General features: G+C 67.5%; 59 protein-coding genes. 28 read left to right on the top strand and 31 right to left on the bottom strand.

Translation table 11 applies throughout. From position 1 onward, the window contains the following. Nucleotides 1-126: 126 nt before the first annotated feature. Entirely contained in the window at nucleotides 127-1008 is an 882-nt protein-coding gene (locus BRO63_RS24340) for a phosphoribosylaminoimidazolesuccinocarboxamide synthase (protein ID WP_013395674.1), read from the bottom strand. Between the two features lie 264 nt (nucleotides 1009-1272). Here BRO63_RS24340 and BRO63_RS24335 point away from each other — a divergent pair, with 264 nt between their 5' ends. Beyond that, nucleotides 1273-1722: a GFA family protein gene (locus BRO63_RS24335; RefSeq protein WP_088142263.1), complete on the top strand. Its 450-nt coding sequence runs from the start codon at nucleotides 1273-1275 to the stop codon at nucleotides 1720-1722. 99 nt (nucleotides 1723-1821) lie between these two features. Here the strand turns inward: BRO63_RS24335 and fba are convergent, their stop codons facing one another. Further along, nucleotides 1822-2886, bottom strand: coding sequence for a class II fructose-bisphosphate aldolase (fba, locus tag BRO63_RS24330; RefSeq protein ID WP_088142262.1), 1065 nt, complete (start codon nucleotides 2884-2886; stop codon nucleotides 1822-1824). Between the two features lie 202 nt (nucleotides 2887-3088). Beyond that, on the bottom strand, nucleotides 3089-3988 hold the full coding sequence (locus tag BRO63_RS24325) for an SMP-30/gluconolactonase/LRE family protein (protein WP_088142261.1): 900 nt from the start codon (nucleotides 3986-3988) through the stop codon (nucleotides 3089-3091). A gap of 357 nt (nucleotides 3989-4345) precedes the next feature. On the opposite strand from BRO63_RS24325, the gene BRO63_RS24320 reads away from it, so the two are divergent. Together BRO63_RS24320 and BRO63_RS24315 are read left to right on the top strand one after the other, a co-directional pair. Continuing rightward, the gene (locus tag BRO63_RS24320; protein ID WP_088142268.1) at nucleotides 4346-5644 is read left to right on the top strand and encodes a dicarboxylate/amino acid:cation symporter; all 1299 of its coding nucleotides are present in this window, start codon (nucleotides 4346-4348) and stop codon (nucleotides 5642-5644) included. Between the two features lie 149 nt (nucleotides 5645-5793). Then, a complete protein-coding gene (locus BRO63_RS24315; protein WP_256943057.1) occupies nucleotides 5794-6174 on the top strand; it encodes a hypothetical protein in 381 nt (126 codons plus the stop codon). 12 nt (nucleotides 6175-6186) lie between these two features. Here the strand turns inward: BRO63_RS24315 and BRO63_RS24310 are convergent, their stop codons facing one another. The 9 genes from BRO63_RS24310 to phnG form a co-directional block, all read right to left on the bottom strand. Continuing rightward, complete coding sequence (locus BRO63_RS24310; RefSeq protein ID WP_088142259.1) at nucleotides 6187-6621, bottom strand: hypothetical protein; 435 nt, start codon at nucleotides 6619-6621, stop codon at nucleotides 6187-6189. A 137-nt stretch (nucleotides 6622-6758) separates the two neighbouring features. Further along, nucleotides 6759-7301 (bottom strand): MOSC domain-containing protein, encoded by a 543-nt coding sequence (locus tag BRO63_RS24305; RefSeq protein WP_088142258.1) that lies wholly within the window; start codon nucleotides 7299-7301, stop codon nucleotides 6759-6761. A gap of 23 nt (nucleotides 7302-7324) precedes the next feature. Then, nucleotides 7325-8524 (bottom strand): alpha-D-ribose 1-methylphosphonate 5-triphosphate diphosphatase, encoded by a 1200-nt coding sequence (locus BRO63_RS24300; protein WP_088142257.1) that lies wholly within the window; start codon nucleotides 8522-8524, stop codon nucleotides 7325-7327. After that, nucleotides 8524-9246 (bottom strand): phosphonate C-P lyase system protein PhnL, encoded by a 723-nt coding sequence (gene phnL, locus BRO63_RS24295; protein WP_088142256.1) that lies wholly within the window; start codon nucleotides 9244-9246, stop codon nucleotides 8524-8526. The genes BRO63_RS24300 and phnL overlap by 1 nt, the downstream gene beginning before the upstream one ends. A 2-nt stretch (nucleotides 9247-9248) precedes the next feature. Beyond that, nucleotides 9249-10025: a phosphonate C-P lyase system protein PhnK gene (gene phnK, locus BRO63_RS24290; RefSeq protein WP_088142255.1), complete on the bottom strand. Its 777-nt coding sequence runs from the start codon at nucleotides 10023-10025 to the stop codon at nucleotides 9249-9251. Beyond that, the gene (locus tag BRO63_RS24285; RefSeq protein WP_088142254.1) at nucleotides 10022-10906 is read right to left on the bottom strand and encodes an alpha-D-ribose 1-methylphosphonate 5-phosphate C-P-lyase PhnJ; all 885 of its coding nucleotides are present in this window, start codon (nucleotides 10904-10906) and stop codon (nucleotides 10022-10024) included. Before BRO63_RS24285 ends, phnK begins: the two co-directional genes overlap by 4 nt. After that, the gene (locus BRO63_RS24280; protein WP_088142253.1) at nucleotides 10903-12018 is read right to left on the bottom strand and encodes a carbon-phosphorus lyase complex subunit PhnI; all 1116 of its coding nucleotides are present in this window, start codon (nucleotides 12016-12018) and stop codon (nucleotides 10903-10905) included. Before BRO63_RS24280 ends, BRO63_RS24285 begins: the two co-directional genes overlap by 4 nt. Nucleotide 12019: 1 nt before the next feature. Then, a complete protein-coding gene (phnH, locus tag BRO63_RS24275; RefSeq protein ID WP_088142252.1) occupies nucleotides 12020-12637 on the bottom strand; it encodes a phosphonate C-P lyase system protein PhnH in 618 nt (205 codons plus the stop codon). Between the two features lies 1 nt (nucleotide 12638). Continuing rightward, nucleotides 12639-13109 carry a phosphonate C-P lyase system protein PhnG gene (phnG, locus tag BRO63_RS24270; RefSeq protein WP_088142251.1) on the bottom strand — a complete coding sequence of 157 codons (471 nt, stop codon included), beginning with the start codon at nucleotides 13107-13109 and terminating at the stop codon, nucleotides 12639-12641. Between the two features lie 185 nt (nucleotides 13110-13294). Between phnG and phnF the strand changes: the two genes are divergently transcribed. The 4 genes from phnF to phnN all read left to right on the top strand — a co-directional run bounded on the left by phnF (nucleotide 13295) and on the right by phnN (nucleotide 16649). Next, a complete protein-coding gene (gene phnF / locus BRO63_RS24265; protein ID WP_088142250.1) occupies nucleotides 13295-14017 on the top strand; it encodes a phosphonate metabolism transcriptional regulator PhnF in 723 nt (240 codons plus the stop codon). Between the two features lie 111 nt (nucleotides 14018-14128). Then, entirely contained in the window at nucleotides 14129-15328 is a 1200-nt protein-coding gene (locus BRO63_RS24260) for an alpha-D-ribose 1-methylphosphonate 5-triphosphate diphosphatase (RefSeq protein ID WP_088142249.1), read from the top strand. A 2-nt stretch (nucleotides 15329-15330) separates the two neighbouring features. Next, on the top strand, nucleotides 15331-16074 hold the full coding sequence (locus BRO63_RS24255) for a DUF1045 domain-containing protein (protein WP_088142248.1): 744 nt from the start codon (nucleotides 15331-15333) through the stop codon (nucleotides 16072-16074). Next, nucleotides 16071-16649 carry a phosphonate metabolism protein/1,5-bisphosphokinase (PRPP-forming) PhnN gene (gene phnN, locus BRO63_RS24250; RefSeq protein ID WP_088142247.1) on the top strand — a complete coding sequence of 193 codons (579 nt, stop codon included), beginning with the start codon at nucleotides 16071-16073 and terminating at the stop codon, nucleotides 16647-16649. The genes BRO63_RS24255 and phnN overlap by 4 nt, the downstream gene beginning before the upstream one ends. 9 nt (nucleotides 16650-16658) lie before the next feature. On the opposite strand, the gene BRO63_RS24245 is transcribed toward phnN, so the two are convergent. Further along, on the bottom strand, nucleotides 16659-17630 hold the full coding sequence (locus tag BRO63_RS24245; RefSeq protein ID WP_088142246.1) for a LysR family transcriptional regulator: 972 nt from the start codon (nucleotides 17628-17630) through the stop codon (nucleotides 16659-16661). Nucleotides 17631-17735: 105 nt separating this feature from the next. On the opposite strand from BRO63_RS24245, the gene BRO63_RS24240 reads away from it, so the two are divergent. From BRO63_RS24240 to BRO63_RS34635, 3 genes are read left to right on the top strand one after another with little or no spacing between them, the layout of a single operon-like run. Further along, on the top strand, nucleotides 17736-19571 hold the full coding sequence (locus tag BRO63_RS24240) for a gamma-glutamyltransferase family protein (protein ID WP_088142245.1): 1836 nt from the start codon (nucleotides 17736-17738) through the stop codon (nucleotides 19569-19571). Nucleotides 19572-19626: 55 nt separating this feature from the next. After that, a complete protein-coding gene (locus BRO63_RS24235) occupies nucleotides 19627-20601 on the top strand; it encodes a Bug family tripartite tricarboxylate transporter substrate binding protein (RefSeq protein ID WP_013395695.1) in 975 nt (324 codons plus the stop codon). Then, nucleotides 20598-21110: a GAF domain-containing protein gene (locus tag BRO63_RS34635; protein ID WP_088142244.1), complete on the top strand. Its 513-nt coding sequence runs from the start codon at nucleotides 20598-20600 to the stop codon at nucleotides 21108-21110. The genes BRO63_RS24235 and BRO63_RS34635 overlap by 4 nt, the downstream gene beginning before the upstream one ends. A gap of 40 nt (nucleotides 21111-21150) precedes the next feature. Here the strand turns inward: BRO63_RS34635 and phnE are convergent, their stop codons facing one another. The 3 genes from phnE to phnC all read right to left on the bottom strand — a co-directional run bounded on the left by phnE (nucleotide 21151) and on the right by phnC (nucleotide 23876). Further along, a complete protein-coding gene (gene phnE, locus BRO63_RS24225; RefSeq protein ID WP_088142243.1) occupies nucleotides 21151-21945 on the bottom strand; it encodes a phosphonate ABC transporter, permease protein PhnE in 795 nt (264 codons plus the stop codon). Nucleotides 21946-22027: 82 nt separating this feature from the next. Then, nucleotides 22028-23008 carry a phosphonate ABC transporter substrate-binding protein gene (gene phnD, locus BRO63_RS24220; protein ID WP_088142242.1) on the bottom strand — a complete coding sequence of 327 codons (981 nt, stop codon included), beginning with the start codon at nucleotides 23006-23008 and terminating at the stop codon, nucleotides 22028-22030. A 31-nt stretch (nucleotides 23009-23039) separates the two neighbouring features. Continuing rightward, nucleotides 23040-23876 carry a phosphonate ABC transporter ATP-binding protein gene (gene phnC / locus BRO63_RS24215; protein WP_088142241.1) on the bottom strand — a complete coding sequence of 279 codons (837 nt, stop codon included), beginning with the start codon at nucleotides 23874-23876 and terminating at the stop codon, nucleotides 23040-23042. 196 nt (nucleotides 23877-24072) lie between these two features. Here phnC and BRO63_RS24210 point away from each other — a divergent pair, with 196 nt between their 5' ends. The 5 genes from BRO63_RS24210 (at nucleotide 24073) to BRO63_RS24190 (ending at nucleotide 26659) form a co-directional block, all read left to right on the top strand. Next, nucleotides 24073-24504: a GFA family protein gene (locus tag BRO63_RS24210; protein WP_088142240.1), complete on the top strand. Its 432-nt coding sequence runs from the start codon at nucleotides 24073-24075 to the stop codon at nucleotides 24502-24504. Nucleotides 24505-24557: 53 nt separating this feature from the next. Further along, the gene (locus BRO63_RS24205) at nucleotides 24558-24923 is read left to right on the top strand and encodes an ArsR/SmtB family transcription factor (protein ID WP_088142239.1); all 366 of its coding nucleotides are present in this window, start codon (nucleotides 24558-24560) and stop codon (nucleotides 24921-24923) included. Further along, nucleotides 24916-25464 carry an SRPBCC family protein gene (locus BRO63_RS24200; protein ID WP_088142238.1) on the top strand — a complete coding sequence of 183 codons (549 nt, stop codon included), beginning with the start codon at nucleotides 24916-24918 and terminating at the stop codon, nucleotides 25462-25464. Before BRO63_RS24205 ends, BRO63_RS24200 begins: the two co-directional genes overlap by 8 nt. A 491-nt stretch (nucleotides 25465-25955) precedes the next feature. Further along, nucleotides 25956-26219, top strand: coding sequence for a translation initiation factor IF-1 (gene infA / locus BRO63_RS24195; protein WP_013395703.1), 264 nt, complete (start codon nucleotides 25956-25958; stop codon nucleotides 26217-26219). A 152-nt stretch (nucleotides 26220-26371) separates the two neighbouring features. Further along, on the top strand, nucleotides 26372-26659 hold the full coding sequence (locus BRO63_RS24190; protein WP_088142237.1) for a hypothetical protein: 288 nt from the start codon (nucleotides 26372-26374) through the stop codon (nucleotides 26657-26659). A 36-nt stretch (nucleotides 26660-26695) separates the two neighbouring features. On the opposite strand, the gene BRO63_RS24185 is transcribed toward BRO63_RS24190, so the two are convergent. The 3 genes from BRO63_RS24185 to mog all read right to left on the bottom strand — a co-directional run bounded on the left by BRO63_RS24185 (nucleotide 26696) and on the right by mog (nucleotide 28603). Continuing rightward, nucleotides 26696-27565: a peptidoglycan DD-metalloendopeptidase family protein gene (locus tag BRO63_RS24185; protein ID WP_088142267.1), complete on the bottom strand. Its 870-nt coding sequence runs from the start codon at nucleotides 27563-27565 to the stop codon at nucleotides 26696-26698. A 5-nt stretch (nucleotides 27566-27570) separates the two neighbouring features. Further along, entirely contained in the window at nucleotides 27571-27909 is a 339-nt protein-coding gene (locus BRO63_RS24180) for a hypothetical protein (protein ID WP_088142236.1), read from the bottom strand. Nucleotides 27910-27970: 61 nt separating this feature from the next. Beyond that, on the bottom strand, nucleotides 27971-28603 hold the full coding sequence (gene mog, locus BRO63_RS24175; protein WP_088142266.1) for a molybdopterin adenylyltransferase: 633 nt from the start codon (nucleotides 28601-28603) through the stop codon (nucleotides 27971-27973). A 281-nt stretch (nucleotides 28604-28884) separates the two neighbouring features. Here mog and BRO63_RS24170 point away from each other — a divergent pair, with 281 nt between their 5' ends. The 4 genes from BRO63_RS24170 to BRO63_RS24160 all read left to right on the top strand — a co-directional run bounded on the left by BRO63_RS24170 (nucleotide 28885) and on the right by BRO63_RS24160 (nucleotide 32479). Then, complete coding sequence (locus BRO63_RS24170) at nucleotides 28885-30009, top strand: D-alanyl-lipoteichoic acid biosynthesis protein DltD (protein ID WP_088142235.1); 1125 nt, start codon at nucleotides 28885-28887, stop codon at nucleotides 30007-30009. Between the two features lie 13 nt (nucleotides 30010-30022). Beyond that, complete coding sequence (locus BRO63_RS34570; RefSeq protein ID WP_006222760.1) at nucleotides 30023-30148, top strand: hypothetical protein; 126 nt, start codon at nucleotides 30023-30025, stop codon at nucleotides 30146-30148. Nucleotides 30149-30252: 104 nt separating this feature from the next. Next, entirely contained in the window at nucleotides 30253-31728 is a 1476-nt protein-coding gene (locus BRO63_RS24165) for an inorganic phosphate transporter (protein WP_088142234.1), read from the top strand. Between the two features lie 97 nt (nucleotides 31729-31825). Beyond that, nucleotides 31826-32479, top strand: a complete 654-nt coding sequence (locus BRO63_RS24160; protein WP_088142233.1) for a DsbA family protein — start codon at nucleotides 31826-31828, stop codon at nucleotides 32477-32479. Nucleotides 32480-32495: 16 nt separating this feature from the next. On the opposite strand, the gene BRO63_RS24155 is transcribed toward BRO63_RS24160, so the two are convergent. Genes BRO63_RS24155 through BRO63_RS24135 form a run of 5 tightly spaced genes read right to left on the bottom strand, consistent with a single transcriptional unit; the run spans nucleotide 32496 to nucleotide 35525 of the window. Next, nucleotides 32496-33110 carry a glutathione S-transferase family protein gene (locus tag BRO63_RS24155; RefSeq protein ID WP_088142232.1) on the bottom strand — a complete coding sequence of 205 codons (615 nt, stop codon included), beginning with the start codon at nucleotides 33108-33110 and terminating at the stop codon, nucleotides 32496-32498. 42 nt (nucleotides 33111-33152) lie between these two features. Continuing rightward, entirely contained in the window at nucleotides 33153-33500 is a 348-nt protein-coding gene (locus BRO63_RS24150) for an AzlD domain-containing protein (RefSeq protein WP_088142231.1), read from the bottom strand. Next, nucleotides 33497-34210 carry an AzlC family ABC transporter permease gene (locus BRO63_RS24145; RefSeq protein ID WP_088142230.1) on the bottom strand — a complete coding sequence of 238 codons (714 nt, stop codon included), beginning with the start codon at nucleotides 34208-34210 and terminating at the stop codon, nucleotides 33497-33499. Before BRO63_RS24145 ends, BRO63_RS24150 begins: the two co-directional genes overlap by 4 nt. 50 nt (nucleotides 34211-34260) lie before the next feature. Continuing rightward, nucleotides 34261-34578, bottom strand: a complete 318-nt coding sequence (locus BRO63_RS24140) for a chaperone modulator CbpM (RefSeq protein ID WP_088142265.1) — start codon at nucleotides 34576-34578, stop codon at nucleotides 34261-34263. A gap of 2 nt (nucleotides 34579-34580) precedes the next feature. Beyond that, nucleotides 34581-35525: a DnaJ C-terminal domain-containing protein gene (locus BRO63_RS24135; protein ID WP_088142229.1), complete on the bottom strand. Its 945-nt coding sequence runs from the start codon at nucleotides 35523-35525 to the stop codon at nucleotides 34581-34583. A 186-nt stretch (nucleotides 35526-35711) separates the two neighbouring features. Here BRO63_RS24135 and BRO63_RS24130 point away from each other — a divergent pair, with 186 nt between their 5' ends. The 8 genes from BRO63_RS24130 (at nucleotide 35712) to fabI (ending at nucleotide 43228) form a co-directional block, all read left to right on the top strand. Beyond that, nucleotides 35712-36203, top strand: a complete 492-nt coding sequence (locus BRO63_RS24130) for a GNAT family N-acetyltransferase (protein ID WP_088142228.1) — start codon at nucleotides 35712-35714, stop codon at nucleotides 36201-36203. A 53-nt stretch (nucleotides 36204-36256) separates the two neighbouring features. Then, nucleotides 36257-36586: a DHCW motif cupin fold protein gene (locus BRO63_RS24125; protein ID WP_088142227.1), complete on the top strand. Its 330-nt coding sequence runs from the start codon at nucleotides 36257-36259 to the stop codon at nucleotides 36584-36586. A 103-nt stretch (nucleotides 36587-36689) separates the two neighbouring features. After that, the gene (gene yfcF / locus BRO63_RS24120; RefSeq protein ID WP_088142226.1) at nucleotides 36690-37325 is read left to right on the top strand and encodes a glutathione transferase; all 636 of its coding nucleotides are present in this window, start codon (nucleotides 36690-36692) and stop codon (nucleotides 37323-37325) included. Nucleotides 37326-37341: 16 nt separating this feature from the next. Continuing rightward, nucleotides 37342-37740 carry a VOC family protein gene (locus BRO63_RS24115; protein WP_088142225.1) on the top strand — a complete coding sequence of 133 codons (399 nt, stop codon included), beginning with the start codon at nucleotides 37342-37344 and terminating at the stop codon, nucleotides 37738-37740. A gap of 182 nt (nucleotides 37741-37922) precedes the next feature. Continuing rightward, nucleotides 37923-40301, top strand: coding sequence for a DUF3141 domain-containing protein (locus BRO63_RS24110; protein ID WP_088142224.1), 2379 nt, complete (start codon nucleotides 37923-37925; stop codon nucleotides 40299-40301). Then, entirely contained in the window at nucleotides 40298-41242 is a 945-nt protein-coding gene (locus BRO63_RS24105; protein WP_013395721.1) for a phosphate acetyltransferase, read from the top strand. The genes BRO63_RS24110 and BRO63_RS24105 overlap by 4 nt, the downstream gene beginning before the upstream one ends. A gap of 31 nt (nucleotides 41243-41273) precedes the next feature. Continuing rightward, on the top strand, nucleotides 41274-42458 hold the full coding sequence (locus tag BRO63_RS24100) for an acetate/propionate family kinase (RefSeq protein WP_088142223.1): 1185 nt from the start codon (nucleotides 41274-41276) through the stop codon (nucleotides 42456-42458). After that, the gene (gene fabI, locus BRO63_RS24095; RefSeq protein WP_088142222.1) at nucleotides 42455-43228 is read left to right on the top strand and encodes an enoyl-ACP reductase FabI; all 774 of its coding nucleotides are present in this window, start codon (nucleotides 42455-42457) and stop codon (nucleotides 43226-43228) included. Before BRO63_RS24100 ends, fabI begins: the two co-directional genes overlap by 4 nt. A gap of 2 nt (nucleotides 43229-43230) precedes the next feature. Here fabI and BRO63_RS24090 read toward each other — a convergent pair whose 3' ends face one another. The 4 genes from BRO63_RS24090 to tkt all read right to left on the bottom strand — a co-directional run bounded on the left by BRO63_RS24090 (nucleotide 43231) and on the right by tkt (nucleotide 49430). After that, nucleotides 43231-44919 carry a SulP family inorganic anion transporter gene (locus BRO63_RS24090; RefSeq protein ID WP_088142221.1) on the bottom strand — a complete coding sequence of 563 codons (1689 nt, stop codon included), beginning with the start codon at nucleotides 44917-44919 and terminating at the stop codon, nucleotides 43231-43233. A gap of 157 nt (nucleotides 44920-45076) precedes the next feature. Then, a complete protein-coding gene (locus BRO63_RS24085; RefSeq protein ID WP_088142220.1) occupies nucleotides 45077-46273 on the bottom strand; it encodes a phosphoglycerate kinase in 1197 nt (398 codons plus the stop codon). Between the two features lie 95 nt (nucleotides 46274-46368). Further along, complete coding sequence (gap, locus tag BRO63_RS24080; RefSeq protein WP_013395726.1) at nucleotides 46369-47379, bottom strand: type I glyceraldehyde-3-phosphate dehydrogenase; 1011 nt, start codon at nucleotides 47377-47379, stop codon at nucleotides 46369-46371. 14 nt (nucleotides 47380-47393) lie between these two features. Then, nucleotides 47394-49430 carry a transketolase gene (gene tkt, locus BRO63_RS24075; protein ID WP_088142219.1) on the bottom strand — a complete coding sequence of 679 codons (2037 nt, stop codon included), beginning with the start codon at nucleotides 49428-49430 and terminating at the stop codon, nucleotides 47394-47396. 265 nt (nucleotides 49431-49695) lie between these two features. Between tkt and BRO63_RS24070 the strand changes: the two genes are divergently transcribed. Then, nucleotides 49696-50427, top strand: coding sequence for a 16S rRNA (uracil(1498)-N(3))-methyltransferase (locus BRO63_RS24070; protein ID WP_088142218.1), 732 nt, complete (start codon nucleotides 49696-49698; stop codon nucleotides 50425-50427). Nucleotides 50428-50437: 10 nt separating this feature from the next. On the opposite strand, the gene BRO63_RS24065 is transcribed toward BRO63_RS24070, so the two are convergent. The 3 genes from BRO63_RS24065 to BRO63_RS24055 form a co-directional block, all read right to left on the bottom strand. Next, the gene (locus BRO63_RS24065) at nucleotides 50438-50905 is read right to left on the bottom strand and encodes a barstar family protein (RefSeq protein WP_059379497.1); all 468 of its coding nucleotides are present in this window, start codon (nucleotides 50903-50905) and stop codon (nucleotides 50438-50440) included. Then, nucleotides 50902-52131 carry a patatin-like phospholipase family protein gene (locus BRO63_RS24060; protein ID WP_256943397.1) on the bottom strand — a complete coding sequence of 410 codons (1230 nt, stop codon included), beginning with the start codon at nucleotides 52129-52131 and terminating at the stop codon, nucleotides 50902-50904. Before BRO63_RS24060 ends, BRO63_RS24065 begins: the two co-directional genes overlap by 4 nt. Continuing rightward, nucleotides 52112-52312: phosphate acyltransferase (locus BRO63_RS24055; protein WP_143219510.1), on the bottom strand; the 201-nt coding region annotated here is incomplete at its 5' end. The genes BRO63_RS24060 and BRO63_RS24055, both read right to left, overlap by 20 nt.

Genomic DNA, 52312 nt, shown 5'->3' with positions numbered 1-52312 from the left:
GCGAGCATCGGAATCCCGCAGTCCGGACGCCGGCGGCTCAAGAACCCTAGCTCACAAAACCGAAGTGCGGTCCGGATTTTCCTCATCCGGACGCCCTAGGAGCGGGTTTTCCTTGGCCGGAAGCGTTCAGGCGACCAGGCGGTCCAGGGCTTCGCGGTACTTGGCGGCGGTCTTTTCCAGCACGTCCTGCGGCAGACGCGGCGCGGGCGGGGTCTTGTCCCAGGTCTGGGTTTCCAGCCAGTCGCGCACGAACTGCTTGTCGAACGACGGGGGGCTGATGCCCACGCGGTAGCCGTCGGCCGGCCAGAAGCGCGAGGAGTCCGGCGTCAGCACTTCGTCCATCAGGTACAGCGTGCCGTCGTCGTCCAGCCCGAATTCAAACTTGGTGTCGGCGATGATGATGCCCTTGGTGGCCGCGAACTTGGCGGCTTCGGCGTACAGCTTGAGGGTCACGTCGCGGATGCGTTCGGCCATTTCCTGGCCGACTTCCTTGACCACGTGGGCAAAGTCCACGTTCTCGTCGTGCATGCCGAATTCGGCCTTGGCAGCGGGCGTAAAGATGGGTTCGGGCAGCTGGCTGGCCTGTTGCAGACCGGCGGGCAGCTTGATGCCGCAGACGGCGCCGGTGGCCTGATAGTCCTTCCAGCCTGAGCCGATCAGGTAGCCGCGGGCCACCGCTTCCACCAGGATGGGCTTCAAGCGCTTGACCACCACGGCGCGGCCGCGCACCTGGTCGACTTCGTCCGGCGCCACCACGTCTTCGGCCTTGATGCCGGTGGAGTGGTTCGGCAGGATGTGGGCCAGCTTCTGCAGCCAGAACTCGGTCAGTTCGGTCAGCACCTGTCCCTTGCCGGGGATGGGGTCGTCAAGGATCACGTCAAACGCGGAGATGCGATCCGATGCGACGATCAGCAACTTGTCGTCGCCCACCGCGTACATGTCGCGCACCTTACCGCGGCCCAGCAGCGGCAAGGACTTGATGCTGGATTGATGCAAAGCAGAAGTCACGGGAATGGCCTATGGCAATAATGAAGATTCCCGCCTCGGGCAGACGCCAGGGCGGGAAGTAGAACGGAATCCGGGAACCGCGGGCAAGGCCGGCGCGGCGCGCACGGGTCTTGCGAAGCGCATAGGTTACTGCAAATGGGCAGGTTTTGCCGGGCCTCCCCTCGACGCCGCCCAATGGCCGGGTTAGGCTCTGGCCTCCTATATGATGCGCGCCGGCCGCCTCTGGCGTCACGGCGCTGACCCCAAGCCCGGAGACAGAGTCGTATGCAGGATGCTTCCCCCAAACGCAGCGCCCACGCCGACGCGCAGGTGCACCTGACCGGCGGTTGCCAGTGCGGCGCCGTCCGCTACGCCATCACCGATGAACCGATCACGGCGGCCAACTGTCATTGCCGGGACTGCCAGTATTCCAGCGGCGGCGCCCCGGCCCATGCATTGATTTTCCCGACCGGCTCCATCACGCTGTTGCGCGGCAGCCCCAAGGAGCACCGCTATCGGGGCGAATCCGGCCATATCGTGATGCGCAGCTTCTGTGCGGACTGCGGCACCCCGCTGTTCGGCAATTCGGCGGGCATGGGCTATGACATCGTTCGGGCCGGGTCGCTGGACGATCCGGAGGCGTTCCGCGCCAGCCTCTGGACCGACTCGGCCCCGTCCTGGCATCACGTGGACCGGAGCGTGCCGCACTTCCCCCGCAACTCGCCTGCGCCCTAGCCGCGGCGCAGGCAAAAAAAAGCGGTCCGCATGCGCGGACCGCTCTTCATTGCGCTCGAGGGCCGGACGCCTCGGCAGGCGTCGAACCCGAAGCCTTGCTTACTGCACCACTTGAGCCAGCTTGCCCGAGGCGTACTGCGCGGCGATTTCGGTCAGCGGCAGGGCCTTGATCTTGCTGGCGTTGCCGGCGGTGCCGAATTCGGTGTAGCGAGCCACACAGATGGCCTTGGCGGCGGCGCGGGCCGGCTTCAGGTATTCGCGCGGGTCGAACTTTTCCGGGTTTTCAGCGAAGAAGCGGCGGATCGCGCCGGTCATGGCCAGACGGATATCGGTGTCGATATTGATCTTGCGCACGCCGTACTTGATGGCTTCCTGGATTTCCTCGACGGGCACGCCGTAGGTTTCCTTCATGTTGCCGCCGAATTCGCGGATCTCGGCCAGCAGTTCCTGCGGCACGCTGGAGCTACCGTGCATCACCAGGTGGGTGTTGGGCAGGCGGGCGTGGATTTCCTTGATGCGGGAGATCGACAGGATGTCGCCGGTGGGCTTGCGCGTGAACTTGTAGGCGCCGTGGCTGGTGCCGATGGCGATGGCCAGGGCGTCCAGCTGCGTGCGGCGCACGAAGTCGGCGGCTTGTTCCGGGTCGGTCAGCAGCTGGTCCATGGTCAGCTTGCCGTCGGCGCCGTGGCCGTCTTCCTTGTCGCCTTCCATGGTTTCCAGGGAACCCAGGCAGCCCAGTTCGCCTTCGACCGTCACGCCCAGCTTGTGGGCGGTGTCCACGACCTTCTTGGTCACTTCGACGTTGTAGTCGTAATCGGCGATGGTCTTGCCGTCTTCCTTGAGCGAACCGTCCATCATGACGCTGGAGAAGCCCAGGTCGATGGCGCCTTGGCAGATCTTGGGCGACTGGCCATGGTCCTGGTGCATGACCACGGGGATGTGCGGGTAGGATTCCACGGCGGCCTGGATCAGGTACTTCAGGAAGCCTTCGCCCGCGTACTTGCGCGCGCCGGCCGAGGCCTGCATGATCACCGGGCTGTCGGTCTCCGCAGCGGCTTCCATGATGGCCTGGACCTGTTCCAGGTTGTTGACGTTGAAAGCGGGAATGCCGTAGCCGTGCTCGGCGGCGTGGTCGAGCAACTGGCGCATGGAGACTAGGGCCATGAGTGGTCCTCCTTAGGTACTGTCTATTGAAAGATGATTGAAGACTTGCTGAATGGGGTGATTTTACGGGGGATTCGACGAAAGGTCTTGCAACCGCCCGTATCCGGTCCATTCAGATGAGTACGAAAGGCTCAGACCAGCCTTCGGCTCGCCCGAAGGACCGATGGCGCGGCGGCTTGCGCCGCGCCAGGAACCGCCGCGTCTACGGCCTGCCGGCGTGCGGCACGTCCACCCGGGTCATCAGGATGCAGCCTTCGTGCTTGGCCCGGCGGTTGGCCTCGATGAAGTCCGGCGCGGCCGCCATGAACAGGGTCCGGCCGTCCGGCCCGCCCAGGGCGGCCGCGAAGATGCCGAACTCGCCAGTGTCGATCTGCTCCAGGATCTTGCCGCCGCGCGCCACGCGCACGATGCGCTTGCCGATGGCGTCCGCCACCCACAGGGCCTCTTCCGCGTCCAGCGCGCCGCCGTCCGGCCCGATGGCGGAGGCGGCGATCAGCACGCCCAGATCGCCGCTGGCCGGCAAGGGGCCGAAATCGGCCCAGTCGCGGCGCGGCCCCAGCCCGCCATCGGCCAGGATATCGAATTCGGATATGCGGTTGCCGAAGGTTTCGTTGACGATCATGGTCTTGCCGTCCGGCGTGATGAACGAGCCGTTGGGAAAGCACAGCCCGTCGGCCACCTGCCGCACGGAACCATCGGGGTCCACGCGCACGATGCCGGTGTTGCGGACCGGCTCGCCCGCCATCAGGTCGAAACCGAAATTGCCCACGTAGGCCCGGCCCTGCGCATCCACCACCATGTCGTTGACCGGACCGCCCGCGTACGCCGACAGGTCGGCATGAACCGCAAGCGTCCCGTCCGCCTCGCGCCGCAGGAGCTTGCGGTCCTTCATGGACGCGATCAGCAGGCGGCCATCCGGCAGCCAGCCCAGTCCGGACGGCTGCTGCGGCACCTTGCAGATCTGCTCGACCTTGCCGTCCAGGTCCACGGCGATGACCTGCTCGGTATAGAAGTCCGACGCCCACAAGCGGCTTTCGTGCCAGCGCAGCCCTTCCAGATAGGTGTATCCGGACGCCAGCACGGACAATTCGCGTTTCGGCATTGCCTGGTCTCCTTGTGCGGCCCGCGCAGGGGCCTGTTGTTCGTGTTGCCCCGCGCCGCTGCCGCGCACGCCGGGATCGGCCCATTCTGGCATGACGGCGGGCGATAGCGCAGCAGTTCCAAATTGATACAACTCCGGTATCGCCGGCCCCGGAGCCACTCCCCGGCAAGCCGCCTTATCCGTCCCCGTCCTGACAACTGCGTGTCAGGTGGGCGGCGTTAAGATCGCGCCCCAAGGGTAAACCCGCAACCTCGCGATCCGCCCTGGCATCCCGTCTCCGGATCCTCTTGCCCGCCTCCATGCCGGCGCGCCCGCCTTCCCGGGCCAGGCAAGCGATCCCTGTTTTCCGTTTTGATCATGAACACTAAGAAGCTGACGCGTTACATCGGCATCGCCATGGTGCTGGGCATCGTGGTGGGCTATTTCTGCCACAACTACGCGCAGAACGAGAAGGAGGCGCTGCAGATCGCCTCGTACTTCAGTCTCATCACCGACATCTTCCTGCGCATGATCAAGATGATCATCGCCCCGCTGGTCTTCGCCACCCTGGTGACCGGCCTGGCCAGCATGAGCGACGCCAGCGCCGTGGGCCGCATCGGCATGCGCGCCATGGTCTGGTTCATCGCCGCCTCCGCCCTGTCGCTGCTGCTGGGCCTGGCGCTGGTCAACATCTTCCAGCCCGGCGCGCACATGAACCTGGCGCTGCCGGACGCGGGCCTGACTTCGGGCCTGAAGACGGGCGACTTCACGCTCAAGGCCTTCATCACGCACGTATTCCCGCGCAGCATCGCCGAGGCCATGGCCAACAACGAAATCCTGCAGATCCTGGTGTTCTCGCTGTTCTTCGGCGCGGCCCTGTCCTTCATCCGCGGCAAGGGCCACAACACCATCTACAACCTGATCGACGAGCTGGCCAAGATCATGTTCCGGGTGACGGACTATGTAATGCGCTTCGCCCCCATCGGCGTGTTCGCCGCCATGGCCGCCGCCATCACCACCGAGGGCCTGGGCGTGCTGGTCAGCTACGGCAAGCTGATAGGCGAGTTCTACCTGGGCCTGGCGCTGCTGTGGGCCATCCTGTTCGCCGTGGGCTACCTGTTCCTGGGCAAATCCACCTTCCGCCTCGGCGGCCTGATCAAGGAGCCCACGCTGCTGGCGTTCTCCACGGCCAGCAGCGAATCGGCGTATCCCAAGACCATCGAGGCGCTGACGCGCTTCGGCGTGCCCAAGCGCATCTCGGGCTTCGTCCTGCCGCTGGGCTACTCCTTCAACCTGGACGGTTCGATGATGTACCAGTCCTTCGCGGTGCTGTTCATCGCCCAGGCCTACAACATCCAGATGAGCTTTACGCAGCAGCTGACGCTGTTGCTGGTCCTGATGGTGACCAGCAAAGGCATGGCCGGCGTGGCGCGCGCCTCGCTCGTGGTGGTGGCCGCGACCCTGCCGATGTTCCATCTGCCCGAAGCCGGCCTGCTGCTGATCATGGGCATCGACCAGTTCTTCGACATGGGCCGCACCGCAACCAACGTGGTCGGCAACAGCCTGGCCACCGCCGTGATCTCCAAGCTGGAAGGCAATCGCGAGGACACGGCCGATACCGAGTCCGCCACAGCCGAGGAAACCCCTGCGGGCCAGGCTGCAAACCAGAACGCCTGAAACAGCGGGCAATGAAAAACGGGCCGCATGGCCCGTTTTTTTCATGGCTTGCGCCAGCTTGACCGGCGCCATGGCCGGGAGCAACATATAAACCCTGCGCTCCCCATCCCGGCGCGGCACGCATGGGCGCCGCGCTCAGTTCTCATGCCATGAAACGCCTTAGCCTGCGCTGCGCCCTGGCAGCCGCGGCCCTGATGTCCGCCGCGCCCGCCTCCTACGCCTGGACCCGCATTTCCTGCGAGCTGGGCGGCACCGTGGCCAACCTGCCCGTGGTGATGCGCCAGTACCGCACCGACGGCACGGAACTGACGCAACTGATGTTCCGCTTGAAGGTCAGGAACGCGGACATTCCCGATGGCGCCCGCGCCGATACCGACTGCACAGAATTCGTCGGCCGCGAGATCGATGTGGTGCTTGAGAACACCGCGGCCAACACGGTGCGCAAGGGCAAGTCCCTGAAGATGCTGTACCGCTACGACGATTCGCTGGGGCAGAGCCAGGCGACGAAGTTCGAACTGGAACGGCCCTAGGCGCCATACGCCCTAGTCGTTGACCGAACACGAGACGGGCGCGCCGTCCTCGAACTCCACGTCGTAGGTATGCACCGGATCCCAGGGCAGCGTGAACCACAGTTCATAGCCGTCGCCGTCTTCGTCGAACAGCCACAGCGCGCGCAGCACGGCATGCTGGGCCATGGCTTCGGGGGTTTCTTCCTGCAGCAGCTGGTTGTCGTCCAGGCCGAGCTTCTTGTAGTGCTCGTAGGAGTAGTTTTCCAGCAGGAACTCGGCCGCGGCAAGGATCTGGTCGTCGAGGTCGTCGATGATGGCCTTGACCACCTTGGACGCGCTGCCGTCGGGTTCTTCGCCGTCAGTCTGGATCATGACGTGGATGGGCGGACGGCCCTTGCCGGCGGCGACGTTCTCCGCGGCCCACAGGTCGGGTTCCTCGGGATCCTGGGTGAAATTGAATCGTGCCATCGCGAACTCCGGAAAAAGGGCCGGCGCGCCGCGGAAATCGCGGCCGCGCCTTTCCCGCCATTTAACCAGATGCGCGGCCTCCCGGCAGCGCCCGCCGGTGATGTTTTTGCGACGGATCGCCCCTGCGCACGCAGATCTCAGACACGCTCCAGCGGCAGGTGCGGCAGGTCCGGCAGCGCCACCCGGATCGGATCGCCCGCGCTCACCGCCCCGCCTTCGATGACGATGCCCATGACGCCGGCGCGGCGCATCAGGCTGCCGTCCGGATGGCGGCCCAGCACGGCGGCGGTCAGGCCCTGCTGGTAGTTGTCGAGCTGGGAGCAGGGATTGCGCAGGCCGGTGATCTCGACCACGGCGTCCGCGCCGATATGCAGGCGCGCCCCGCGCGGCAAGCCCAGCAGGTCGATGCCGCGGGTGGTGATGTTCTCGCCCATGGTGCCTTCGGCCACGTTGAAGCCGGCGAGCTGCAGCTCGTCGTGCAGCTCGCCGTGGATCAGGTGGACCTGCCGCAGATTGGGCTGGGTGGGATCCGCCTTGACGCGGGAGCGGTGCTTGACCGTAACGCCCATGTGGGCGTCGCCTTCCACGCCCAGTCCCTGCAACAGCATGATGGCCGGCACCACCGGCTTGCTGAACCCGTGCGTCGGGCTGCAGGCCACGGCCGTCACAATGGGATGCATCACATCTCTCTCCAGGAACCGGTTCAGGCGGCCACGGCCTGCTGCTCGGACGTCCGTTTTTCGCTCGCGCGCATGGGCGGATAGTGCGCCGAGAATACCAGCCGCCCCGCCGACCAGGTATGGCTGATCAGCGCTTGCGTGCCCACTTGCGCCACCGCCACCAGGTCCGCGCGCAGTCCCGGCGCGATGCGCCCGCGGTCGGACAGGCCGCAAGCCTGCGCCGGATTCAGCGTGACCAGCGCGACCGCCTGCGGCAGCGTTAGGTCCGTCTGCGCGGCCACCGTGTAGGCCGCGGCGATCAGCGCCGACGGCTGGTAGTCCGAGCACAGGCAGCTCGCCACGCCCGCGCGGATGGCGTCGATGGCGCGCATGGAGCCGCTCTGGCTCTGGCCGCGCAGCACGTTGGGCGCGCCCAGAATCGTCGGCAGGCCGCAGGATACCGCGGCGCGCGCGGTATCCAGGGTGATCGGGAACTCGCTCATCGCGACGCCCAGGTTGCGCATGGTGGCGATGCGCTGGATCGAATCGTCATCGTGGCTGGCGGTCGGAATGCCCAGCCCCTGCGCATGCGACAGCAGCGCCTCCACCCGCGCCACCGCGCCATCCTTGGCGCGCGTCTTGGCCTGCGCGGCCTCCTCGGCCTGCTCGCGGCTCATGGCATGGTTGCCCATCATGTACTGCAGATAGGATTCCAGCGTCTTGAACTGCCCCTGGCCGGGCGAATGGTCCATGACAGACAGCAGGTCCACGGCGCCCTCGTCCATCAGCGCGCGCAGCACGTCCACCGAGGTCGCGTCGGTGACTTCGTAGCGGCAATGGACGCGGTTGTCGACCAGGCTGTGCTGGCCGAAGGCGCGCACCGTGCGCACCACTTCCGCCGCCGTCTGGTTGTTGCGCACGCCCCATTCGCTGTTGGCGAACGACAGCGCGTGATAAGGCGTGGTGATGCCGGCCGCGGCATTGCGCCGGTCCACCTGGGCCACCGCGAAATCCAGCGGGAACAGCACCCGCGAACGCGGCTCGGCTTCCTTTTCGATGGCGTCGCAATGCAGGTCGATCAAGCCCGGCAGCAAGGTCTGGCCGCGCAGGTCGATCTCGCGGTCCGCGCGCGCGCCGGCGGGTTCGATGGCGACGATGCGGCCATCGTCGATCAGCACGGCGCTGTCCTCCAGGACGCGGTCCTGCAACACCACTCGGGCATGGGTGAGATAAGTGCTCTGCATCATTGCTCCAGATCGGCCAGGGCGGGTTGGGCGGGACGCAGCGCCAGGGTCTGCGTGGCGACGGCATCGCGCACTTCGGCATCGTGGAAGATGCCCAGCAGGCAGCGGCCCTCGGCCTTGGCCTCGCGGATCAGCTCGATCACGACCTGGCGGTTGTCGGCGTCCAGCGAGGCGGTGGGCTCGTCCAGCAACAGGATGGGATGACGGGCGATGAAGCCGCGCGCGATGTTCACGCGCTGCTGCTCTCCGCCCGAGAAGGTGGCGGGCGCCAGCCCCCACAGGCGCGGCGGAACGTTCAGGCGCTGTAGCAGCGTCGCTGCGCGGGAGCGTGCCTCATCGGCCTCCACGCCCGCCGCGCGCAGCGGCTCGGCCACCACCTCCAGCGCCGACACGCGCGGAATCACGCGCAGGAACTGGCTGACGTAGCCGATCACCTCGCGCCGCAGCGCAAGGATGCGTTGCTCGGGCGCGCCTGCCAGCTCGACCCATGCGCCGTTCCAGCGCACCCGGATGCTGCCTTCGGTCGCCAGATAATTGCCGTAAAGGCAGCGCAGCAAGGTGCTCTTGCCGGTGCCGGATGGCCCCGCCAGCACCAGGCAATCGCCCGCCGCCGCGTCGAAGTCGACCGACTCCAGCACGGGCAGGCGCATGCCGCCCTGATTATGCAGGGTGAACATCTTTCCGAGGCCCCGCACCTCGATCATGGGAGTCTTTTCAGGCATGGTCAGCTCTGCAGAATGGAGGACACCAGCAACTGGGTGTAGGGATGCTGCGGATCGTCGAGGATCTGGTCGGTCAGGCCGCTTTCCACCACCTCGCCGCCGCGCATGACCAGGGTCCGGTGCGCCAGCAGGCGCGCCACGGCCAGGTCGTGGGTCACGACGATGGCCGCCAGGCCCAGGTCGGCCACCAGCTGGCGCAGCAAGTCCAGCAGGCGCGCCTGCACCGACACGTCGAGCGAGGCGGTGGGCTCGTCCATGAACACCAGGCGCGGATGCGTCACGAGGTTGCGGGCGATCTGCAGGCGCTGCTGCATGCCGCCCGAGAACGAAGTGGGCCTGTCGTCCAGCCGGCCCGCGTCGATCTCCATCTTCTGCAGCCAGTTGCCCGCGGCCTGGCGCAAGTCGCCGTAGTGCCTGTCGCCCACGGCCATCAGCCGCTCCGCGATGTTGGCGCCCGCGCTGACCTGCATGCGCAGGCCGTCGCGGGCGTTCTGCCGCACGAAGCCCCAGTCGGTGCGCGACAGCAGGCGCAGGCGCGCGCCCGGCAGCGCGGCCAGGTCGGTGAAGCCCTGGTCGCGGGTGTCGTACCAGACGCCGCCCGCGTCCGGCCGGGTCTGGTACGACACGGCCGACAGCAGCGTGCTCTTGCCGGAGCCGGACTCGCCGACCACGCATAGCACTTCGCCGGGATACAGGTCGAAGTTCACGTTGCGGCAGCCGTGCACGCCGTCCCAGGTGCGCGTCATGTTGCGCACCGAAAGCAAAGGTTGGGGGTTCATGCCGCGGCCTCCTGGTCGGCTTGCTGCTGCGCTTGGCGGTCGTTGCAGTACTCGGTGTCGGAGCAGACGAAGCGGCGCGTGCCGGCGTCGTCCAGGATGATTTCATCCAGATAGCTCTCGCGCGAGCCGCACAGGTCGCAGCATTCGTTCCAGGTCTCGACCCGGAACGGATGGTCCTCGAAGTCCAGGCTCTTCACCTGGGTGTAGGGCGGCACCGCGTAGACGCGTTTTTCTCGGCCCGCGCCGAACAGCATCAGCGCGGGGCTGCGGTCCAGCTTGGGGTTGTCGAACTTGGGGATGGGCGAAGGCCGCATCATGTAGCGCCCGTTCACGATGACGGGATAGTCGTAGGTGGTGGCGATGTGGCCATGCTGCGCGATGTCTTCGTACAACTTGACGTGCATGCCGCCGTATTCGGCCAGCGCGTGCATGGTGCGCGTCTCGGTTTCGCTGGGTTCGAGCCAGCGCAGCGGTTCAGGAATGGGCACCTGGAACACCATGATCTGCCCTTCCGCCAGCGGCGTCTCGGGGATGCGGTGGCGGGTCTGGACGATGGTGGCCGCAGCCGTGGATTCCGTCGTCGCCACGCCCGTGACCCGGCCGAAGAAGCGGCGGATGTTGATGGCGTTGGTGGTGTCGTCCGAGCCCTGGTCGATCACCTTGAGCACGTCGTGCGCGCCGATGATGGATGCCGTCACCTGGATGCCGCCCGTGCCCCAGCCATAAGGCAGCGGCATTTCTCGGCTGCCAAAAGGCACTTGGTAGCCGGGAATGGCGACGGCCTTGAGCAAGGCGCGGCGCAGCATGCGCTTGGTGGATTCGTCCAGGTAGGCGAAGTTGTAGTGGTCGTCGCGTTCGACCGTTGCGTGTTGGGTAGTCATGGGGCAACCGCCTCGTCCATCAGATCGGTGCGCGCGGCCTCGGGCGCGGCGCGGTCGGCGCGCATGCGCCGCAACAGTTCAAGATTGGCCTGGAAGTCCACGTAGTGCGGCAGCTTCAAGTGCTGCACGAAGCCGGAGGCTTCGACGTTGTCGCTGTGGTAGAGCACGAACTCGTGGTCATTGGCCGGTGAATCGGCGCGCTCGCCCAGGTCGCGCGCCTTCAACGCGCGGTCCACCAGCGCCATCGACATGGACTTGCGCTCGCCATAGCCGAAGGTCAGCCCGTAGCCCCGGGTGAACTTCGGGCCTTCCTCGGCGCTGCCGGCGAACTGGCTGACCATCTGGCATTCGGTGATCTCGATCTCGCCCACGGTGACGGCGAATCCCAGTTCCTCGATGTGCATTTCCACCTCCAGCGCGCCATAGCGGATCTCGGCGGCGAAGGGGTGGGTGTTGCCATAGCCGCGCTGGGTCGAATAGCCCATCGACAGCAGAAAACCTTCGTCGGCGCGCGCCAGGTTCTGCAGCCGGGCCGCGCGCGAAGCCGGGAAGTCCAGCGGCTGCCGGGTCAGGTCGAAGGGTTCGGGATCGCCTTCGGGCACGGCTTCCGCGTCGATCAGGTCGTCATGCGCCAGCAGGTCGGTGACGCGCGGCATGGCGCTGTCCAGGGCCTCGCCGCCCGGCGGCAAGGCGTCGGCCTCGCGCCGCGCTTCGAGCGAGAAGTCCAGCAGGCGCTGGGTGTAGTCATAGGTCGGCCCCAGGATCTGGCCGCCAGGCACGTCCTTGAAGGTGGACGAAATGCGGCGCTGCAGGCGCATGCGGCCGGTATCGATAGGCTGGGTATAGCCAAAGCGCGACAAGGTGGTGCGGTAGGCGCGCAGCAGGAACACCGCCTCGATCAGGTCGCCGGCCGCCTGTTTGATGGCCAGCGCCGCCAGCTGCGGATCGTAAAGCGAGCCCTCCGCCATGACCCGCGACACCGCCAGCGGCATCTGTTCGCGGATCTGGTCCAGGCTCAGCTCGGGCACTTCGCGGTCGCCGCGCCGGTAGTCGTCCAGCATGCGGTAGGAATTGAGGATGGCGCGTTCGCCCCCTTTCACGGCTACGTACATGTCAGTTCTCCTTGCGCGTGCTGCGCGGCAGCGCGCAGATCCGCCGCTCCTGCGTCAGGAACACGTCGACGCCGAGCGGAAAGCGTTGATGATTGAGACGCCATTCGCGCCAGAAGCCCTCGGGCAGCCCTGCCGCGTGCAGCAGCTGCTGGCTCTTGATACCCGGGCCGCTGAGGATGGCGGGTTCCCCGTCCGACAGGGATTCGACCTCGATCAGCAAAGTGGTCGACAGATCAGGATAGGCCGGGTCCCCCTGGTGGCAGGCCGAAAGCGCCGGCGCCTTGCTGCCAGCGGGCACTGCGGCGAAACGCGCCAGCGAGGGCGACGGCACGATGGGGCAGGCGCAATGAAATCGCAGGAAGGCGATCGCGTCCGCGCCGACGGTTTCGGGCAGCCACAGCGGCGTGTCCACGTCCACCAGCGTCAGCAGCAGCGCGGTCACGGCAGGCGACAGGCCAGCGGGCACGCCGCTTTCGGCCAGGATTTCATTAATGCGCCCAGGATGGGCCATGGCGTCGAGCGCCGCGCGGAATGTGGCCTGCGCGTCGCCGACGGGGTCCGGGAATCCGGGGAGCAGCGCCCGGCCCGAGGCCGCGGCGGCTTGTATCTGTTGCTGCATGTCAGTCCTCGCCTCGCACCATCGTGAAGAATTCCACCTTGGTCTGCGCCGCCACGCGGGCCTGGCGCTCGACCCGTTCGGCATGCAGGCGGGCCAGCGGCTGGATCAGCTGGGCCTGCACCGTGTCATGCCATTCCGGCAGCTGCAACAGCGCGTCGGCCACGGCGGCCTGCTCGGCATGGCGTTGCGAGCGGCCCTGCACGTATGCCACGCCGACCACGCCCTCGCCCATCGTCACCGCGCAACGTGTCACGCTCATTTCGCCCAGGTTGAAGCGCGCGCCGGTGCCGCCGCTGCGGGCGCGCACCATGGCCATGCCGGTCTGCGCGGGGCGCAACGTCTGGTGTTCCGGCTTGCCCGCCAGCGCGCAAAAAGCGCCATCCAGCGCGGCCGGATCGGCCAGCGCCAGCACGCGCATCCAGGCGGCGCGTTGCGCGCCCGCCGCATCCTGCCCTGTCTTGGGGTGATCCATCTTTTTCCTCTAAACGTCTAGACGACCGGATGGAGTATGATCGCTCCGAAAAGGAAGTTCAACAGCCTGGCGTGAATTTTTGATGACAGTTGCAGCGCGCCCGCAGCGCCTTTGCGGCTGCCGCCGCATAGGGCACAATCACTGCCATTCTTCATGAAGCTGATGTGACAGCACGAGCACACCCTATGGTCGAAAGAGGTTCCGGCATCGCCGTCTGGCGGCAAATCGGCGAAGCGCTGGCGGATGACATCCGCAACAAGCTCTATGCGGCGGGCGAACAGCTGCCGTCCGAGCCCGAGCTGGCCGCCAAGTTTTCCGTCAACCGCCACACCATCCGCCGCGCGATGGGCGAACTCGAACAAAGCGGCCTGGTCCGGATCGAACAGGGGCGCGGCACCTTCGTGCATGAGCACGCGATCGACTACGCCATCGGCAAGCGCACGCGTTTTTCCGAGAATCTGCGCAGCCAGGGCATGCTGGGCCACCAGGAAGTGCTGGGCAGCCAGAGCCTGCGCGCGGCCGACATCGCCAAGCACCTGGGCCTGGCGCGCAGCGCAGCGCTGCTGCGCGTGCAGATCGTCGGCAAAGCCGAGAACCGGCCCATCAGCGTCTCGGAACATTTTTTCGACGAAAAGCGCTTCCCCGATTTCGCCGAGCGGCTGGCATCGCTGCGCTCGATCTCCAAGGTCTACGCCCACTACGGCATCGGCGACTACACGCGCAAGTGGTCGCGCATCACCGCCGCGCTGCCCACGCCCGAGATCGCCCGCCTGCTGGGCCAGCCCAAGACCCGCCCGATACTCCAGGTAGAAGCCCTGAACGTGGACCAGGAGGGCTCGCCCCTGCAATACAGCGTCGCCCGCTTCGTGGGCGACATGGTGCAGCTGATGGTGACGGACGACACCTGATTCAAGGCCGCCGTCCCGCGCGCAAGCCCGCGGGACGGCGCGGAAACTGGTGCCAGGCAATTGAACTCATCTAGACATCTGGTTGTAATGCAATCCCGCTAACGTCACGCCATGAACACACACACGCACGCCCCCTCGCCCCTGGCCGGTGTCACAGGCCAACGCATCCTGACGCCGCGCGGCGTCGAACAGGCCAGCCTGCGGTTCCATGGCGGACTGATCGAAGGCTCCGCCGCCGCGGCACCGCGGGGCGCGCCCTGGTTCGACGCCGGCAATCTGCTGGTGCTGCCCGGTATCGTGGACCTGCACGGCGACGCCTTCGAGCGCGCCGTCATGCCGCGGCCCAGCGTGACGTTTCCCTATGACAGCGCTCTGTTCGACGTGGACCGCCAACTGCTGGCCAACGGCATCACCACCGAGTTCCACGGCGTGACCCTGTCCTGGGAAGGCGGGCTGCGCGGCGAGGCTTACGCCGAACGCATGTTCGACGCGCTGGAAAGAATGCGCTATCTCATGGGCGCGCGGCACTATGTACACCTGCGCTTCGAAACCCATCATGTGGGCGGCCTGGATATTGCCCAGCAATGGATACGCGACGGCCGCGTGCGCTTCCTGGCGCTGAACGACCACCTGCCCAGCATGGCGCGCCGCCTGGGCGACGAGCGCAAACTAATGCAGTACGCCCACCGCGCCGAGTGCGACCTCGACGTTTTCCAGGACCGCATCCGCGCCGCCATGGCCGCCGCCGATTCGGTGGCCGACGCCATGCGCGAGCTGACCGGCTGCGCGCAGGAAGCGGGCCTGAAGGTGGCCTCGCACGACGATCCGGACGCCGCCACCCGCCGCTATTACCACCAGCTGGGCTGCGGCGTGGCGGAGTTTCCGCTGACCCGCGAGGCCGCCGGCGTGGCCCGCGACCTGGGCGACTCCGTGGTCTTCGGCGCGCCCAACGTTGTGCGCGGCGGCAGCCACACGGGCGCGCCCAGTGCCACCGAAATGGTCCGCGCGGGCCTGTGCGACATACTGACGTCCGACTATTACTACCCTGCCCCGCTGGCCGCCGTGATGAAGCTGGCCAACGACGGCGTGTTGCCGCTGGCGCAGGCCTGGGACCTGGTGTCGCTGAATCCGGCACGCGCCGCCGGCCTGAAGGACCGCGGCGCCCTGGCGCCCGGACTGATCGCCGATGCCATCGTGGTGGACGATCAGGTGCCGGGCCTGCCCCGCGTCTGCGCCGCGATCGTGGGCGGCGAACTGCGCTACGCCACGCGCGCATTCGGCGACGGCCACAGCCAGCGCATGGCGGCCTGACCATGCCGCTCGCCCATCGCTACGCTCTCTACCTGGCGCCCACCGGCCCCTGGCTCGAACACGGCAGCCGCTGGTTGGGCCGTTGCGCCGACACCGGCGAGGCGCTGCCGCCGCTACCGGGGCAGGACGCGGACTCGCATGCCTGGACCACGGCGCCGCGCCACTATGGCTTGCACGCCACGCTCAAACCACCCTTCCGCCTGAACCCCGGCGTCAGTCCGCAGCAGCTCGACGCGGCCGCTCGCCAGCTGGCCGCTAACGGCAGCCCGTTCTCTCTGGAACTGGAGTGCGAGCCGCTGCGCGGCTTCCTGGCCTGGCGCATCGCCTCGTCCGACACGCAAGGCCGGACGCGGATCCAGGCCTTGGCCGAGGCCGCCGTGCGCGACCTGGACCCTTTGCGCGCGCCGCCCACGGCCGAGGAAACCGCCCGCCGCCAGCCGCAATCGCTGACTCCGGAGCAGCAATCCATGCTGGCGCGCTGGGGCTACCCCTATGTGTTCGAAACCTATGTTTTCCACATCACCCTGACCGGCAAGCTGGAAGGCAAGGCGCTGGCCCAGGCGCAGGCCGGCATCGCCGCCTTTGCAGACCCCTTGCGCGGGCAGGCCATGGCCGTGCCCGGCGTCAGCGTCTACGTGCAGCCTGCGCCGGGCGCGGACTTCGTCGCGGCGCGGCACTACGGCTTTGACGGCTCCAGCACCGACGCCGCGGGCGCCAGCTATCTGCAAGGACCGGCAGCGGCATGACACCCTCCGTTCCCGCCGACGGCGCCCGGCTGATCTACCTGATGGGCGCGTCGGGCAGCGGCAAGGACACCTTGCTGCGCCTGCTGCGCGCGGAGTTGCGCGGCGACGAGCCCGTGCTGGTCGCGCATCGCTACATCACCCGCGACAGCGGCGATACCGAGGACGCGCTGCGCCTGACCGAAGACGAGTTCGGACGCCGCGCCGCGCTGGGCTGCTTCGCGTTGCGTTGGGCCAGCCATGGCTTGCAGTACGGGATCGGTATCGAGATAGACGCCTGGCTGTCCTGCGGCGCCGCGGTCATCATCAACGGTTCGCGCGCCCACCTGGAACAAGCGCACTCGCGCTACCCGGCCTTGACGGCGGTGGAAGTCACGGTCGACCCCGGCCAGCTCGCGCGCCGCCTGGCGGGACGCGGCCGCGAAAGCGCGGAACAGATCGCGCAGCGCCTGGCGCGCGCCACGCAGCCTTTCCCCGTGCCTCTGCATTGCCAACTGCTGCGTGTCAGCAACGACGCGGCGCCAGAGACGGCCGCCGCCACGCTGCTGGACATCGCGCGCGGCAAGCTGGCGGCGTAAGGGCGCGGTTCAGCGCCGCTCGCCCGCGCCCTGAGCCCAGGGCGCGGCGGCATCGCCGCACAGATCCAGCAAGATGTCCGAAAAGCGCTCCTCGGCCGCCAGCGGCTGTTCGCGCTTGCGGCGGATCAGGTTGATCGGCGGCAACTCCCAGCCGAAATCCCAGGGCACCATGCCCAGCTTGCCGCGTTGGCAGAGTTCGCGCGCGATGTCTTCCGGCACCACCGAGATAAACGCCTCGTTCATGGTCAGCATGCCTTCGATCACATCGGTGGAGTACGCCTCCAGCACCGGCGACGGCGGCAGCAACTCGGCGCGGATGAAGTGCTCCACGATCAGTTGCCGCGTCGGCGTGTTGGCGGCCGGCAGCACCCAGTCCATCGCTGCCAACGCGGCCCAATCCGGTTCGCGCCGCGCCAGCCGCTGCGCAAGCCGGCCATGCGCGATCAGGCGCGGCCGCTGGCGGTACAGCACGCGGTGGATCAGGTCGTCCGGCGCCACGGTCGAGGTGGCGCGGCTGATGATGCAATCCAGTTCATGCCGGCGCAGCATCGGCACCAGATGGTCGGTGGTGGCGCGGTGCAGGCTGAGCGTGACGCCGTGGCGCTGGTGCAGGCGGCTGATCGCCGCAGTGAGCAAGGCGCTGGACACGTAGGGCACCACACCCACCTGCAGATGCGCGGAACGGCCGGCGTGCAAGGCCTCGACCTCGCGCGCCCACAGGTCCAGGTCGCTGAGCATGTGCCGCGCGCGCACCAGGGCCAGGTTGCCCAGCGGCGTGGCTTGCAGGCCGCGCCCGGTGCGCGTGAAAAGCGGCGCGCCGAAGATGTCCTCGATCTCCGTGAGCGCCTTGGTGACGGCGGGCTGGCTGATGCCCGCCGCGGCCGCCACGCGCGTCAGCGAGCCGTGCCGGGCGATCTCGATCAGCAACGTCAGGTGGCGATGCTTGAGACGGTTGGCGAGACGGGCGGCATCCCAGGTCACGATCTTTCCTATAACCAATTGGTTATTCAATTATGCCAACAAAGACAAAATCAGTTATTTCATGTCCCTATACTGCAAACATTCCCCTGCGGCCGGACCGATCCCATGAGCGCTTCCTTCACCACCCGCCCCGAAATACGCGGCACCTTCGGCGTGGTCTCTTCCACCCACTGGCTGGCCTCCCAGGTGGCGATGGGCGTGCTGGAACGCGGCGGCAATGCCTATGACGCGGCGGTCGCCGGCGGCTTCACGCTGCAGATCGTGGAGCCGCACCTGAACGGCCCCGGCGGCGAAGTGCCCATTCTGTTCTGGAGCGAACAGGAGCAACGCATGCGCGCGCTATGCGGGCAGGGTCCTGCGCCCGCGCTGGCGACGCCGGCGTACTTCCGCAGCCTGGGCGTGGACCTGGTGCCGGGCATCGGCCTCTTGCCCGCCACCGTGCCCGGCGCCTTCGGGGCCTGGCTGACCTTGCTGCGCGATTACGGCACTTGGGAGTTGGCTGACGTGCTGCGCCCGGCCATCGACTATGCGCGCAACGGCTTTCCGCTGGTGCCGCGCGTCTCGCAGGCCATCCTGGCGGTGCAGGCGCTGTTCCGCGACGAATGGACCAGTTCGCGCGAGGTCTGGCTGCCCGATGGCCGCGTGCCCGCGCCCGACGCGCTGTTCCGTACGCCCGCCATCGCCGCCACCTACACCCGTATCCTGGACCAGGCGCACGCCAGCAGCAGCGACCGGCGCGGGCGCATCGACGCGGCGCTGGAGGCCTGGTACCGCGGCTTCGTGGCCGATGCCATCGACGACTACTACACCCATGCGGCGGTGCGCGACACCACCGGCCAGCGCAACCGCGGCTTGCTGCGCAAGTCCGACCTGGCCGATTGGCGCGCCAGCTACGACGAGCCCCTCACCGTCCAATACGGCCGCTACACCGTGGCCAAGTGCGGGGTCTGGTCGCAAGGCCCGGTCCACCTGCAGCAGTTGGCAATGCTGCGGCATTTGGGCCTGGACGGACTGGAGCCGACCTCGCCGCAATTCGTGCACTACGTGGCCGAGGCAGCCAAGCTGGCCTTCGCCGACCGCACCGCCTGGTACGGCGACCCCGACTTCGCGCAGGTGCCTTTGGACGCCCTGCTCAGCGATGACTACGCCCGCGCACGCGCGGCCGGCATCGGCGCCCGCGCTTCATCCGAGTTCCGGCCCGGCAGCCCGAACGGATTGGCACCGCGCCTGCCCGACCTGGACGCAGCCGTGCGCACCCTGGCCGCGTCCGACACCCGCTTCGGCGTGGGCGAGCCGACCTTCGCGGCGCTGCCGCCGGTAGCCGAATGGGCCGCGCGCGAGATCTTCGTGGGCGACACCTGCCAGATCGATGTCATCGACCGCGACGGCAACATGGTGGCCGCCACCCCGTCAGGCGGCTGGCTGTCGTCCAGCCCCGTGGTGCCCGGCCTGGGCTTCCCGCTGACCACCCGGCTGCAAATGACCTGGCTCGACGACGGCGTGCCGGGCCAGTTGCAACCGGGCAAGCGCCCTTGCACCACCTTGTCGCCCGGCCTGGCCCTGCGCGACGGCCAGCCCTACATGGCTTTCGGCACGCCGGGCGGCGATCAGCAGGACCAATGGACGGTGGCGTTCTTCCTGCGCCACGTCATGGGCATGAATCTGCAGGAGGCAATCGAAGCGCCCTCCTGGCACGTCGATCATTTCCCGGGCTCGTTCTGGCCTCGCAGCCAGACCTTGAACCGGCTGACCGTGGAATCGCGCATGCCGGCCGCCACGCTGGAGGCGTTACGCGCGGCGGGCCACGAGGTCAAGGTAGGGCCGGACTGGTCGGAAGGCCGCATCAGCGCCTGCACCCGCGAACCTGCCGCCGGCGGCGGCCTGCTGCTGCGCGCCGGCGCCAACCCGCGCGGCATGCAGGGCTATGCCGCTGGCCGCTGAACCTGTTTCATCCAACCGGCAGACAGACCGGAAACTACGCAAAGGGGTAAACACCATGACACTGCAATTCAAACGACTGCTGCGCACCTGCGCGCTGGGATTGGCGCTGGTCGCACCGGCGCTCACGCATGCCGCCTGGCCCGAAAAACCCATCACCCTGATCGTGCCCTGGGCCGCGGGCGGTTCCACCGACATCCTGGCGCGCGTGCTGTCCGAAGGCCTGACCCAATCGCTGGGCCAACCCGTCATCGTGGAAAACCGCTCGGGCGCGTCCGGCAACATCGGCACCACCTTCGTGGCCCGCGCCAAGCCCGACGGCTACACCTTGCTGGTGGGCTCGATGAGCACCCACACGATGAACCAGGCGCTCTACTCCAGCATGCCGTTCGACGGCGTGAAGGACTTCACGCCCATCGCCGAACTCGCGCTGGTCACCAACACCCTGGTAGTGAACCCGTCGGTGCCCGCGTCCAACGTCAAGGAATTCATCGCCTACCTGAAGGCCAATCCCGGCACCGTGGCCTACGCTTCCGCCGGCCAGGGGTCCACGAATCATCTGAGCGCCGCGCTGTTCGAGAAGGCCGCCGGCGTGAAGATGATGCACATCCCCTATCGCGGCGGCGCGCCCGCGGTGCTGGATACCGTGGCCGGCCGCACCCAGGTGCTGTTCAGCGCCGGCACGCAGACCCTGCCGCACGTGCAGAACGACAAGCTGAAGCTCCTGGCCGTCACCGAGGAAGCGCGTTCGCCCCTGCTACCCAAAGTACCCACGGTGGCCGAGACCCTGCCGGGCTATGAACTGTCGGTCTGGTACGGCGCCTTCGGCCCGGCAGGCATGCCGCCCGAGCTGACCGCGCGCCTGAACCGCGAGATCAACCTGATCCTCAAGCGGCCCGAAGTCATCAAGAAAATGGGCGACATGGGCGTGCTGCTGACCGAGACCACGCCGGAACAGTTCGGCCAGATCCTGGCGCGCGACGCGGACAAGTACGGCAAGCTGATCAAAGAACTGGGCATCACCGCCGAATGACCGTCAGCACCCATCTCGACCCGTCGGCCGAGGCCGGCGTGGCCGCCATCGCCCAGGCCTACGCCGCCGCCGATCCGGCCGCGGCCTTCTGCGCCATCGATGCCCATGCGCACGCCGCGCTGGCGCACACGCTGTGCACGGTCAACCGCTATGACGCGCAGGCCATGCGGGTGGTGCGGCTGTACAGTTCCAACCCCGAGGCCTATCCGCCCGGCGGCAGCAAGGACAAGAGCGGCACCGCCTGGGGCCGCCACGTCCTGCTGGAGCAGAAGTTGTTCGTGGGCGAAGGCGAGGAGGCGATCCGCGAGTTCTTCAATGACCACGACGCGATCCAGCGCCTGGGCCTGCGCTCCGTCATCAATGTGCCGGTGGTGTATGGCGCAGTCTGCCTGGGCACCGTCAACTTCCTGATGCCGCGCGCGGCGGTTTCGGACGCCGACGTGCAGGCTGCGCAGCTGGCGGGCCTGCTGGCGCTGCCTGCGTTCCAGGCGCTGCGTCCGCCGGCCTGAGGCCTGAGGCCGGCGGGGCCCGCTGGGGCCCCGCCCATGCTCAGATGAGCGCGCGCCGAATGCGCGCCGAGGCCATGTCGATGATGACCACGAACGCCACGATGATGATCATCACGGCGCAGGTTTCGGCGTAGCGGAAGCTGCGGATGATCTCCCACAGCACGGTGCCGATGCCGCCCGCGCCCACGATGCCGACCACCGAGGCCGAACGCACATTGGATTCGAAGCGGTACAGCGAATACGAGATCCACAGCGGCAGCACCTGCGGAATCACGCCGTAGACGATTTCCTCCAGCGCATTCGCGCCGGTGGCGCGCACGCCTTCGACCGGGCGCGGATCGATCGCCTCCACCGCTTCCGAGAACAACTTGGCCAGCACGCCCGTGGTGTGCACCCACAGCGCCAACACCCCGGCGAAGGGCCCCAGGCCCACCGCCACGATGAACAGCATCGCGAACACCATTTCATTGATGGCGCGGCAGGCGTCCATCAGGCGCCGCATGGGCTGGTAGACCCAGGCCGGCACCATGTTCGACGAACACAGCAGCCCCAGCGGCACGGCCACCACGATGGCCAGGAAGGTGCCCCAAACCGCGATCTGCACGGTGACGATCATCTCGTCCAGGTACATGCGCCAGTCGCGGAAATTCGGCGGAAAGAAGTCGGCCGCGAACTGGGCCATGTTGCCCGAATCGCGCAGCAGGTCCAGGGGCCGCATATCCGCGCCCTGCCACGACATGACCAGCAGCGCCAGCACGACGGCCCATACGAGCAGGACAGGCAGCGACGAGCGCGGCGCGGCGGAAAGGCGGGAAGTCTGCATGGCTACGTTCATATGAAAAGGCGATCCGCTAGTTGGGTTTCAGGTGTGGGCAAGCCGGCGCGCCCCGCGGCGCGCCGGCTTGCCGCTTGCGGGCTTACTGCTTGGCGACGGGCTGGCCCAGGCCGGCCAGCTTGCTGTCCAGTTCGGCCAGCTGCTTCTGCTTTTCGGCCTGGCCCAAGGTGGTGTCGGCTTCGACCTTGGCCTTCTCGCGCGCCAGCTCGATCTGGCGGATCGGCACCAATTGCTGGTTGTCGGAGGCGCGGAAGCCCTGGTAGGTCAGCGCCTTCAGGTTGGCCAATTCGCGCTCGGCGTCCTTGCCCTTGCCGTAGTTGACGAAGAAATCGCGGATGCGGGCCTTCAGGTCGGCCGGCAGATCGCTGCGCATGACCAGCGGATCCGCCGGGATCAACGGCGACTTCCACAGCACGCGCACGCTGTCGTTGGCGTCCTTGCCCGTGTTCAGGCGATAGCGCTCCAGCGCCTCGGTATTGTTGACGGCCACGTCCACCTGCTTGTTGATGACCGACAGCAGATTGGTCTCGTGGTTGCTGGCGCGCACCGTCTTGAAGAAGGTCTTGGGCTCGATCTTGTTGGCGGCCCACAGGTAGTAGCCCGGCACGGCCGTGCCCGAGGTCGAGTTGGGATCGCCGGCGCCATAGCTCAGCGTGCCGCCGCGCTTGAGCACGTCGTCCAGCGTCTTCAGGTCGCTGTCCTTGTTGACGATCAGCAGCGACCAGTAGCCCGGGTTGCCGTCCTTGTCGATGACGGAGGCGAACACTTCGCCCTTGGCGCGGTCCACCGCCTCGATCGCGGACTTGTTGCCGAACCAGCCCATCTGCACCTTGTTGAAGCGCATGCCTTCGATGATGCCGGCGTAATCGGAAGCGAAGAAGGGCTTGACCGGCACGCCGATCGAACGGCTCAGGTCGTCGATGACGGGCTGCCATACCGACTTCAGGTTGGTGGACGATTCCGTCGAGATGATGCCGAAGTTCAGGGTCTTGGCATCTTGCGCGTAGGCTTGCGCGGACAGGGCCGCGGCGGCGATCAGGGTGACAAAGGTTCTGCGTAGCATGGAAGGGCTCCGGGGGGAAATGGATCGGGTATCAGGCGGCTTGCGCCAGTCGGGTCAGCGGCGCCATGCCCAGCATGGCCGGCGCTTGCGGCGCGTATTCGGGAAGCAGCTCGCTCAGTTCGGAGCCGTACAGGTCGCTCAGCATGGACGGCGTGAGCGCGGCGGAGGGGCCGTCGTAGACGACTTTGCCGTGGCGCAGCGCCACCACCCGCGGGCAGTAGCGCAGGGCCACGTCCACCTGGTGCAGCGACACCACCACCGCCACCTTGCGGCTGCGGTTGATCTGGGCCAGCGTGTCCATGACGCGGCGCGACGATTCCGGGTCCAGCGAGGCTATCGGTTCGTCGGCCAGGATGACGCGGGCGTTCTGCACCAGCGTGCGGGCGATGGCCGCGCGCTGCTGCTGGCCGCCGGACAGCGTCGAGGCGCGTTGAAATGCGTAGTCGTCTATACCAACCTGGGCAAGCGCTTCAAGGCCTTGCCGCACTTCGCCGCGCAGGAACCAGCGCGTCAGGCTGCGCCACAGCGGCACGCGCGGCAACAGGCCGGTCAGCACGTTGGTGATGACCGGCAGGCGGCCCACCAGATTGAATTGCTGGAACACGAAGCCGATGCCGGCGCGCGCGGAGCGCACGTCGCGGCTCAGGCGGCCATCGCGCTGGATCATGCGGCCGTTGACGGCCACGCTGCCCGCGTCGCCGGCCACGAAACCCGACAGATGGCGCAGCAGCGTCGACTTGCCCGAACCCGAGGCGCCCAGCAAGGCGACCATCTCGCCGTCGGCCACTTGCAGGTTCACGCCGTCCAGCGCCTTGGCGCCGGCGTGGAAGCTCTTGCAGAGCCCGTGTACTTCGATGGCATAAGTCATCGTCGAATCCCCATGGATGTGTTCATGGCGGCATTCTGTTTTCGCGGCATGACAGCACGATGACCTGCGGATCGATTGATTTGGCTGAAAATAGGGACACCGCAACGATCTGAAAGACGTTCGTCATAAAAGCCGGTTCCCGCCCGCCGCGCCGCAGGTATATTGGGGATATTCCCCCACCAGCCTGGCGTTCATCATGATCAAAGGTTCCTGCCTGTGCGGCCGCGTCGCCTACGAGATCACCGGCCCGCTCACCGACGCCCTCAACTGCCATTGCACGATCTGCCGCAAGGCGCACGGGGCCGCATTCCGCAGCCGGGCGACGGTCCAGGCCAAGGACTTTGCCTGGAGCCGGGGCGAAAACCACGTCACGTGGTACTGCTCGTCCCCCGGCAGCTACCGCGGCTTCTGCGAAGCCTGCGGCACGCCCTTGCTGACCCGTTTCGACCAGACCCCGGACGTCTACGGCCTGCCGCTGGGTCCGCTGGACGACGATCCGGGAATCAAGCCGGCGGCCCACTGCCATGTCGCCAGCAAAGCGCCGTGGTTCGATATCAGCGACGGCCTGCCGCAGTACCCCGACGCGTATGGCGCGATGGAAGAAGACCACCCGCAGGCCGTTACATAAAAATTCAACCAACTAGTTGAATTTCATCCAGAGGCCGAACTATATTCAACCTCATGGTTGAATCAATCCCCTCCCCCGTCCTCGATGCCGTCTTTCGCGCGCTGGCCGACCCCACGCGCCGCGACATGCTGCGCAGCCTGGCTCGGGGCGAGCAGACCATAGGCGAGCTGGCGGCGCCCCACAGCATGAGTTTCGCGGGCGCTTCCAAGCACGTGCAGGCCCTGGAACGCGCCGGCCTGGTCCAGCGCTCCATCCGCGGCCGCACCCATGTGTGCAGCCTCAATCCGGAACCCATGGCCGAGGCCATGCAGTGGCTGCGCTTCTATGAACAATTCTGGTCGGGCAAGCTGGGCGCGCTGGAAGCCGCGCTCATCGCCAACCGGTCCCCGGCCGCCTCTCCTGGAGAACAACATGAGTGAACACGGCGTGGTCCTGGACCCCACCTCCATCCGCTTCACGCGGATCCTGCCCGCCAGCGTCGACGAGGTCTGGGCATTCCTCACCGAATCGGAGAAACGCGGCCGCTGGCTGGCGTCCGGCGACATGGAGCTGCGCGAAGGCGGCGGCGTCACGCTGCGCTTCATGCACGCCGACCTGTCCTCGGTGGCCGAGCCGGTGCCCGCCGCCTACAAGCCGTATGAGGGCGGCGTGACGACGCAAGGCATCGTCACGCGCTGCGAACCGCCGCACTTGCTGGCGTTCACCTGGGGAGGCTCCCCTGGCCATCCCTCAGAAGTCACGTTCGAACTGTCGCCGCAGGGCCAGGAAACGCGCCTGGTGCTGACGCACCGCAAGCTGGACTCGCGCGATGGCATGGTGGACGTGGCCGGCGGCTGGCATGTGCACCTGGGCGTGCTGGAGGCCCGTCTGGCCGGCCGCGCCCCTGGCCCGTTCTGGTCCGTGCTCGGCCAGGTGGAAAGCGAATACCGGAATCGGATCCCCTCGGGCCAGAGTCGTTGAGCAACAACTATCACGGCGCGGTGACAGATAAATACTGGCTAATCATTGCGCTTTGCAGTAACATAAGTCCGTGATTTTTCCGCAAAAACCGGGCTTCGGTCACTCTGAGTGCCAACCTGTACGGCCTGCGGGCAATGCTCCGGGACAACCCAGGACGTGCCTGGTTTACCCGGAACAAACCCGCCTCCGCCAGGCGCGCCTCCATCTCCATCGTTGCGCGGCCTGGCAGCAACCGCTACACCCCGCTTCTTCCGGCGATTTGCGCAAAATGCGCCGCCGCGACCAAGCCGCGCATCGCGCGCACACTGCCCACGCGGCGCGAGTATCCGTCATTTCAGACATCCGCTTCGGATGCCGTGGCCCATACCCGCGCTTGCCCGGACGTTTTACGTTCAAACCGCTGGACCCGCTAGTCCGGGTCCGACGCGCTTGCCGCCTTGCGCGGCGCGCCATGCCGTCGGTATGGCTGCGCGTTTTGATAGGAGAAAAGAATGGCTAAAGAAGAACTCATCGAACTGGACGGCATCGTTGACGAAGTGCTGCCCGATAGCCGCTACCGTGTGAAGCTGGACAACGGCATTGAAGTCGGCGCCTACGCCTCCGGCCGCATCCGCAAGCACCGCATCCGCATCCTGGCTGGCGACCGCGTCACCCTGGAAATGTCGCCGTATGACCTGACCAAGGGCCGCATCAATTTCCGCCACAAGGACGAGCGCGGTCCCGCGCCGCAGCGTCCCCAGCAGTTCCGCCGCTAAGCCAAGGCGACAGGGCCGGCCCCGCGCCGGCTCCCCTTTCGCGCCCGCCCTAAACCTGGGCCGCGCAATGCCGTAATGCGTGGAGCGCCCGTTCATGAAAGAATGGCGCCCTCTGCCCGGCGCGACGCCGGCAGGATAAGCATGAAAGCAAGATGGACCTGACACAAGATCTGCAAGCCGCCGCCGACCAGCTTGCCCTCGCGCGAAGAAAATTCGTCAAGGGCGAGGAAGGCCTGCGCCTGCTGCACCAGTCGCGCGAGGCCTTCATCAACAGCCTGCGCAATACCGGCCTGACCTACGCCGACGCCAAGACCAAGTACGACAACTGCCTGGACGAACAGGAAGCCGAGCAGCTCGACGTGCGGCAGCAGATGGACTATGCCGAGCGCGTGCACCAGCACGTGCTGCAACTGATCGCGCAGCAGGCCGCCACGGCCTGAGGGCGCGCAGGTCCGCGCCCCCAATCCCGGGATGGATCAGGGCTTGAATGCCCCGATGAAGATGGCCGGATCGACGCGCGCGTCGTTCAGGCTGACGTTCCAGTGCAGGTGCGGACCGGTGGCGCGGCCGGTGGCGCCGACCTTGCCCACCAATCCGCCGCGCGGCACTTCGTCGCCGACCTTCACGTCGATGGCCGACATGTGGCAGAACATGCTGACAAAGCCCTGGCCATGGTCCAGGAACACCGTCTTGCCGTTGAAGAAGTAATCCCCCACCAGCACGACCACGCCAGCGGCCGGCGCCTTGATCGGGGTGCCCGAGGGCACGGCGAAATCCAGGCCCGAATGCGGATTGCGCTCCTCGCCATTGAAGAAGCGCCGCAGGCCGAAGGGACTGGACAGGCGGCCGCCGTTCACCGGGCGATCCAGCAGCAGATTGCTGGGCGTGATGCCGGCGCGATAGGCGCGGTTGGCCGCGGCCTGCTCGGCCTGTTCGCGTTCGATGCGCTTCATGTCATCCGGATCCGGATTGACCTGGCGCGGATTCTTCAGCGTGATGTGCTGCGCCTTGTACTCCTTGGCGCCGACCCTGAAGGACAGCACACGCTTGCCTTGCGCGTCCTTGATATCCACCTGCTGCTCGCCCGGCTTCACGCTGAGTGGGATGCCGACCACGGCGATCCACTGCTTGCCCTCTTCGCGCACGACCAGCACGCGCCGGCCCAGGAAGCTGACCTCGGGCGCGCGCTCGGCATTGCCCAGGCCCAGGACGGCCACGCCGCCAGGCACGGGGACATTGAGCTTGCGGCTGATGAAGCCGCTCTGCTGCTGCGCGCGGGCCGGCAGGCCCAGGCAGAGAGCGGCCGCGGCCAGGCCCAGCCGCAGGACGTCGCGACGATGCTGCATGGCGTTCACAGGCACAGGTTGGCGGGCTCGATGATGCTCTGGTCGCGGCGCGCGATGCGCGTGGACAGGCGCGCTTCGGTCTTGCCCTTCCAGTGCGTGGTGGTCAGCACGGCTTCGACGCCCAGGCTGTCTTCCTGGATCAGTTCAAAACCGTTGCGCACCGCCTTCTGCTGGAAATTGACGCCCAGGTTCTTCCAGGATTCAGCGACGCAGGCCGTATAGTCCTCGGCCGTGCGCTGGGTGGAACCGTAGAAGACCGGATCGCGGTCGCGCACGTCTTTGACGTTGGCGCAGGCCGACAAGGCTGCCAGGACAGTAAGGGACAAAACGGTGCGGACCTTCATGGCGATGGGACTCTCGAGCGGTTGGGGGTGGCTGGGGCGGCCAATATAACGCAGCGCCAGGTCAGGCCTGCGGCTTGCGGCGGGCGGATTTGGGGCGGAAGGCCGCGATGACTTCCGGCCGGGTTTCGGCATACGGGCCGCCGATAAGATCGATGCAATAGGGAATGGCGGCGAAGATGCCAGGCACCAGCACGGCGCCGTCCTCGCCCCTGAGCCCTTCCAGCGTTTCGCGGATGGATTTCGGCTGGCCGGGCAGGTTCACGATCAGGGCGGCATGCTCGGGCGTTTCCCGGATGACGGCCACTTGGCGCGACAGGATGGCCGTGGGCACGAAGCGCAGGCTGATCTGGCGCATCTGTTCACCAAAGCCGGGCATTTCCTTGGTGCCGACGGCGAGCGTGGCCTCTGGCGTGACGTCGCGACGCGCCGGACCGGTGCCGCCGGTGGTCAGGACCAGGTCGCAGCCGCAGCCGTCCACCAGTTCGATCAGCGTCTGGGAAATGCGTGCGGGTTCGTCGGGAATCAGGCGGTCCACCGCCTGCCAAGGCGAGGTCAGCGCACCGCCCAGCCATTCGCGCAGCGCGGGCAGCCCCAGGTCCTGATAGGTGCCGCTGGAAGCGCGGTCGGAAACGGACACCAGGCCCACGATCAGTTCGTCGGGGTGCTTGCGGGCGATACGGGTAGTGGCGGTCATGGGCTGCGCAATCTTGGTGAGAAACAGTCGGGCGGCGCGGATGCGGCCGCGGGCGAGGTCAATCATGGAAATCCAGAAGAGGCCCGCCAGAGCGATGCTATCGCATTCCTTCCCTGCGGGAATCGCGGCGGCGGGCGGCGCGAAGGCCGGAGACCCTGTGGCAAAAAGGCGAATTGCACCCTGGCCCCGCTTTCCCGCGCTTGTTCCAGTCATGCCCGCTCGATAACATCCGCTAACAAACCTGTCCCAATAGAGAGCGCCCCGCAAGGCATTGGTTCCCCATGTTCAAACGCACACTACGGCAGCATGCGCTGGCGGCGGCGCTGGCCCTGGCCGCGGCGGCTGCCGCCGGGTGGGGCGCCCTGCACGCGCTGGCGCTGAAGACGGAACCGGTGCCGGCAGCCGCCCCGGGCATCTACATCCCCAACCTGGGCAATACGTTGCAGGAGCAGACCCGCAACCTGTCCCGCATGAGCCAGGCTCTGCGCACGGGCGACCGGCTGGTGATCCTGGGTTCGTCGGAACTGACCAGCAACGACCTGCGCTTCGTGCCCTACCGCTACCTGGCCGACGAATTGCAGATGCCCGTGCTGGCCTACGGCCATTCGGGCTTCCAGTCGCTGGGCATGCAACTGGTGCTGGCGGCGATGGCCGAGGACCTGTCGCCGGCCTCGCGCGTGGTGGTGATGCTGTCGCCGGGCTGGTTCGACGGCGAAGGCGGGCTGGGTCCCGACGAGTTCAAGGAGCACGCCAACCCGCTGCTGCCGCGCCTGCTGCGGCAGCCCGAGGGCCGGGCGGAGGTGGCGCGCTGGCTGCGGGCCAAGGGCGACGCGGGCGTCGCGTGGTCCATGGCGGCCGAACAGGCCTACGTCTTCCGCCAGCGCCTGGTCGATCTGTGGACGCCCGCCTACGCGGCGCCTGCTCCCGAGCGCGAACGCGAGGGGCCGCCCCCGGCCGCCCGGGTGGTGGACTGGGAGGCGCTGGCCGCCGAGGCCCAGCACGCCGAACAGGCCCTGATGGGCGGCAACCGCTACGCCGTGCGCGACGAGTTCTTCAATAAATACCTGCGCAGCATTCCCGAGGGCGGCAAGACCGCCTATCTGCCCCAGCCGCTGACCGGCCGCGACGAGCTGCGCGAACTGGACGCCCTGATGGCGCTGCTGCGCCAGCGCGGGGTCAACGCCCTGTTCGTCATGCAGCCGCTGCATCCGCTGGTGTTCAAGGACCTGGACCGGTTCGGCCCCGTGCAGCGGGAGGTGGCGGCGCTGTGCCAGCGCTACGCCATGCGTTGCATGGACATGTACAGCGCCCCCTTCGAAGTGGGGACGCTGCGGGACGTGCAGCACCTGGGGGAACTGGGCTGGCTGCGCGTGAACCAGAAGATCGCGGAAGTTTTCTACCCATGAAGGACGGCCGACCATGAAAAGAACCCTGTGGCTATGCCTCCTGTATCTGGGCGTCCTGGCGGTGATGCTGATCCAGGCGGATACGTCCGCAAATCTGGGTAAACCGATGGAAATCGAGTTCCAGTATTCGAAATTCTGACTTCGGGCGGAGTCAGCCGCCTGCACTTGGTAGCCGCAAGCAACCAGTGACAGGTCACAAATCTGCAATAATCGGCTCCTCTCGCCGGAACCTCCCCCGCCTCCATGTTCGACCTCTTCCACGGCCTAGACCTCTGGGTCGGCCTCAGCCTTGCGCTGGCCCTGACTTTCGTCCTGGCCTTCGAATTCATCAACGGATTCCATGACACGGCGAACGCCGTGGCCACGGTCATCTACACCAAGGCCATGCCGCCGCATCTGGCGGTGGTGCTTTCCGGCATATTCAACTTCCTCGGCGTGCTGCTGGGCGGCGTGGGCGTGGCCTATGCCATCGTGCACCTGCTGCCGGTGGAGCTGCTGATCAACGTGGATACCGGCCGCGGGCTGGCCATGGTGTTCGCCATGCTGGCCGCTGCCATCGCCTGGAACCTGGGCACCTGGTACTTCGGCATTCCGGCGTCCAGCTCGCACACGCTGATCGGCTCGATCCTGGGCGTGGGCCTGGCCAACGCGCTGATCACCGACCTGCCGCTGGCGGACGGCGTCAACTGGGGCAAGGCCATCGACATCGGCCTGTCGCTGGTGGTGTCGCCGGTGGCCGGCTTCCTGGTGGCGGGCGGCCTGCTGCTGGCGCTCAAGCGCTGGCTGCCGCTTTCCAAGATGCACAAGACGCCAGAACAGCGCCGCGCCATCGACAACAAGAAGCATCCGCCCTTCTGGAACCGCCTGGTGCTGGTGCTGTCGGCCATGGGCGTGAGCTTCGTGCACGGCTCCAACGACGGCCAGAAAGGGATCGGCCTGATCATGCTGGTGCTGATCGGCATCGTGCCCGCCAACTTCGTGCTGGACACCAACAGCACCACCTACCAGATCGAACGCACCCGCGACGCCGCCAACCACCTGAACGTGTTCTACCAGCGCAATGAAGCCATGCTGGGCGAATACCTGGCGCTCAAGCGCGTGGACGCGACCACCGAGCTGCCGCGCAACTTCCGCTGCGATCCCGAACTGACCATGCCGACCATCGCCGCGCTGCAGACCGACCTGCACGGCGTGTCCAACTACGCCGACCTGTCGGCCGAGAAGCGCATTTCCGTGCGCCGCTACCTGCTCTGCCTGGACGACACGGCCAAGAAGGTCGCGCGCATTGAAGGGCTGCCGGCCCGCGAACGCGCCGACCTGCAGCGCCTGCGCGCCGACCTGACGGCCACCACCGAATACGCCCCCTTCTGGGTGATCGTGGCGGTGGCCCTGGCACTGGGCGCGGGCACCATGGTCGGCTGGCGCCGCGTGGTGCTGACGGTGGGCGAGAAGATCGGCAAGCAGGGCATGACCTACGCGCAGGGCATGTCCGCGCAAGTCACGGCCATGGGCGCCATCGGCATCGCCAACGTCTTCAGCCTGCCGGTGTCCACCACCCACGTGCTGTCCTCGGGCGTGGCCGGGACCATGATCGCCAACAAGAGCGGCCTGCAAGGCAGCACCGTGCGCAACATCCTGATGGCCTGGGTGCTGACCCTGCCCGCCTCGATGCTGCTGGCCGCTGGCCTGTTCTGGATCGGCGTGCAGATCGCCGGTTGATATCGAACGGCCGTGCAGGCAATCTGCACGGCCGATGCAACACTCTGGCTACCCCGCCAGGCTTCCTGCCAGCCCTGCCCGCGTCTACCATGACGCCATGGCTACCTCAAATCCCACCCTGCATTACATTTTCGACCCGCTCTGCGGCTGGTGCTATGGCGCCGCGCCGCTGGTGGAGGCGGCTCGCGCCGTTCCCGGCCTGGACATCGCGCTGCATGGCGGCGGCATGATGACGGGCAGCAACCGCCAGCCGGTCACCGACAGGCTGCGCCGCTACGTCATGCCGCATGACGAGCGCATCGCCGGCCTGACCGGCCAGCCCTTTGGCGACGACTATTTCAACGGCCTGTTGCGCGATGAGGGCGCGGTGTTCGATTCCGAGCCGCCCACCACCGCCATCCTGGCCGCGCAGACGCTGGCCGGCCGCGGGCTGGACCTGCTCAAGCGCATCCAGCGCGCGCACTACGTGCAAGGCCTGCGCATCGCCGATCCGGCCGTGCTGCAGTCCCTGGCCGCCGACATCGGCCTGGACCCGGAGGCCTTCCGCGCGGCCTACGCCGCGGCGCAGGGCGCCGAAACCGCCGCGCACATCGCCGCCAGCCGCAAGCTGTTGGCGCAGGTCGGCGGCAGCGGCTTTCCCACCCTGGCGCTGGAACGCGATGGGGTCTGCGAGATGCTGGAGCCCAGCCGCTACCTGGGCCGCCCCCAGGAATGGCAGGCGGACCTGAGCGCGCGCATCGGTCGCGGCTAAAGCCCGGGGCGCCGCCTCAGGCGTCCTCGATGTCCCCGTCGCGCTGCAGGGCGCGATGCATGGCCGGGCGGTCGCCCAGCCGCTCGGCATAGGCCGTGAACACGGGCGTCTCGGGCATGACCTTCACCTGCATCATGTATTGCAGGGTTCCGCCCAGCACGATGTCCACCGCCGAGAACTTCTCGCCCAGGAAAAACGGCCGCGCCTGCAGGACCCGGGTCAGCACCTGCTCGACCTCCTCGGCCGAGCCCCAGCCCAGCGCGCCCGCGTGATGCGGCGTCTTGAAGGCGCGCTCGGCCATGGCGGGCTCGAACACGCCGGTGGAGTACGCCAGCCAGGTCAGGTAGGGACCGCGCAGCGGGTCGCCCGCCACCGGCCCCAGCCCCGCCTGGGGGAACAGGTCGGTCAGATAGAGTGCGATTGCCGGCGTCTCGAAGATGGGCACGCCGTCGTGCACCAGGGCCGGCACCTTGCGATGCGGGTGGATGTCGATGTAATCCGAGGGCATGTGGCCCGCGCTGTCGCTGCCGCGGATGGACACCATTTCGGTGTCGTAGGGCACGCCCAGTTCTTCGAGCAGCCAGAGTATCCGGAACGACCGCGAGCGCGGCGCATGGTAGAGCGTAAGCATGGTCGGTCTCCATGGAAGTCCGACCATTTTGCCGCGCTGGCTTTACGCCGCCAAGGCCAGCAACACCCCGTATCCGGCCATGCCCAGCAGCACCGCGACACCGGCGTTGCTGACCAGGCGGGCCGCCACGGCGGTCACGACCAGGCCGCCTGCGTAGGGGCCGAGGTTGGCCGCCTGGTCGCCGGCGGCCAGCAGGTCGGGCACGATCACCGCCGCCGCGATTCCGGCCAGCAGCGACGGTCCCAACGCGGCCAGCGCCGAGCCTTCGCGCGTCAGATGGCGCAGCAGGCGGCTGCGCTCGGAAAGCATGAAGGGCAAGGCGCGCGTCAGATAGGTGATGGCCGCCATGGCGATCACCGCGCCCCAGAAACCCAGTCCGTCGGCGTTCATGCGGACCTCCTCAGGCGATAGGCAGCGCAGCCGATGACCGCGCCGGCCAGGATGGCCAGGCTGGTATGGCCCAGCGCAGCCACGCCGGCGGCGCCGGCCACCGCCGCCACGATGGGCAGGCCCATGCCGCGCTTGGCGCTCTGGCACACCAGGGCCATGAACAACGCGGGCAGCGCGAAGCGCATCACCTGGGACAGCATGGGATAGTGGCGTTCCAGCCCGTCTCCCGCATAGACGCCGACGGCGGTGCCGGCGATCCAGGTCAGCCAGGCGCCCAGTCCCAGCGCGATCATCCAGCGCTGGCGGCCCGCGGGTTCCACGGTCTGCAGGCGGTTGAACGCGGTGGCGAAGACCTCATCGGTGAGCAGGAAGGCGACCTTCAGGCGGTCGCGCAGCGCCGCGGGCAGGAAGCGCGACAGCAGCGGGCCGTACAGCAAATGCCGAGCGTTGAGCAGCGAACACAGCGCCACCACCCACAGCCACGGCGTACCGGCCTTGATGGAAGCGAGCAGCAGGAACTGGCTGGCGCCGGCATAGACCAGCACGGAAATCAGCACCACTTGCAGGGGTGACAGGCCTGCCGCCACCCCGGCGATGCCGAAGGTCACGGCCACTGGAAAGTAGCCGATCATGACGGGCAGGCAGGATTTCAGGCCATCGATACGGGCGCTGCCCGCAAGAGCGGGCGCGGGAGCGGAGGGTGTCTCCAAGGTATTTTCGCTTGTACGGTTCCACGACAAGCTAGTTTACCCATTGCCCCCTACTTCTCGTCGCCCCCCAGTACGCGCAGTTGCTGTTTCAGGCGACGTACCTCCTGGCTCAAGTCCAGAATCAGCGCCGCCGCGTCCAAGCCGGCGCCGAAGTCCCGCACCAGGCGGCGGGCATCCAGCGCGCGTTGCAAATCGGTGCTGTAGAAGCGCCATTCGGCGGGCCGGGGACCGCTGGCGTTGACGATGCCGACTTCGACCAGCCGGACGACCCATTCGACTTCCTCGCCGCAGGCGCGGGCCAGGTCGTCCGCGGACAGCGGCCGGGACTTGCCCACGATCGTGGCGGTGGTGACGACTATTTTTTTCATGGTCATACCCCCAGGTGACGCCGCGGATTGAAGGGCAGGTCCTGCTGCAGCTTGCGGTAGGCCTCCTTGGCCGCCTCGCTGTCAGCGGGCGGCAGCACCAGGTCCAGCACCAGGTAGAGATCTCCGGGCGGATCGCCCGGAATGCCGCGGCCGCGCAGGCGCAGCTTGCGCCCGTTGGCGGATCCAGGCGGAATCGAGACCTCGACCGTGCCGCCCGGAGTGGGCGCGTGCACGCCGGCGCCCAGCGCCGCTTCCCAGGGCGCCACCGGCAGCGTCATGTAAAGATCGCGGCCGTCGGCGCGATAGCGCGGATGCGGCTTGAAGCGGACTTCCAGATAGAGGTCGCCGTTCTCGCCGCCGCCGTAGCCGGGCATGCCCTGGCCGGCCAGCCGGATGTACTGGCCTTCGCGCACGCCCGGGGGGATGCGCACGCTGAGCGTGCGGGTCTGCATGTGGGGGCGGCCCTGCTCGTCCATCTGCATGGAACGCAGGCTGATGTCGCGCGTGGCGCCCTTGAGCGCGTCTTCGAGGTCCACCTCGATCGCGGCGTGGTGGTCTTCGCCGCGCGCGCGGAATTCCTGTTGCTGCTGCGCGCCGCCGCGCCGCTTGCGGCCGCCGAACAGCGACGAGAAGAACTCGCTGAACTGGGCCTCGTCGCCGGGCGCGGCGCCGCGGTGGAACTCGAAGCCCTCGTCCCAGCCGGGCGGCGGCTGGAAGCTGCCCTCGGGCGATACGCCCGCGGCGAGATTGTCGTAGGCCAGGCGCTTTTCCTTATCCCGCAGCACGTCGTAGGCTTCGTTGACGTCGCGCATGCGCGTTTCGGCGTCGCTTTCCTTGCTGACGTCCGGATGATATTTGCGGGCGAGCTTGCGGTAGGCGCGCCGGATGTCGTCTTCGGAGGCCTCCCGCTCCACCCCTAGAATGCTGTAGTAGTCCTTGAACTCCATGTGCAGCCCTTGGCAAAGCGTTGCGGCCGCCTCCGGTTGCGCCGGGTTCGGCCTGGGATATCAAGAAGATAGGGGTTATGGGACGATTTTTCAATGCGCCTTGTCAGGCTTTCGGCATCGCGCATAATGTCCGGTTGGCGCCCGGATGCGCCAGCCCCGACCACGGCAAGCCCACAGGAACCGATCGTGCTGGAAATCATCGACGTAGACTTCAACAACCCCGAACACGGCCGCCAGGTGCTGGCCATGCTGAACGAGTACGCCAGCGGTCCCATGGGCGGCAACGCTCCCCTGCCCGCCTACGCGCAGCAGAACCTGATCGCCGAGCTGGCCCGCCGCCCCACCGCGCGCGCGCTGCTGGCCCACATCGACGGCGAAGCCGCCGGCGTCGCGGTCTATCTCGAAGGCTTCTCCACTTTTTCCTGCCGCCCGCTGCTCAATCTGCACGACCTGGGCGTGGCGGAAAAATTCCAGGGCCGCGGCGTGGGCAAGGCGCTGCTGTCGGCGCTGGAAGAGCGGGCGCGCGATCTGGGCTGCTGCAAGATCACCCTGGAAGTGCTGGAAGGCAACGCGGTCGCCCAGGGGCTGTACCGCAAGCTCGGTTTCGAAGGCTATGCCCTGGACGAAACCACCGGCCGCGCCATGTTCTGGCACAAGAAGCTGCCCGCGCTGGCATAGCATCCATTCCATACCGGACGCCGTCGCGTCCGGACCACGACGCAGGAAGCACCATGAAAATGAGCAACATCCCCTTCGGCACCACCGACTGGTCCGAGGTCGAACGCACCGAACACGCCGGCGACACCGGCATGGCCTATTGGCGCACCCGACAATTCGGCGACCTGCGCGTGCGCATGGTCGAGTACACGCCCGGCTACCTGGCCGACCACTGGTGCAGCAAGGGCCACATCCTGTTCTGCCTGGAAGGCGAACTGCACACCGAACTGGAAGACGGCCGGCAATTCGTGCTGACGCCCGGCATGAGCTACCAGGTCGCCGACCAGGCCGAACCGCACCGCTCATCCACCGCCACCGGCGCCAAGCTCTTCATCGTCGACTGAAGCCCCCGGCGCGACAGGCCCGCCGCAGATGCGTTACGCTTTGACGTATCCGTGGCCCGTCGCCGCGGCGCATATTGTTACCCGTCAGACCGGAGACTAGATTTTGGGCGCCCCGCTTACGCTATTCGTCGATTCCCTGTTCCTCAGCCCCTACGCCATGTCGGCCTATGTGGCGCTGACGGAAAAACAGCTGCCGTTCGAGGTGCGCCCCATCGACCTGGAAGCGGGCGAGCAACGCATGCAGCCGTATCAGAGCCGTGCGCTGACCTCCCGCGTGCCGGCCCTGACGCATGCGGACTTCAGCCTGACCGAATCCAGCGCCATCACCGAATACCTGGAAGACGCCTTCCCCGCCCCGGCGCACGCGGCGCTGTATCCGCGCGACCTGCGCCAACGCGCCCGCGCGCGGCAGCTGCAGGCCTGGCTGCGCAGCGACCTGGGTGCGCTGCGCCAGGAACGCCCCACGGAAACCGTGTTCTACGGCGCCGCCGGCCTGCCGCTGTCGGACGCCGCCCATGCCGCCGCAGCCAAGCTCATCCACGTCGCCAGCACCCTGGTGGGCGCAGGCCGGACCTCGCTGTTCGACGAATGGTGCATCGCCGACACGGACCTCGCCGTGATGCTCAAGCGCCTGTTCCAGGACGACCTGCCCGACGCGCTGCGCGCCTACGCCGACGCCCAGTGGCAGCGCCCCTCCGTCCAGAAATGGCTGGAGCACAACGCCGCCGCCCGCGCCTGAACGCCCGGGAGCCGCGATGCAATTGCTGGATCATGTCTCCATCGCCGTTGCCCGCCTGGACGCCGCCCGGCCCTTCTACGACGCCGTCATGCAGGCGCTGGGCGCGGCCAAGGTCTATGACCGCCCCGACGCGCTGGGCTATGGCGAACGCTGCCGCGCCGGCAGCAGCCAGCACAGCTACCTCTCCGTGTTCGCCGACGACGATGCCGGCGCGCCTGCCGCGCGCCGCCACTGGTGCTTCAAGGCGCCCAGCCGCGCCGCCGTCGACGCCTTCCATGCCGCCGGCCTGGCCCATGGCGGGCGCGACGATGGCGCCCCGGGCTTGCGCCAGCACTACCACCCCCAGTATTACGCCGCGTTCCTGGTGGACCCTTCGGGCAACCGCATCGAAGCGGTCTGCCACGACGCGGTTTGAACCGCCGCCCGGCCGGCCTGTCCTAAAGGGGACAGGTAAATCGGCCAGTGCTTGACCCGTATCAAGGCCTTCGATGTTGCACCGCAACATCAGTTGCGGTGTAATGGAGAGGTCAACTCGGCCGGTTCCACTCTGAACCGGCGCGGCGGTCCGCCGCTGCAAGCAACCTACAGGAGATCGCCATGGCCGGATCCGGCAACGATCGCGTACCCGCCCCGCCCTTCAACCCCTGGACGGCCGCCTACGAATACGCCGTGGACGCCTGGCAGCGCGGCGTGCTTTACGCCGACGTGATGCGCCAGCGCGGCAACCAGTACCACGAGCACATGGCCAAGCGCGCGCCCAACGTGCTGAGCATGGAATCCGAACTGGTGATGGACGGCCGCTGCCTGCCGCGCCCCGTCAATTACGGCCTGCTGCGCATCAAGCCGCCGGAAGGCGTGGAAACCGACCCCATCAAGCGGCCCTTCCTGGTGGTCGATCCGCGCGCCGGCCACGGCCCCGGCATCGGCGGCTTCAAGCCCGAAAGCGAGATTGGCGTGGCGCTGCGCGCCGGCCACCCCTGCTACTTCGCCACCTTCCTGCCCCAGCCCATGCCGACCCAGACCGTCGAGGACGTGATGATGGCCGAGGCGCGCTTCCTGGAAGAGATCATCGCGCTGCACCCCAACGCCGAAGGCAAGCCGGTGGTGGTCGCCAATTGCCAGGCCGGCTGGCAGATCATGATGACCGCCGCGGTCCGCCCCGAACTGTTCGGCCCCATCATCGTGGCGGGCGCGCCGCTGTCGTACTGGGCAGGCTGGCGCGGCATGAACCCCATGCGCTACGCCGGCGGCCTGCTAGGCGGCAGCTGGCTCACCGCCCTGACCAGCGACCTGGGCGACGGCAAGTTCGATGGCGCCTGGCTGGTGCAGAACTTCGAGAACCTGAATCCGGCCAATACCCTGTGGTCCAAGCAGTACAACCTGTACTCCCACGTCGACACCGAAGCCAAGCGCTACCTGAGCTTCGAGAAATGGTGGGGTGGCCACGTCTTCCTGAACGGTCCGGAAATCCAGTACATCGTCGACAACCTGTTCGTCGGCAACCGCCTGGCCACTGCCGGCCTGGTGACCTCGGACGGCATCCGCATCGACCTGCGCAACATCCGCTCGCCCATCGTGGTGTTCTGCTCCAAGGGCGACAACATCACGCCCCCGCCGCAGGCGCTGGGCTGGATCCCCGACCTGTACCAGGACGAATCCGAAGTGCTGGCGCATGGCCAGACCATCGTCTATGCGGTGCATGAAAGCATCGGCCATCTGGGCATCTTCGTGTCCGGCAGCGTGGCGCGCAAGGAGCACCAGGAATTCACGTCCAACATCGACATGATCGACGTGCTGCCTCCGGGCATTTACCAGGCCGAGATCGCCGACAAGACACCCGACACGCCCAACGCCGACCTGGCTTTCGGCAACTACGTGCTGTCGTTCGAGCAGCGCACGCTGGACGACGTGCGCGCCATCGTCGAGCGCAACGAAGAGGACGACCGGCGCTTCGCCGCCGTCGCCCGCATTTCCGACATCAACCTGGGCATGTACCGCAGCTTCGTGCAGCCCTGGCTGCGCGCCCTGGTGACGCCGCAGTCGGCGGAGTGGTCGCAGCGCCTGCATCCGCTGCGCCTGCCCTATGAACTGATCTCGGACCGCAATCCGGTCATCGCGCCCATCGCGCAGGTTGCCGAACAGGTGCGCGAACACCGCCAGCCTGCGTCGGCCGACAACCCCTTCCTGATGGCCCAGGAAATGTTCTCGAACCTGATCGAGACCAGCCTGAACATCTGGCAGGAACTGCGCGATTCCGCCGACGAACGCACCTTCATGGGCGTGTACGGCTCGCCCCTGGTGCAAGACCTGGCCGGCCTGGGCGCGCGCTCCGGCCCGCCGCGCAAGCATCCCGGCGTATCGCCCGAGCATCGCCGCTTCATGGAAGAGCGCGCCGCCGAGCTGCGTTCGCTGATGCTGGAAGGCGGCCTGCGCGTGGCTGCGATCCGCATGCTGCTGTATGTGTCGGGCGCCGAAGGCGGCCTGGACGAGCGCAGCTACGCGCTGATCCGCAAGATGCGCGCCGAATCCGACACCGCGCTGTCGCTGCAGGAATTCAAGGACATCATCCGCGACCAGGCCTTGATGATGACGCTGGATGCGGCTTCCGCCATCCAGGCCATACCGCATTTGCTGGAGAACGCGCCCGCCCCCGCGATCCGTGAAGCGCTGGACACCATGAAGCACGTGCTGGAAGCCGCCGAGCCGCTGAGCGAGGCCGCCCGCACCAGCCTGGACGAAATGGAACGCCTCTTCGAGTACGCCGAGCGCCGCGCGCAGAAGCGCGACGAGGCCCAGCAACCAGCGCCCAAGAAAGCGCCGGCGGTTGCGCGCAAATCGGTGCGCGCAGCGGCGGCCCGGCACGACGCGCCCTCGGCCGCGGCCGAACCTGCCGTCCCGGTGCGCGCCAAGCGCAGCGCCTCCGCCAAACCCACCGCGCGTCCCGCGCGCAAATCCGCCAAGGCAAAATCCGCATGACGCTGCCCCCTACGTCCCATTACGACAGGCTCATCGCGCGCGCGCAGACGCTGGCGCCGGCGCATTGCGCCATCGCCCACCCCTGCGACGAACCCTCGCTGTCGGCCGCGCTCGAAGCGCGCGACCTGGGCCTGCTCAAGCCCATCCTGGTGGGCCCCGAGCAAAAGATCCGCGCCACCGCCGCCGAGCACAAGCTGAACCTGGGCGATGCGCGCATCGTCGACGCGCCGCACAGCCACGCGGCGGCCGAATGCGCCGTCGCCCTGGTGCGCAGCGGCGAAGCCGAACTGCTGATGAAGGGCAGCCTGCACACGGACGAACTGATGCACGAAGTGGTGGCGCGCAGCACCGGGCTGCGCAGCAGCCGGCGCATCAGCCATGTCTTCATCATGGAAGTGCCGACCTACGCCGAACCGCTCTTCATCACCGACGCCGCCATCAACATCTTCCCGGACCTGGAAACCAAGGCCGACATCATCCGCAACGTGATCGACCTGCACCACGGCCTGGGCCTGGGCGAGCCGCGCGTGGCGATCCTGTCGGCGGTCGAGCAGGTCAACCCCAGCATCCCCAGCACCATCGAAGCCGCCGCGCTGTGCAAGATGGCCGACCGCGGCCAGATCGCGGGCGGCCTGCTGGACGGCCCGCTGGCGCTGGACAACGCCATCAGCCCCGACGCCGCGCGCATCAAGGGCATACGCTCGCCGGTGGCCGGCGTGGCCCAGGTGCTGGTGGTGCCCGACCTGGAGGCCGGCAACATGCTGGCCAAGAACCTGACCTTCCTGGCCAACGCCGAAGCGGCCGGCATCGTGCTGGGGGCGCGCGTGCCCATCATCCTGACCAGCCGCGCCGACAGCCCGCGCTCGCGCCTCGCGTCTTGCGCGGTGGCTGCGATCTACGCCCACCACCTGGCCCAACAGCAAGCCCGCCCGCTCGCTTGAAGCGCCCTTCGGAATCCGGAATCACAGCGCCATGACCGATACCATCCTCGTCATCAACGCCGGCAGTTCCAGCATCAAGTTCTACCTGTACGACATCGACGGCGCGCAGGAGCTGGCGCCGCGCCTGGGCGGCCAGCTCGAAGGCATAGGCACCTCGCACCCGAAGCTGAAGGTGCGCGACGCCGCCGGCCAGACCCTGGTCGAACGCGAGATCGCGCCCAGCCACGCGCCCGACGTGCCCAACGGCCAGGAAGTCGTCGGCACCTGGCTCAGCGGCCACCTGGGCGGCGCCCCGTTGGCGGTGGGCCACCGGGTGGTGCACGGCGGCCCCGAACTGTCCGAACCGGTGCTGATCGACGACGCCATCCTGGCCAAGCTCGACACCTTCACGCCGCTGGCGCCGCTGCACCAGCCGAACAACCTGGCGCCCATCCGCGTGATCCGCGAGCGCCGCCCCTGGATTCCGCAGGTCGCCTGCTTCGACACCGCGTTCCACCGCAGCCACTCCGACGTGGCCGACCGCTACGCCCTGCCGGAACGGCTGTACCAGGAAGGCGTGCGCCGCTACGGCTTCCATGGCCTGTCCTACGAGTACATCGCGCAGCGCCTGAAGAAGGCGCTGCCGGACATTGCCGGCGGCAAGATCATCGCGGCCCATCTGGGCTCGGGCGTTTCCGCCTGCGCCATGCATCATGGCAAGAGCGTGGACAGCACCATGGGCTTCACCGCGCTGGAAGGCCTGCCCATGGGCACCCGCCCCGGCCGCCTGGATCCGGGCGTGGTGCTGTGGATGATGGAACGCGGCATGACCCATGACGAGATCGAGCACCTGCTCTATCACGATTGCGGCATGAAGGGCCTCTCCGGCATCAGCAACGACATGCGCGAACTGCTGGCCAGCGACGCACCCTCGGCCAAGCTGGCGCTGCAGTACTTCGCCTGGCGCGTGGCCGAAGGCATGATAGGGCTGGCCTGCGCCATGAACGGCGTGGACGGCATCGTCTTCACGGCGGGCGTGGGCGAGAACTCCGCCGAGATCCGCCAGGCGATCAGCGAACACTGGGGCTGGCTGGGCATCAAGCTGGACCCTGAACGCAACGCCCGCCACGGCCCCCGCATCTCCACCGACGACAGCCGCATCGGCGTCTACGTGGTGCGCACCAACGAGGAACTGATCATCGCCCAGCACACGCTGGAACTGGTGAGGCAGCGATGAACGCGCTCCTGCCGCTGGCGGGCAAGCGCGGCCTGGTGACGGGCATCGCGAATGCGGATTCGATCGCCTGGGGCTGCGCCAAGGCCTTTCGCGCCCTGGGCGCGGAATTGGCAGTGACCTACCTGAACGACAAGGCCCTGCGCCACGTGGAGCCGCTGGCCCGCCAGGTGGAGGCGCCGCTGCTCTTGCCGCTGGACCTGATGCGCGAAGGCCAGTTGGAGGCCGTGTTCGACAGCGTGGCCGCCGAATGGGGCCAGCTGGATTTCGTGCTGCATTCCATCGCCTTCGCCCCGCGCGACGATCTGCACGGCCGCGTGACCGACTGCTCGCGCGACGGATTCCTGCAGGCCATGGACGTGTCCTGCTGGTCCTTCATCCGCATGGCCAAGCTGGCCGAGCCGCTGATGCGCAAGGGCGGCGCGCTGTTCTGCATGAGCTACTACGGCTCGCAGATGGTGGTCGAGCACTACAACATGATGGGGCCGGTGAAGGCCGCGCTGGAATCCGCCACCCGCTACCTGGCGGCGGAACTGGGTCCGCAAGGCATACGCGTGCACGCGATATCGCCAGGGCCGCTGAAGACGCGCGCCGCCTCGGGCATCGCCGAATTCGACGCGCTGCTGGACCGGGCCCAGGCCAAGGCGCCCACGCGCAGCCTGGTGTCCATCGACGACGTGGGCGAAGCCACCGCCTGGCTCGCCACCGACGCCGCCCGCCGCATGACCGGGCAGACGATATACATCGACGGCGGCTATCACATCATCGACTAGCGCTAGCCGAGCGCCGCGGGCGGCGCCTGGCGCCAGCGTTCGATCGCTTCCACCGCCTGCTCGGGACTGCCGAAGATCTTTTCACGGCCGATCTTCTTGACCAGGCCCGAGCGTTCCAGCGCGGTGCGGAACTGGCCGTGCCCGCCCGCGACCAGCAGCGTGATGCCGCGCTCGTCCAGCGCATGCTTCAATTCATACAACGCTTCGACCGCGTCGGCGTCTGCCTGGGTCATGGCTTCGGCATCCAGCACGAACCACTGCACGTCGCCCGCCTGCTCGATGATCTCGCGCGCACGCCGGCGAAAGGCGTCAGCGTTGAAGAACCACACCGATGACTCGAACAGCCAGATCACCGCGCCCGGCACCGGCTGGGCCTCGGGATTCAGGTGCAGCTTGCCCAGCACGGTTTCCCCGGGCAAGCGGCCCAGCAAGGCATCGCGCGGATTGCCAGACACGTACATCGCATACAGCAGCGTGGCGCCCACCGACACGGCCACGCCTTGCAACACGCCAAAGCCCACCACGCCCACCGCGGCCAGGATGCCGAACGCCAGCTCGATGCGCGAGATGCGCGCCAGGCGCATGAAGGCGTGCCCATCGAACAAGCTGATGGCGGCCAGCAGCAGGATGGCCGACAGCACGGCCTGCGGCAGCCAGAACAGCGGCCCGCTCAAAAGGCTCACCACCACCGCCAGCGCCAGCGCCGCGGTGACGCTGACCAGCGGCGAAGAACCGCCCGCCACCAGCCCCACCGCCGTGCGCGAGTCCGCGCCCGTCACCACGAAGCCCTGGAACAGGCCCGCCGCCATATTGGCCGCGCCAAAGCCCACCAGTTCGCGGTTGGGATCCACGTGTTCGCCCGTGCGCGCGGCGAAGCTGCGCGCCGTCACGATGCCGCTCGAAAAGCTCACCACAAGCACCCCCGCCGCGCCCAGCAGGATGCCGTCCACGCCCTCCAGGCGCACCGGCAGGCTCAGGGCCGGCAAGCCGGCAGGCACTTCTCCCACGACGGCGATGCCCAGGCCGGGGAAGTTGAACAGCCACGACAGCACGCAGGCCAGCACCACCAGCAGGATGGGGCCGGGCCAGTTCGGCCGCCAGCGCTTGACCGCCACCAGCAAGGCGCAGGAGGTCAGGCCCAGGATAAGGGTCGGGATCTGGATTTCCGGCAGGCGCCGCGACAGTTCCAGGAAGGGATGCACCAGCCCGCTGTTGCGCAGGCCCACGCCAGTCAGGCCGCTCAGCTGCGACAGCGCCAGCGTGATCGCCACGCCCGCCATGTAGCCGATCAGTACCGGGCGCGACAGTAGGTTGGCCAGCACGCCCAGCCGCAGGGCGCGCGCGATCAGGCAGCCCACGCCGACCGTCAGGGCGATGCCGGTGGCGGCCACCAGCCGGTCTTCCGGCGTGGTCAACGCCATTCCGGTCAGCGTGGCGGCGATCAGGGTGCAGGTGGCCGTGTCGGGCCCCACGATCAAGGTGCGCGACGAGCCGAACAGGGCGTAGCCCAGCATCCCGGCGATGGCCGCCCACAGGCCGGCCACGGGCGGCACGCCCATCATGGCGGCGTAGGCCAGGCCCACCGGCAGCGCCACCGCCGCCACGCTAAGGCCAGCGGTGATGTCGCGCCGCGCCGATTCCCGGGTGATGCCGCGGAAATTGTTGAGGCCGGGAATGAAGCGTAGGTTCATGGTGCTGCGGAGAAATCGGGGATGAAGCGAGCGCGGGGCGCGCCGGTTTGCGCCAAGGCTACACCAAGCCAGCCAAACCGGGGCGGCCGGGATCAAGGCGTCGGCGTAAAAAAAGCCGCCCCACCGGGGCGGCTTCGGTCTTGCCTGGCAAGACGTATTACTTGGCGTAGCGGGCTTCCAGCACGGCCACGGCGGGCAGGGTCTTGCCTTCCAGGAACTCCAGGAAAGCGCCACCGCCGGTCGAGATGTAGCCGACCTGCTCGCCGATGCCGTACTTGGCGATGGCGGCCAGCGTGTCGCCGCCGCCGGCGATCGAAAAGCCTTCCGATTCCGCGATCGCGCGCGCCACCACTTCGGTGCCGTTGGCGAACTGGTCGAATTCGAACACGCCCACCGGGCCGTTCCACACGATGGTGCCGGCCTGCTTCAGGATCTCGGCCAGTTGCGCCGCGGTCTTGGGACCGATGTCCAGGATCATGTCGTCGTCGGCCACGTCTTCAGCCGCCTTGACGGTGGCTGCGGCGTCGGCGCCGAAGGACTTGGCGCACACCACGTCCACCGGGATCGGCACGGCCGCGCCGCGCTGCTTCATGATGTCGATCACGGCGCGCGCCTGGTCGACCTGATCGGGTTCGGCCAGCGACTTGCCGATGGACAGGCCGGCGGCCAGCATGAAGGTATTGGCGATGCCGCCGCCCACCACCAGCTGGTCGACCTTGTCGGCCAGCGATTGCAGGATGGACAGCTTGGTCGACACCTTGGAGCCGCCCACGATGGCGACCAGCGGACGCTTGGGTTCGTGCAGCGCGCGGCCCAGGGCGTCCAGTTCGGCGGCCAGCAGCGGACCGGCGCAGGCCACGGGCGCGAAGCGCGCGATGCCGTGGGTGGTCGCTTCGGCGCGGTGGGCCGTGCCGAACGCGTCGTTGACGTAGACGTCGCACAGCGCGGCCATCTTCTTGGCCAGCGTTTCGTCGTCTTTCTTTTCGCCGACGTTGACGCGGCAGTTTTCCAGCAGCACGACCTGGCCGTGATCGACCTGGACGCCGTCGACCCAGTCGCGCACCAGCTGCACGGGCATGCCCAGCAGCTCGGACAGGCGCTGGCCGACCTTGGCCAGCGAATCGGCCTCGGTCAGCACGCCTTCCTTGGGACGGCCCAAGTGGGACGTGACCATGACGGCGGCGCCGGCGTCCAGCGCCATGCGGATGCCGGGCACCGAGGCGCGGATGCGGGTGTCTTCGCTGATGCGGCCGACGTCGTCGAACGGCACGTTCAGATCGGCGCGGATGAACACGCGCTTGCCGGACAGGGCGCCGGACTTGGCCAGCGCGGACAGAGTGTTGACCTTGGACATATTTGGATTCCTACGATGGGCGTACAAAGGGGACGAACCCATTTTCCGCACGCGCGGAAAACAAATCCGTCCCCTCTATCGACTAGCCGTGTTCCTTACTTGGCCGACATCAGCGCGACGGTGGTGTCGAGCATGCGGTTCGAGAAGCCCCACTCGTTGTCGTACCAGGACGAGACCTTGACCAGGCGGCCCGAAACCTTGGTCAGCGACGCGTCAACGGTGCTGGAGGCCGGGTTGTGGTTGTAGTCGACCGAAACCAGGGGCTCGGTGTTGTAGTCCAGAATGCCCTTGAGCTCGCCTTCCGAGGCGGCCTTCAGGATGCCGTTCACTTCTTCGGCGGTCGTGTCGCGGCTGGCCACGAACGACAGGTCGACCAGCGACACGTTGATGGTCGGGACGCGGATGGCGTAGCCGTCCAGCTTGCCGTTCAGTTCCGGCAGCACCAGGCCCACGGCGGCGGCGGCGCCGGTCTTCGTGGGGATCATGCTCATGGTGGCCGAACGCGCGCGGCGCAGGTCTTCGTGGTAGACGTCGGTCAGGACCTGGTCGTTGGTGTAGGCGTGGACGGTGGTCATCAGGCCGTTTTCCAGGCCCAGCTTGTCGTTCAGCGGCTTGACCAGCGGGGCCAGGCAGTTGGTGGTGCACGAAGCGTTGGAGATGACGGTGTCGGTGGCCTTCAGCACGCCGTGGTTCACACCGTACACGATGGTGGCATCGACATCCTTGCCGCCGGGGGCCGAGATGATGACTTTCTTGGCGCCGCCCTTGATGTGCGCGCCGGCCTTTTCCTTGGTCGTGAAGAAGCCCGTGCACTCCAGCACCACGTCGACCTTCAGCTCGCCCCAGGGCAGCTCGGCCGGGTTGCGGTTGGCCAGCACGCGGATCTTGTCGCCGTTGACGACCATGAAGTCGCCGTCGACTTCGACGGTGCCCGGGAACTTGCCGTGGGCGGTGTCGTAGCGCGTCAGGTGGGCGTTGGTCTTGGGATCGCCCAGGTCATTGATGGCGACGATTTCGATATCGTGCTTCTTGCCACCTTCGTAGTGGGCACGCAGGATGTTGCGGCCGATGCGACCGTAACCGTTGATGGCGACGCGAATGGTCATGACTAAGCTCCTTTTTACAAAACTTGCTTGACGGTCTCGGCCACCTTGTCGGCGGTCAGCCCGAAGAACTTGAACAGTGCGCCGGCAGGCGCGGATTCACCGTAGCGGTCGATGCCGACGACGGCGCCTTCCAGGCCCACGTACTTGTGCCAGAAGGCGGTAATCCCGGCTTCAACGGCCACCCGCGGCAGGCCCTTGGGCAGCACGGATTGCTTCCAGGCGGCGTCCTGGCGGTCGAACACGTCGGTGCTGGGCATGGAGACCACGCGCACGGCGATGCCATCCTTGGCCAGCTGCGCCTGCGCGTCCAGCGCGATGGCGACTTCCGAGCCGGTGGCGATGATGACGGCGCGGGCGCCTTCGGCATCGCGCAGCACATAGCCGCCGCGGGCGATGGCCTCGACCGTGGCGGCGTCGCGCGGCACGAACGGCAGGTTCTGGCGCGACAGCAACAGGGCCGTCGGGCCGCCGTCGTGCACGTCCATGCCGATGCTGGTCGGGCGCGTCACGGCCGCGTTCCAGGCCACGGCGGTTTCAGCGGTATCGCAAGGACGCCACAGCGACAGGTTGGGGATCAGGCGCAGGCTGGAAGCGTGCTCGATCGACTGGTGGGTCGGGCCGTCTTCGCCCAGACCGATGGAGTCGTGGGTGAACACGTGGACCACGCGCTGCTTCATCAGCGCGGCCATGCGGATGGCGTTGCGCGAGTAGTCGGAGAACGTCAGGAAGGTGCCGCCGAACGGCAGGTAGCCGCCGTGCAGGGCCACGCCGTTCATGATGGCGGCCATGCCGAATTCGCGCACGCCGTAGTTGATGTGGCGGCCGAACTGGATGCCCTTGTCGCCGGCGCGGACGGCGGCGACGCCCTTCCAGTCGGTGAAGTTGGAGCCGGTCAGGTCGGCCGAGCCGCCCAGCATTTCCGGCAGCAGCGGCGCCAGCGCGGTGATCGCGAACTGCGAAGCCTTGCGGGTGGCGACGGTTTCGGCCTTTTCCAACGTGGCGTCCAGGAACGCCTTGAACTGTTCGGCGTAGCCGGCGGGCATTTCGCCCTTCATGCGGCGCTTGAACTCGGCGGCTTCGGCGGGGAATTCGGCGGCGTAGGCGTCGAACGCCGACTGCCATTCGGCCTGGGCGGCGGCGCCTTGCTTGCGGCCATCCCAGCCGTCGTAGATGTCTTGCGGAATCTGGAACGGTTCCGACGACCAGCCCAACGCGGCGCGGGTGGCGGCGATCTCGTCCTTGCCCAGCGGCGCGCCGTGCACATTGTGCGTGCCGGCCATGTTGGGCGAACCCTTGCCGATGACGGTGCGGCAGACGATCAGCGTGGGCTTTTCCGATTGCTTGCGGGCAGCCTTGATGGCGGCGTCCACGGCGGCGACGTCATGGCCGTCGATGCCGCGGATCACGTTCCAGCCGTAGCCTTCGAAGCGCTTGGCGGTGTCGTCGGCGAACCAGTGCTCGACGTGGCCGTCGATGGAGATGCCGTTGTCGTCATACAGCACGACCAGCTTGCCCAGCTTGAGCGTGCCGGCCAGCGAGCAGACTTCGTGCGAGATGCCTTCCATCAGGCAGCCGTCGCCGGTGAAGGCGTAGGTGTGGTGGTCGACGATGGTGTGGCCGGGCTTGTTGAATTCAGCAGCCAGCAACGCTTCGGCCAGCGCCATGCCCACGGCATTGCCCAGGCCCTGGCCCAGCGGGCCGGTGGTCGTTTCCACGCCCGGGGTGATGCCCACTTCGGGGTGGCCCGGGGTCTTGGAATGCAACTGGCGGAAATTCTTCAGCTCTTCGATCGGCAGGTCGTAGCCGGTCAGGTGCAGCAAGGCGTAGATCAGCATCGAGCCGTGGCCGTTGGACAGCACGAAGCGGTCGCGATTGGCCCAGGCGGGATCCGTGGGATTGTGACGCAGGTTGCCGGCCCACAAGGCTTGGGCGATTTCCGCCATGCCCATGGGAGCACCCGGGTGCCCGGAATTCGCTTGTTGCACGGCGTCCATCGCGAGGGCGCGGATGGCATCCGCCAAGGCAAGTTTAGGGGCGGTCGGATTGCTCATTCGGAAGGCTCTTTGAAGCTGGCGGACCTACGGTCAAAATAGGGGCCAGTTGAGTAGGTTGCGAAGCATGGGATTTTAGCATCCAGGGGTTTCCCCCACGCCATCGGCCATAAGGCGGCCCGTGCTAGGCTAGCTTTCTGAGGACAAGTGCCCCCACGCCGCGCCCGCTGCGCGGGCTAGCTGCCCCCCAAGGGGGTGTTTTTGCCTTGGGACGGCCCGGCGGCAAAAGTATCCTTCTCCACATCAAATCAGTTCTCGCACATTTATGTCAGTCCCCCGCTTCTTCTGCGATATCCCCCTGAGTACCGGCGCCCGCGTGGCGCTTCCCGAAGCCCTGGCGCACCATGCGCTGCGCGTGCTGCGCCTGCGCGCGGGCGAGGCCGTCGCGCTGTTCAACGGCCAGGGCGGCGAGTATCCCGCCACCCTCGAAGTGGAAGGCAAGGCTGGTTTTGCCCAGTTGGGCGAATTCCTGCCACGCGAGGCCGAACTGGGCGGACGCGTCACCCTGGTGCAGGGCCTGCCCTCCGGGGACAAGATGGACTGGGTGGTGGAAAAGGCCGTGGAGCTGGGCGCCGCGCGCGTCAGCCCCATCGCCGCGCAACGCAGCGTGCTGCAGCTGTCCGGCGCCCGGCTCGACAAGCGCGTGGCGCATTGGCAGCGCATCGCGCAGTCCGCCAGCGAGCAATGCGGCCGCAACCGGCTGATGGCGGTGGACACGCCGCTCACCCTGGCCGAATGGCTGCAACAGCCCGCCGAGGATCTGCGCCTGCTGTGCCACCCGGAAGCGCAGGACGACCTGGCCGGCGCGCTCCGGGCCACGTCCGGCCTGCAGGCGCTGACCCTGCTGGTGGGACCGGAAGGAGGATGGTCGGACAAGGAGTTGGCGCAAGCCCAGGAGGCCGGCGTGCAGGCCGTGCGCTTCGGCCCCCGGGTGCTGCGCACCGAGACCGCGGGACTGGCATTGCTGTCGGCGGCCAGCGCGCTGCTGGCCTGGTAGTACGGCCGGATCAGTGGTCTTCGCCGTAGGGCGCTGCCGCCACCCCGGGCTCGGGGTCCGGATGGCGCCCTGCGTGTTCAATGACATACGCAAAGACGCGACCATTTTCGCGGGCGAAATCCGCCGCGTCGGAACAAACGGTTTCGATGCGGCCGGAATCTTCTTCCAGCGCCGGGTCGCCCGAATGCAGCTTGTACAGCCACAGCACCACGCCGGTCTTGTGGTCCAGCACGGTGTCGCACAGGCAGTCGTAGAGAGCGTCCAGGTTGCCGCCGAAGTACTCAGGAAAATCCACTGCCTTGACGATGGCGCGCAGCACCGCGGAACGGCTGCGGGCAGGATCGCAATTGGCAACGAACAGGGCCAGGCCAAGCTCATGGGCGGCGTCCACCACGGCCTTCTTGTCCAGCCCGTCATGGGCCAGCGCACCGCCGCGCATCAGTTGCCGCTGCAGAGTAGATTGGCCATTGCGCGTCATGCCTGAGCCCCCTTGAAAAAGGCGATCACTTCGTCGTTACGCTGCATCGTATCGGCATAACCCAGTTCAATCAATCGCTTGGTGTAGCTGGACTCAAATAAGAGGTAGGACATCAGCGACCCGCCGCCGGGACGGTCTGGATCGGACGATACACCGAGTACGCGGAAAAGGGCACGGGCCTGGGCCGGCATATCCTGCAAATGTTCCAGCGCCATGACGTCCAGCGACTGGCTGGGCGTGATCGTCAGGACGTCGATGCGGCGCGCATGGCCATGCGTGCCCTCGCCGCCGGACTGGTCCATCAGGAAGTTGATGCGTTCCAGGCGTTCGACGTCGGCCGACAGCCCATCCAGGAAGATGCTGGCCAGCGCATGCCCGCCGACCTGGGCCAGCGAGGGATAAGGCGGCGAATCCTCGCGGTTTTCAGGGTGGGTTTCATCGCGGAACCCCGTGCCGATCACCAGCACGCGGTGCGCGCCCAGGTGGATGGCCGGGCTGATGGGCGCGAGCTGGCGCATCGAGCCGTCGCCGCACCACTCCCCCTTGCCATGCACCTGCACCTGGCGGGCGGGAAAGACGAAGGGAATGGCGGACGAGGCCATCAGATGGTCGATGCCGATGGGCGTGGGCAGCGCCAGGCGCAGATAGCGGTGCCAGGGCTCGATGGGCGTGTGCGCCTGGTAGAAGGTCAAGTGCTCGCCGCTGGTGTAGCCCGAGGCCGTAATCGCCAGCGCCGACAGCGCGCCGGTTTCCAGGTTGGTGCGCAGGTGCTGGAAATCCAGCACCCGGCCCAGCAAAGCCTGCATGGGGCTGTTGTCCAGCAGCGAATGGGGCCGCTTGCGCGTCAGGCCCGAATACATCCACCCCAGCGACAGCAAGCCCAGCCAGCGCACGCCGGTGCGTATCAGGCCGGGCGCGTCGGCCCGGTAGATCATGTCGGTATTCAGCGAGGACCACAGCCGGCGGATGCGGCGCACGCCCAGATGAGGCCGGTCGGCGCGGCAGGCCAGCGCCGCGGCGTTGATGGCGCCGGCGGACGTGCCGCAGATGATGTCGAAGGGATTCTGGAAACGCGAATGCCAATCCGGATCCAGCAATTCCATGATGGCGCTGAGCACGCCCACCTGATAGGCGGCGCGGGCGCCGCCTCCTGTCAGGACCAGGCCGGTCGGCGTGCGCGGGCACGCCGGACCGGGTGGCGTCACATCAACGCGGTGTATTGACATCGACCACCGTCATCGCGGTCATGTTGACGATGCGGCGCACGGTGGAACTGGAGGTCAAAATGTGCACCGGTGCGTTGGCGCCCAGCAGGAACGGCCCCACCGCCACGTTGCTGCCGGCGGCGGTCTTCAACAAGTTGTAGGCGATGTTGCCCGAGTCCACGTTCGGGCACACCAGCAGATT

This window comes from Achromobacter xylosoxidans (assembly GCF_002192695.1).
Classification (GTDB): domain Bacteria; phylum Pseudomonadota; class Gammaproteobacteria; order Burkholderiales; family Burkholderiaceae_B; genus Achromobacter; species Achromobacter xylosoxidans_C.
This window is presented reverse-complemented; position numbering and strand designations above follow the sequence as displayed.

What these genes read in the sequence shown, in the direction of transcription:
- BRO63_RS24335 (WP_088142263.1), top strand. Translation starts at nt 1,273, where the DNA reads ATGCAGGATGCTTCCCCCAAACGCAGCGCCCACGCCGACGCGCAGGTG.
- fba (WP_088142262.1), bottom strand. Translation starts at nt 2,886, where the DNA reads ATGGCCCTAGTCTCCATGCGCCAGTTGCTCGACCACGCCGCCGAGCAC.
- BRO63_RS24325 (WP_088142261.1), bottom strand. Translation starts at nt 3,988, where the DNA reads ATGCCGAAACGCGAATTGTCCGTGCTGGCGTCCGGATACACCTATCTG.
- BRO63_RS24320 (WP_088142268.1), top strand. Translation starts at nt 4,346, where the DNA reads ATGAACACTAAGAAGCTGACGCGTTACATCGGCATCGCCATGGTGCTG.
- BRO63_RS24315 (WP_256943057.1), top strand. Translation starts at nt 5,794, where the DNA reads ATGAAACGCCTTAGCCTGCGCTGCGCCCTGGCAGCCGCGGCCCTGATG.
- BRO63_RS24310 (WP_088142259.1), bottom strand. Translation starts at nt 6,621, where the DNA reads ATGGCACGATTCAATTTCACCCAGGATCCCGAGGAACCCGACCTGTGG.
- BRO63_RS24305 (WP_088142258.1), bottom strand. Translation starts at nt 7,301, where the DNA reads ATGCATCCCATTGTGACGGCCGTGGCCTGCAGCCCGACGCACGGGTTC.
- BRO63_RS24300 (WP_088142257.1), bottom strand. Translation starts at nt 8,524, where the DNA reads ATGCAGAGCACTTATCTCACCCATGCCCGAGTGGTGTTGCAGGACCGC.
- phnL (WP_088142256.1), bottom strand. Translation starts at nt 9,246, where the DNA reads ATGCCTGAAAAGACTCCCATGATCGAGGTGCGGGGCCTCGGAAAGATG.
- phnK (WP_088142255.1), bottom strand. Translation starts at nt 10,025, where the DNA reads ATGAACCCCCAACCTTTGCTTTCGGTGCGCAACATGACGCGCACCTGG.
- BRO63_RS24285 (WP_088142254.1), bottom strand. Translation starts at nt 10,906, where the DNA reads ATGACTACCCAACACGCAACGGTCGAACGCGACGACCACTACAACTTC.
- BRO63_RS24280 (WP_088142253.1), bottom strand. Translation starts at nt 12,018, where the DNA reads ATGTACGTAGCCGTGAAAGGGGGCGAACGCGCCATCCTCAATTCCTAC.
- phnH (WP_088142252.1), bottom strand. Translation starts at nt 12,637, where the DNA reads ATGCAGCAACAGATACAAGCCGCCGCGGCCTCGGGCCGGGCGCTGCTC.
- phnG (WP_088142251.1), bottom strand. Translation starts at nt 13,109, where the DNA reads ATGGATCACCCCAAGACAGGGCAGGATGCGGCGGGCGCGCAACGCGCC.
- phnF (WP_088142250.1), top strand. Translation starts at nt 13,295, where the DNA reads ATGGTCGAAAGAGGTTCCGGCATCGCCGTCTGGCGGCAAATCGGCGAA.
- BRO63_RS24260 (WP_088142249.1), top strand. Translation starts at nt 14,129, where the DNA reads ATGAACACACACACGCACGCCCCCTCGCCCCTGGCCGGTGTCACAGGC.
- BRO63_RS24255 (WP_088142248.1), top strand. Translation starts at nt 15,331, where the DNA reads ATGCCGCTCGCCCATCGCTACGCTCTCTACCTGGCGCCCACCGGCCCC.
- phnN (WP_088142247.1), top strand. Translation starts at nt 16,071, where the DNA reads ATGACACCCTCCGTTCCCGCCGACGGCGCCCGGCTGATCTACCTGATG.
- BRO63_RS24240 (WP_088142245.1), top strand. Translation starts at nt 17,736, where the DNA reads ATGAGCGCTTCCTTCACCACCCGCCCCGAAATACGCGGCACCTTCGGC.
- BRO63_RS24235 (WP_013395695.1), top strand. Translation starts at nt 19,627, where the DNA reads ATGACACTGCAATTCAAACGACTGCTGCGCACCTGCGCGCTGGGATTG.
- BRO63_RS34635 (WP_088142244.1), top strand. Translation starts at nt 20,598, where the DNA reads ATGACCGTCAGCACCCATCTCGACCCGTCGGCCGAGGCCGGCGTGGCC.
- phnE (WP_088142243.1), bottom strand. Translation starts at nt 21,945, where the DNA reads ATGAACGTAGCCATGCAGACTTCCCGCCTTTCCGCCGCGCCGCGCTCG.
- phnD (WP_088142242.1), bottom strand. Translation starts at nt 23,008, where the DNA reads ATGCTACGCAGAACCTTTGTCACCCTGATCGCCGCCGCGGCCCTGTCC.
- phnC (WP_088142241.1), bottom strand. Translation starts at nt 23,876, where the DNA reads ATGACTTATGCCATCGAAGTACACGGGCTCTGCAAGAGCTTCCACGCC.
- BRO63_RS24210 (WP_088142240.1), top strand. Translation starts at nt 24,073, where the DNA reads ATGATCAAAGGTTCCTGCCTGTGCGGCCGCGTCGCCTACGAGATCACC.
- BRO63_RS24205 (WP_088142239.1), top strand. Translation starts at nt 24,558, where the DNA reads ATGGTTGAATCAATCCCCTCCCCCGTCCTCGATGCCGTCTTTCGCGCG.
- BRO63_RS24200 (WP_088142238.1), top strand. Translation starts at nt 24,916, where the DNA reads ATGAGTGAACACGGCGTGGTCCTGGACCCCACCTCCATCCGCTTCACG.
- infA (WP_013395703.1), top strand. Translation starts at nt 25,956, where the DNA reads ATGGCTAAAGAAGAACTCATCGAACTGGACGGCATCGTTGACGAAGTG.
- BRO63_RS24190 (WP_088142237.1), top strand. Translation starts at nt 26,372, where the DNA reads ATGGACCTGACACAAGATCTGCAAGCCGCCGCCGACCAGCTTGCCCTC.
- BRO63_RS24185 (WP_088142267.1), bottom strand. Translation starts at nt 27,565, where the DNA reads ATGCAGCATCGTCGCGACGTCCTGCGGCTGGGCCTGGCCGCGGCCGCT.
- BRO63_RS24180 (WP_088142236.1), bottom strand. Translation starts at nt 27,909, where the DNA reads ATGAAGGTCCGCACCGTTTTGTCCCTTACTGTCCTGGCAGCCTTGTCG.
- mog (WP_088142266.1), bottom strand. Translation starts at nt 28,603, where the DNA reads ATGACCGCCACTACCCGTATCGCCCGCAAGCACCCCGACGAACTGATC.
- BRO63_RS24170 (WP_088142235.1), top strand. Translation starts at nt 28,885, where the DNA reads ATGTTCAAACGCACACTACGGCAGCATGCGCTGGCGGCGGCGCTGGCC.
- BRO63_RS34570 (WP_006222760.1), top strand. Translation starts at nt 30,023, where the DNA reads ATGAAAAGAACCCTGTGGCTATGCCTCCTGTATCTGGGCGTCCTGGCG.
- BRO63_RS24165 (WP_088142234.1), top strand. Translation starts at nt 30,253, where the DNA reads ATGTTCGACCTCTTCCACGGCCTAGACCTCTGGGTCGGCCTCAGCCTT.
- BRO63_RS24160 (WP_088142233.1), top strand. Translation starts at nt 31,826, where the DNA reads ATGGCTACCTCAAATCCCACCCTGCATTACATTTTCGACCCGCTCTGC.
- BRO63_RS24155 (WP_088142232.1), bottom strand. Translation starts at nt 33,110, where the DNA reads ATGCTTACGCTCTACCATGCGCCGCGCTCGCGGTCGTTCCGGATACTC.
- BRO63_RS24150 (WP_088142231.1), bottom strand. Translation starts at nt 33,500, where the DNA reads ATGAACGCCGACGGACTGGGTTTCTGGGGCGCGGTGATCGCCATGGCG.
- BRO63_RS24140 (WP_088142265.1), bottom strand. Translation starts at nt 34,578, where the DNA reads ATGAAAAAAATAGTCGTCACCACCGCCACGATCGTGGGCAAGTCCCGG.
- BRO63_RS24135 (WP_088142229.1), bottom strand. Translation starts at nt 35,525, where the DNA reads ATGGAGTTCAAGGACTACTACAGCATTCTAGGGGTGGAGCGGGAGGCC.
- BRO63_RS24125 (WP_088142227.1), top strand. Translation starts at nt 36,257, where the DNA reads ATGAAAATGAGCAACATCCCCTTCGGCACCACCGACTGGTCCGAGGTC.
- BRO63_RS24115 (WP_088142225.1), top strand. Translation starts at nt 37,342, where the DNA reads ATGCAATTGCTGGATCATGTCTCCATCGCCGTTGCCCGCCTGGACGCC.
- BRO63_RS24110 (WP_088142224.1), top strand. Translation starts at nt 37,923, where the DNA reads ATGGCCGGATCCGGCAACGATCGCGTACCCGCCCCGCCCTTCAACCCC.
- BRO63_RS24105 (WP_013395721.1), top strand. Translation starts at nt 40,298, where the DNA reads ATGACGCTGCCCCCTACGTCCCATTACGACAGGCTCATCGCGCGCGCG.
- BRO63_RS24100 (WP_088142223.1), top strand. Translation starts at nt 41,274, where the DNA reads ATGACCGATACCATCCTCGTCATCAACGCCGGCAGTTCCAGCATCAAG.
- fabI (WP_088142222.1), top strand. Translation starts at nt 42,455, where the DNA reads ATGAACGCGCTCCTGCCGCTGGCGGGCAAGCGCGGCCTGGTGACGGGC.
- BRO63_RS24090 (WP_088142221.1), bottom strand. Translation starts at nt 44,919, where the DNA reads ATGAACCTACGCTTCATTCCCGGCCTCAACAATTTCCGCGGCATCACC.
- BRO63_RS24085 (WP_088142220.1), bottom strand. Translation starts at nt 46,273, where the DNA reads ATGTCCAAGGTCAACACTCTGTCCGCGCTGGCCAAGTCCGGCGCCCTG.
- gap (WP_013395726.1), bottom strand. Translation starts at nt 47,379, where the DNA reads ATGACCATTCGCGTCGCCATCAACGGTTACGGTCGCATCGGCCGCAAC.
- tkt (WP_088142219.1), bottom strand. Translation starts at nt 49,430, where the DNA reads ATGAGCAATCCGACCGCCCCTAAACTTGCCTTGGCGGATGCCATCCGC.
- BRO63_RS24070 (WP_088142218.1), top strand. Translation starts at nt 49,696, where the DNA reads ATGTCAGTCCCCCGCTTCTTCTGCGATATCCCCCTGAGTACCGGCGCC.
- BRO63_RS24065 (WP_059379497.1), bottom strand. Translation starts at nt 50,905, where the DNA reads ATGACGCGCAATGGCCAATCTACTCTGCAGCGGCAACTGATGCGCGGC.
- BRO63_RS24060 (WP_256943397.1), bottom strand. Translation starts at nt 52,131, where the DNA reads ATGTCAATACACCGCGTTGATGTGACGCCACCCGGTCCGGCGTGCCCG.